This window comes from Gracilibacillus boraciitolerans JCM 21714 (assembly GCF_000521485.1).
GTDB classification, from domain to species: Bacteria; Bacillota; Bacilli; order Bacillales; family Amphibacillaceae; genus Gracilibacillus; species Gracilibacillus boraciitolerans.
This window is the reverse complement of sequence record NZ_BAVS01000015.1, coordinates 1-57,671: the sequence shown is the minus strand read 5'-3', so window position 1 is coordinate 57,671 and position 57,671 is coordinate 1. Positions and strand designations below refer to the sequence as shown.

At 36.9% G+C, this 57,671-nt stretch carries 65 protein-coding genes and 10 pseudogenes (1 of these 75 running past the window's edge); 60 read left to right on the top strand and 15 right to left on the bottom strand.

The annotated features are described in order from the left end of the window. From rpoB to JCM21714_RS10400, 52 genes and pseudogenes are all read left to right on the top strand, one after another. Positions 1-2,908: pseudogene (gene rpoB / locus JCM21714_RS10640) on the top strand (DNA-directed RNA polymerase subunit beta); it begins 650 nt to the left of the window's first position. A 133-nt stretch (positions 2,909-3,041) separates the two neighbouring features. Then, positions 3,042-6,663, top strand: a pseudogene (rpoC, locus tag JCM21714_RS10635) (DNA-directed RNA polymerase subunit beta'). 249 nt (positions 6,664-6,912) lie between these two features. Continuing rightward, complete coding sequence (locus tag JCM21714_RS10630; protein ID WP_369403552.1) at positions 6,913-7,107, top strand: ribosomal L7Ae/L30e/S12e/Gadd45 family protein; 195 nt, start codon at positions 6,913-6,915, stop codon at positions 7,105-7,107. Positions 7,108-7,206: 99 nt separating this feature from the next. After that, complete coding sequence (gene rpsL, locus JCM21714_RS10625) at positions 7,207-7,623, top strand: 30S ribosomal protein S12 (RefSeq protein ID WP_035724158.1); 417 nt, start codon at positions 7,207-7,209, stop codon at positions 7,621-7,623. 39 nt (positions 7,624-7,662) lie between these two features. Then, positions 7,663-8,136, top strand: coding sequence for a 30S ribosomal protein S7 (gene rpsG, locus JCM21714_RS10620; RefSeq protein WP_035724150.1), 474 nt, complete (start codon positions 7,663-7,665; stop codon positions 8,134-8,136). Positions 8,137-8,177: 41 nt separating this feature from the next. Continuing rightward, positions 8,178-10,256 (top strand): annotated as a pseudogene (gene fusA, locus JCM21714_RS10615) (elongation factor G). A 119-nt stretch (positions 10,257-10,375) separates the two neighbouring features. Further along, entirely contained in the window at positions 10,376-11,566 is a 1,191-nt protein-coding gene (gene tuf / locus JCM21714_RS10610) for an elongation factor Tu (protein WP_035724147.1), read from the top strand. Positions 11,567-11,890: 324 nt separating this feature from the next. Then, the gene (gene rpsJ / locus JCM21714_RS10605) at positions 11,891-12,199 is read left to right on the top strand and encodes a 30S ribosomal protein S10 (RefSeq protein ID WP_035724144.1); all 309 of its coding nucleotides are present in this window, start codon (positions 11,891-11,893) and stop codon (positions 12,197-12,199) included. Between the two features lie 31 nt (positions 12,200-12,230). Next, positions 12,231-12,860, top strand: coding sequence for a 50S ribosomal protein L3 (gene rplC / locus JCM21714_RS10600; RefSeq protein WP_035724142.1), 630 nt, complete (start codon positions 12,231-12,233; stop codon positions 12,858-12,860). A gap of 25 nt (positions 12,861-12,885) precedes the next feature. Next, positions 12,886-13,524: a 50S ribosomal protein L4 gene (gene rplD, locus JCM21714_RS10595; protein WP_035724140.1), complete on the top strand. Its 639-nt coding sequence runs from the start codon at positions 12,886-12,888 to the stop codon at positions 13,522-13,524. After that, a complete protein-coding gene (gene rplW / locus JCM21714_RS10590) occupies positions 13,508-13,798 on the top strand; it encodes a 50S ribosomal protein L23 (RefSeq protein ID WP_035724138.1) in 291 nt (96 codons plus the stop codon). Before rplD ends, rplW begins: the two co-directional genes overlap by 17 nt. A 25-nt stretch (positions 13,799-13,823) precedes the next feature. Continuing rightward, the gene (rplB, locus tag JCM21714_RS10585) at positions 13,824-14,657 is read left to right on the top strand and encodes a 50S ribosomal protein L2 (RefSeq protein ID WP_035724136.1); all 834 of its coding nucleotides are present in this window, start codon (positions 13,824-13,826) and stop codon (positions 14,655-14,657) included. Positions 14,658-14,717: 60 nt separating this feature from the next. Then, on the top strand, positions 14,718-14,996 hold the full coding sequence (gene rpsS, locus JCM21714_RS10580; protein WP_035724134.1) for a 30S ribosomal protein S19: 279 nt from the start codon (positions 14,718-14,720) through the stop codon (positions 14,994-14,996). A gap of 19 nt (positions 14,997-15,015) precedes the next feature. Next, a complete protein-coding gene (gene rplV, locus JCM21714_RS10575) occupies positions 15,016-15,357 on the top strand; it encodes a 50S ribosomal protein L22 (RefSeq protein WP_035724131.1) in 342 nt (113 codons plus the stop codon). A gap of 3 nt (positions 15,358-15,360) precedes the next feature. Beyond that, a complete protein-coding gene (gene rpsC / locus JCM21714_RS10570) occupies positions 15,361-16,002 on the top strand; it encodes a 30S ribosomal protein S3 (protein WP_035724130.1) in 642 nt (213 codons plus the stop codon). Between the two features lie 17 nt (positions 16,003-16,019). After that, positions 16,020-16,454, top strand: coding sequence for a 50S ribosomal protein L16 (gene rplP, locus JCM21714_RS10565; RefSeq protein ID WP_035724127.1), 435 nt, complete (start codon positions 16,020-16,022; stop codon positions 16,452-16,454). Further along, positions 16,444-16,647 (top strand): 50S ribosomal protein L29, encoded by a 204-nt coding sequence (gene rpmC / locus JCM21714_RS10560; RefSeq protein ID WP_035724125.1) that lies wholly within the window; start codon positions 16,444-16,446, stop codon positions 16,645-16,647. The genes rplP and rpmC overlap by 11 nt, the downstream gene beginning before the upstream one ends. A 19-nt stretch (positions 16,648-16,666) precedes the next feature. Then, positions 16,667-16,930, top strand: coding sequence for a 30S ribosomal protein S17 (gene rpsQ, locus JCM21714_RS10555; RefSeq protein WP_035724122.1), 264 nt, complete (start codon positions 16,667-16,669; stop codon positions 16,928-16,930). Between the two features lie 41 nt (positions 16,931-16,971). Continuing rightward, complete coding sequence (gene rplN, locus JCM21714_RS10550) at positions 16,972-17,340, top strand: 50S ribosomal protein L14 (protein ID WP_035724120.1); 369 nt, start codon at positions 16,972-16,974, stop codon at positions 17,338-17,340. Positions 17,341-17,378: 38 nt separating this feature from the next. Continuing rightward, entirely contained in the window at positions 17,379-17,690 is a 312-nt protein-coding gene (gene rplX / locus JCM21714_RS10545; RefSeq protein WP_035724118.1) for a 50S ribosomal protein L24, read from the top strand. A gap of 27 nt (positions 17,691-17,717) precedes the next feature. Further along, positions 17,718-18,257 (top strand): 50S ribosomal protein L5, encoded by a 540-nt coding sequence (gene rplE / locus JCM21714_RS10540; protein ID WP_035724116.1) that lies wholly within the window; start codon positions 17,718-17,720, stop codon positions 18,255-18,257. 29 nt (positions 18,258-18,286) lie between these two features. Beyond that, a complete protein-coding gene (rpsN, locus tag JCM21714_RS10535) occupies positions 18,287-18,472 on the top strand; it encodes a 30S ribosomal protein S14 (protein WP_035724114.1) in 186 nt (61 codons plus the stop codon). 29 nt (positions 18,473-18,501) lie between these two features. Next, on the top strand, positions 18,502-18,900 hold the full coding sequence (rpsH, locus tag JCM21714_RS10530) for a 30S ribosomal protein S8 (protein WP_035724111.1): 399 nt from the start codon (positions 18,502-18,504) through the stop codon (positions 18,898-18,900). Positions 18,901-18,930: 30 nt separating this feature from the next. Next, positions 18,931-19,467, top strand: coding sequence for a 50S ribosomal protein L6 (gene rplF / locus JCM21714_RS10525; protein ID WP_035724109.1), 537 nt, complete (start codon positions 18,931-18,933; stop codon positions 19,465-19,467). 33 nt (positions 19,468-19,500) lie between these two features. Beyond that, complete coding sequence (gene rplR / locus JCM21714_RS10520) at positions 19,501-19,863, top strand: 50S ribosomal protein L18 (protein ID WP_035724107.1); 363 nt, start codon at positions 19,501-19,503, stop codon at positions 19,861-19,863. A gap of 21 nt (positions 19,864-19,884) precedes the next feature. Beyond that, positions 19,885-20,389, top strand: a pseudogene (gene rpsE, locus JCM21714_RS10515) (30S ribosomal protein S5). A 13-nt stretch (positions 20,390-20,402) separates the two neighbouring features. Further along, a complete protein-coding gene (rpmD, locus tag JCM21714_RS10510; RefSeq protein WP_035724103.1) occupies positions 20,403-20,585 on the top strand; it encodes a 50S ribosomal protein L30 in 183 nt (60 codons plus the stop codon). Positions 20,586-20,613: 28 nt separating this feature from the next. Further along, on the top strand, positions 20,614-21,051 hold the full coding sequence (rplO, locus tag JCM21714_RS10505; protein WP_035724100.1) for a 50S ribosomal protein L15: 438 nt from the start codon (positions 20,614-20,616) through the stop codon (positions 21,049-21,051). Beyond that, a pseudogene (secY, locus tag JCM21714_RS10500) lies at positions 21,051-22,345 on the top strand (preprotein translocase subunit SecY). The gene rplO and the pseudogene secY overlap by 1 nt, the downstream one beginning before the upstream one ends. A gap of 45 nt (positions 22,346-22,390) precedes the next feature. After that, positions 22,391-23,044 (top strand): adenylate kinase, encoded by a 654-nt coding sequence (locus JCM21714_RS10495; protein WP_035724097.1) that lies wholly within the window; start codon positions 22,391-22,393, stop codon positions 23,042-23,044. 86 nt (positions 23,045-23,130) lie between these two features. Continuing rightward, entirely contained in the window at positions 23,131-23,466 is a 336-nt protein-coding gene (locus JCM21714_RS10490) for a KOW domain-containing RNA-binding protein (RefSeq protein ID WP_035724094.1), read from the top strand. Then, positions 23,444-23,662 carry a translation initiation factor IF-1 gene (infA, locus tag JCM21714_RS10485; protein WP_035724091.1) on the top strand — a complete coding sequence of 73 codons (219 nt, stop codon included), beginning with the start codon at positions 23,444-23,446 and terminating at the stop codon, positions 23,660-23,662. The genes JCM21714_RS10490 and infA overlap by 23 nt, the downstream gene beginning before the upstream one ends. Positions 23,663-23,692: 30 nt before the next feature. Continuing rightward, positions 23,693-23,806, top strand: a complete 114-nt coding sequence (gene rpmJ, locus JCM21714_RS10480; protein ID WP_003156543.1) for a 50S ribosomal protein L36 — start codon at positions 23,693-23,695, stop codon at positions 23,804-23,806. A 17-nt stretch (positions 23,807-23,823) separates the two neighbouring features. Next, positions 23,824-24,189, top strand: coding sequence for a 30S ribosomal protein S13 (rpsM, locus tag JCM21714_RS10475; RefSeq protein ID WP_035724088.1), 366 nt, complete (start codon positions 23,824-23,826; stop codon positions 24,187-24,189). A gap of 23 nt (positions 24,190-24,212) precedes the next feature. Next, the gene (gene rpsK / locus JCM21714_RS10470) at positions 24,213-24,602 is read left to right on the top strand and encodes a 30S ribosomal protein S11 (RefSeq protein WP_035724085.1); all 390 of its coding nucleotides are present in this window, start codon (positions 24,213-24,215) and stop codon (positions 24,600-24,602) included. A 203-nt stretch (positions 24,603-24,805) separates the two neighbouring features. After that, complete coding sequence (locus tag JCM21714_RS10465; RefSeq protein ID WP_035724083.1) at positions 24,806-25,750, top strand: DNA-directed RNA polymerase subunit alpha; 945 nt, start codon at positions 24,806-24,808, stop codon at positions 25,748-25,750. Positions 25,751-25,793: 43 nt separating this feature from the next. Further along, entirely contained in the window at positions 25,794-26,147 is a 354-nt protein-coding gene (gene rplQ, locus JCM21714_RS10460; protein WP_035724082.1) for a 50S ribosomal protein L17, read from the top strand. Positions 26,148-26,460: 313 nt separating this feature from the next. Continuing rightward, positions 26,461-27,243: an energy-coupling factor transporter ATPase gene (locus JCM21714_RS10455; protein WP_369403551.1), complete on the top strand. Its 783-nt coding sequence runs from the start codon at positions 26,461-26,463 to the stop codon at positions 27,241-27,243. Further along, the gene (locus tag JCM21714_RS24085; RefSeq protein WP_369403550.1) at positions 27,219-27,749 is read left to right on the top strand and encodes an ATP-binding cassette domain-containing protein; all 531 of its coding nucleotides are present in this window, start codon (positions 27,219-27,221) and stop codon (positions 27,747-27,749) included. Before JCM21714_RS10455 ends, JCM21714_RS24085 begins: the two co-directional genes overlap by 25 nt. Before the next feature lie 23 nt (positions 27,750-27,772). Next, a complete protein-coding gene (locus tag JCM21714_RS24080) occupies positions 27,773-28,090 on the top strand; it encodes an energy-coupling factor ABC transporter ATP-binding protein (protein WP_369403549.1) in 318 nt (105 codons plus the stop codon). Continuing rightward, positions 28,087-28,888: pseudogene (locus JCM21714_RS10445) on the top strand (energy-coupling factor transporter transmembrane component T family protein). Before JCM21714_RS24080 ends, JCM21714_RS10445 begins: the two are co-directional and overlap by 4 nt. Positions 28,889-28,899: 11 nt before the next feature. Then, positions 28,900-29,656: pseudogene (truA, locus tag JCM21714_RS10440) on the top strand (tRNA pseudouridine(38-40) synthase TruA). 232 nt (positions 29,657-29,888) lie between these two features. Continuing rightward, the gene (gene rplM / locus JCM21714_RS10435) at positions 29,889-30,326 is read left to right on the top strand and encodes a 50S ribosomal protein L13 (protein WP_035724079.1); all 438 of its coding nucleotides are present in this window, start codon (positions 29,889-29,891) and stop codon (positions 30,324-30,326) included. 20 nt (positions 30,327-30,346) lie between these two features. Beyond that, positions 30,347-30,739: a 30S ribosomal protein S9 gene (gene rpsI, locus JCM21714_RS10430; protein WP_035724077.1), complete on the top strand. Its 393-nt coding sequence runs from the start codon at positions 30,347-30,349 to the stop codon at positions 30,737-30,739. A 348-nt stretch (positions 30,740-31,087) separates the two neighbouring features. Next, entirely contained in the window at positions 31,088-31,357 is a 270-nt protein-coding gene (locus JCM21714_RS10425; RefSeq protein WP_035724075.1) for a type II toxin-antitoxin system Phd/YefM family antitoxin, read from the top strand. Then, positions 31,344-31,658: a type II toxin-antitoxin system RelE/ParE family toxin gene (locus JCM21714_RS10420; protein WP_035724072.1), complete on the top strand. Its 315-nt coding sequence runs from the start codon at positions 31,344-31,346 to the stop codon at positions 31,656-31,658. Before JCM21714_RS10425 ends, JCM21714_RS10420 begins: the two co-directional genes overlap by 14 nt. A 378-nt stretch (positions 31,659-32,036) precedes the next feature. Beyond that, positions 32,037-32,480 carry a RadC family protein gene (gene radC, locus JCM21714_RS10415; RefSeq protein WP_084040699.1) on the top strand — a complete coding sequence of 148 codons (444 nt, stop codon included), beginning with the start codon at positions 32,037-32,039 and terminating at the stop codon, positions 32,478-32,480. 123 nt (positions 32,481-32,603) lie between these two features. Next, the gene (locus JCM21714_RS10410; protein ID WP_035724071.1) at positions 32,604-34,616 is read left to right on the top strand and encodes a site-specific DNA-methyltransferase; all 2,013 of its coding nucleotides are present in this window, start codon (positions 32,604-32,606) and stop codon (positions 34,614-34,616) included. 2 nt (positions 34,617-34,618) lie between these two features. Then, positions 34,619-35,098 carry a DEAD/DEAH box helicase family protein gene (locus JCM21714_RS21435; RefSeq protein WP_235182761.1) on the top strand — a complete coding sequence of 160 codons (480 nt, stop codon included), beginning with the start codon at positions 34,619-34,621 and terminating at the stop codon, positions 35,096-35,098. 2 nt (positions 35,099-35,100) lie between these two features. Beyond that, positions 35,101-36,285, top strand: a complete 1,185-nt coding sequence (locus tag JCM21714_RS21430) for a DEAD/DEAH box helicase family protein (protein WP_235182760.1) — start codon at positions 35,101-35,103, stop codon at positions 36,283-36,285. An 86-nt stretch (positions 36,286-36,371) separates the two neighbouring features. Continuing rightward, on the top strand, positions 36,372-37,322 hold the full coding sequence (locus JCM21714_RS21425; protein ID WP_235182759.1) for an HI_1054 family type III restriction endonuclease: 951 nt from the start codon (positions 36,372-36,374) through the stop codon (positions 37,320-37,322). A gap of 37 nt (positions 37,323-37,359) precedes the next feature. Continuing rightward, positions 37,360-39,387 carry a DUF262 domain-containing protein gene (locus tag JCM21714_RS10400; RefSeq protein WP_035724068.1) on the top strand — a complete coding sequence of 676 codons (2,028 nt, stop codon included), beginning with the start codon at positions 37,360-37,362 and terminating at the stop codon, positions 39,385-39,387. 359 nt (positions 39,388-39,746) lie between these two features. Here the strand turns inward: JCM21714_RS10400 and JCM21714_RS23345 are convergent, their stop codons facing one another. From JCM21714_RS23345 to JCM21714_RS23005, 9 genes are all read right to left on the bottom strand, one after another. After that, complete coding sequence (locus tag JCM21714_RS23345; protein WP_035724067.1) at positions 39,747-40,658, bottom strand: methyl-accepting chemotaxis protein; 912 nt, start codon at positions 40,656-40,658, stop codon at positions 39,747-39,749. A 493-nt stretch (positions 40,659-41,151) separates the two neighbouring features. Further along, on the bottom strand, positions 41,152-41,505 hold the full coding sequence (locus JCM21714_RS23015) for a TRAP transporter large permease subunit (protein ID WP_035724066.1): 354 nt from the start codon (positions 41,503-41,505) through the stop codon (positions 41,152-41,154). After that, positions 41,462-43,036, bottom strand: coding sequence for a TRAP transporter permease (locus JCM21714_RS18355; RefSeq protein WP_268748341.1), 1,575 nt, complete (start codon positions 43,034-43,036; stop codon positions 41,462-41,464). Before JCM21714_RS18355 ends, JCM21714_RS23015 begins: the two co-directional genes overlap by 44 nt. Continuing rightward, positions 43,029-43,187, bottom strand: coding sequence for a hypothetical protein (locus tag JCM21714_RS20155; RefSeq protein ID WP_158413501.1), 159 nt, complete (start codon positions 43,185-43,187; stop codon positions 43,029-43,031). The genes JCM21714_RS18355 and JCM21714_RS20155 overlap by 8 nt, the downstream gene beginning before the upstream one ends. Continuing rightward, a complete protein-coding gene (locus JCM21714_RS10380) occupies positions 43,174-43,602 on the bottom strand; it encodes a DUF1850 domain-containing protein (RefSeq protein WP_035724065.1) in 429 nt (142 codons plus the stop codon). The genes JCM21714_RS20155 and JCM21714_RS10380 overlap by 14 nt, the downstream gene beginning before the upstream one ends. After that, positions 43,592-43,834, bottom strand: coding sequence for a TAXI family TRAP transporter solute-binding subunit (locus JCM21714_RS23010; RefSeq protein ID WP_268748340.1), 243 nt, complete (start codon positions 43,832-43,834; stop codon positions 43,592-43,594). The genes JCM21714_RS10380 and JCM21714_RS23010 overlap by 11 nt, the downstream gene beginning before the upstream one ends. Beyond that, the gene (locus tag JCM21714_RS10375) at positions 43,831-44,613 is read right to left on the bottom strand and encodes a TAXI family TRAP transporter solute-binding subunit (protein ID WP_268748339.1); all 783 of its coding nucleotides are present in this window, start codon (positions 44,611-44,613) and stop codon (positions 43,831-43,833) included. Before JCM21714_RS10375 ends, JCM21714_RS23010 begins: the two co-directional genes overlap by 4 nt. 169 nt (positions 44,614-44,782) lie before the next feature. Further along, complete coding sequence (locus JCM21714_RS10370; protein WP_035724062.1) at positions 44,783-46,087, bottom strand: hemolysin family protein; 1,305 nt, start codon at positions 46,085-46,087, stop codon at positions 44,783-44,785. A 71-nt stretch (positions 46,088-46,158) separates the two neighbouring features. Further along, on the bottom strand, positions 46,159-46,560 hold the full coding sequence (locus JCM21714_RS23005; RefSeq protein WP_268748342.1) for a MerR family transcriptional regulator: 402 nt from the start codon (positions 46,558-46,560) through the stop codon (positions 46,159-46,161). A 184-nt stretch (positions 46,561-46,744) separates the two neighbouring features. On the opposite strand from JCM21714_RS23005, the gene JCM21714_RS10360 reads away from it, so the two are divergent. After that, a complete protein-coding gene (locus JCM21714_RS10360; RefSeq protein WP_035724057.1) occupies positions 46,745-47,965 on the top strand; it encodes a hemolysin family protein in 1,221 nt (406 codons plus the stop codon). An 89-nt stretch (positions 47,966-48,054) separates the two neighbouring features. Here the strand turns inward: JCM21714_RS10360 and JCM21714_RS10355 are convergent, their stop codons facing one another. Next, a complete protein-coding gene (locus JCM21714_RS10355) occupies positions 48,055-48,621 on the bottom strand; it encodes an NADPH-dependent FMN reductase (RefSeq protein ID WP_035724052.1) in 567 nt (188 codons plus the stop codon). A 10-nt stretch (positions 48,622-48,631) separates the two neighbouring features. Next, positions 48,632-49,693: an LLM class flavin-dependent oxidoreductase gene (locus JCM21714_RS10350; RefSeq protein WP_035724048.1), complete on the bottom strand. Its 1,062-nt coding sequence runs from the start codon at positions 49,691-49,693 to the stop codon at positions 48,632-48,634. 146 nt (positions 49,694-49,839) lie between these two features. Here JCM21714_RS10350 and JCM21714_RS10345 point away from each other — a divergent pair, with 146 nt between their 5' ends. After that, entirely contained in the window at positions 49,840-50,169 is a 330-nt protein-coding gene (locus JCM21714_RS10345; RefSeq protein ID WP_035724041.1) for a winged helix-turn-helix transcriptional regulator, read from the top strand. A 48-nt stretch (positions 50,170-50,217) separates the two neighbouring features. Here the strand turns inward: JCM21714_RS10345 and JCM21714_RS10340 are convergent, their stop codons facing one another. Beyond that, positions 50,218-50,730 (bottom strand): type 1 glutamine amidotransferase domain-containing protein, encoded by a 513-nt coding sequence (locus JCM21714_RS10340; RefSeq protein WP_035724038.1) that lies wholly within the window; start codon positions 50,728-50,730, stop codon positions 50,218-50,220. A 194-nt stretch (positions 50,731-50,924) separates the two neighbouring features. Here JCM21714_RS10340 and JCM21714_RS10335 point away from each other — a divergent pair, with 194 nt between their 5' ends. The 4 genes and pseudogenes from JCM21714_RS10335 (at position 50,925) to salA (ending at position 54,387) form a co-directional block, all read left to right on the top strand. Further along, positions 50,925-51,485: an RNA polymerase sigma factor gene (locus JCM21714_RS10335; RefSeq protein WP_035724037.1), complete on the top strand. Its 561-nt coding sequence runs from the start codon at positions 50,925-50,927 to the stop codon at positions 51,483-51,485. Next, positions 51,486-52,247 (top strand): anti-sigma factor, encoded by a 762-nt coding sequence (locus JCM21714_RS10330; RefSeq protein WP_035724036.1) that lies wholly within the window; start codon positions 51,486-51,488, stop codon positions 52,245-52,247. It abuts the gene before it with no gap. 248 nt (positions 52,248-52,495) lie between these two features. Next, positions 52,496-53,210, top strand: a pseudogene (cwlD, locus tag JCM21714_RS10325) (N-acetylmuramoyl-L-alanine amidase CwlD). A gap of 121 nt (positions 53,211-53,331) precedes the next feature. Beyond that, a pseudogene (salA, locus tag JCM21714_RS10320) lies at positions 53,332-54,387 on the top strand (iron-sulfur carrier protein/transcriptional regulator SalA). Between the two features lie 48 nt (positions 54,388-54,435). Here salA and gerD read toward each other — a convergent pair. Further along, positions 54,436-55,098, bottom strand: coding sequence for a spore germination lipoprotein GerD (gene gerD / locus JCM21714_RS10315; RefSeq protein ID WP_035724035.1), 663 nt, complete (start codon positions 55,096-55,098; stop codon positions 54,436-54,438). Positions 55,099-55,321: 223 nt separating this feature from the next. Between gerD and JCM21714_RS10310 the strand changes: the two are divergent. Further along, positions 55,322-55,832 (top strand): annotated as a pseudogene (locus tag JCM21714_RS10310) (KinB-signaling pathway activation protein). 426 nt (positions 55,833-56,258) lie between these two features. On the opposite strand, the gene JCM21714_RS24070 reads toward JCM21714_RS10310, so the two are convergent. Next, entirely contained in the window at positions 56,259-56,603 is a 345-nt protein-coding gene (locus JCM21714_RS24070; protein ID WP_369403548.1) for a polysaccharide deacetylase family protein, read from the bottom strand. A 4-nt stretch (positions 56,604-56,607) separates the two neighbouring features. Continuing rightward, positions 56,608-57,036 carry a polysaccharide deacetylase family protein gene (locus JCM21714_RS24065; RefSeq protein WP_369403547.1) on the bottom strand — a complete coding sequence of 143 codons (429 nt, stop codon included), beginning with the start codon at positions 57,034-57,036 and terminating at the stop codon, positions 56,608-56,610. A 158-nt stretch (positions 57,037-57,194) separates the two neighbouring features. Here JCM21714_RS24065 and JCM21714_RS10300 point away from each other — a divergent pair, with 158 nt between their 5' ends. After that, positions 57,195-57,416, top strand: coding sequence for a hypothetical protein (locus JCM21714_RS10300; protein ID WP_035724033.1), 222 nt, complete (start codon positions 57,195-57,197; stop codon positions 57,414-57,416). The last annotated feature ends 255 nt before the right edge of the window (positions 57,417-57,671 follow it).

Sequence of the window (57,671 nt, the reverse complement as noted above, 5' to 3'; positions counted from 1 at the left end):
AAAAATACACTGGAAAAAGACAACACCGAAACAAGTGAAAAGGCGTTACTTGAAATTTATGAACGTCTGCGTCCAGGAGAACCACCAACAGTTGAAAATGCTAAGGGTCTTTTAGTTTCAAGATTCTTTGATCCTAAACGTTATGATTTAGCAAATGTTGGGCGTTATAAAATGAATAAGAAATTACATTTGAAAAATCGTCTGTTTAACCAGATTCTTGCAGAACCATTAGTAGATACTGAAACTGGCGAAGTTATTGCCAATAAAGGTGATCAGTTAGATAGACGTTTGTTAGATAAAATTTTACCTATATTAGACGCAGAGGAAAATCGTTTTGGGGGGGAAAAACTTCTGGATCCTAGTGAAGGTGTATTGAAGGATCCAATCCGAGTACAATCTGTTAAAATAATGGATCCAACAGATCCTGAAGGTGAAAGAACATTAACCGTATTAGGTAACTGTAATGTGGATACCAGTATTAAAAATATTACACCTGCTGATATTCTGTCTGCTATTAGTTATTTCTTTAATATCCTGCATGAAGTAGGGGGATACGGACGATATTGATCATTTGGGTAATCGTCGTTTACGATCCGTTGGTGAATTGCTGCAAAATCAATTCAGAATTGGTTTATCCCGTATGGAACGTGTGGTTCGTGAGAGAATGTCGATTCAAGATACTTCTTCTATCACGCCACAGCAGTTAATCAATATTCGACCGGTGATTGCTTCTATGAAAGAATTCTTTGGTAGCTCTCAATTATCACAGTTTATGGATCAGACTAATCCATTGGCAGAATTGACACACAAAAGACGTCTATCTGCTCTGGGACCAGGTGGTTTAACGCGTGAGCGAGCAGGATTTGAGGTTCGTGATGTACATTATTCTCACTACGGTCGTATGTGTCCAATTGAAACACCTGAAGGTCCTAACATTGGTTTGATAAACTCTTTATCTTCTTTTGCGAAAGTTAATAAGTTTGGTTTTATTGAAACACCTTATCGTCGGGTTGATCCTGAGACAGGTAAAGTATCAACGCATTTTGATTATTTAACTGCGGATGAGGAAGACAATTATGTTGTCGCTCAAGCTAATGCTAAATTAAACGAAGATGGTACGTTTACAGATGAAGAAGTAATTGCAAGGTTCCGTGGAGAAAATATAATTGTTAAGCGAGAAAAACTAGATTATATGGATGTCTCTCCTAAACAAGTAGTTTCGGCGGCGACAGCGTGTATCCCATTTCTTGAAAATGATGACTCTAACCGCGCTCTAATGGGTGCGAACATGCAGCGTCAAGCAGTTCCATTGTTGCAACCAAGATCACCATTAGTTGGTACGGGAATGGAGTATGTATCTGGGAAAGACTCAGGTGCAGCAGTCATTTGTAAATTCGAAGGTATTGTGGAAAGAGTTGAAGCAAAAGAAATACTTGTTCGTCGTATTACGGAAGTAGAAGGAAAAGAAGTAGAAGGTGACTTGGATCGTTATCGACTACAGAAATTTATTCGCTCTAATCAAGGTACTTGCTACAATCAGCGTCCTATTGTTGCCAAAGGGGACCGCGTAGTAAAAGGTGAAATTTTAGCTGATGGTCCTTCAATGGAAAAAGGCGAACTTGCACTCGGACAAAACGTTCTTGTTGGTTTTATGACTTGGGAAGGTTATAACTATGAGGATGCGGTTATCATGAGTGAGCGTCTCGTCAAAGATGATGTGTACACATCTATTCATATAGAAGAATATGAATCAGATGCAAGAGATACGAAGCTTGGACCAGAAGAAATTACCCGTGATATTCCTAATGTTGGCGAAGATGCGTTACGTGATTTAGATGAGCGAGGTATTATCCGCGTTGGAGCAGAAGTAGAAGACGGAGATCTGCTAGTGGGTAAAGTAACGCCAAAAGGTGTGACAGAGTTATCTGCTGAAGAACGCCTGTTACATGCAATTTTTGGTGAAAAGGCTCGTGAAGTTCGTGATACTTCTCTTCGTGTACCACATGGAGCAGGCGGCATCGTATTGGACGTTAAGATCTTTAACAGATCAGATGGCGACGAACTGCCGCCAGGTGTTAATCAGTTGGTTCGTGTCTATATCGTTCAGAAACGAAAAATTCACGAAGGAGATAAAATGGCAGGTCGTCATGGAAATAAAGGTGTTATTTCAAAAATATTACCCGAAGAAGATATGCCGTTTTTACCAGATGGTACACCAATTGATATTATGTTAAATCCATTAGGGGGGGTTCCTTCTCGTATGAATATCGGACAAGTGCTGGAATTACACTTAGGAATGGCGGCAAGACAATTAGGAATTCATGTCGCTTCACCGGTATTTGACGGGGGGGCACGCGAAGAAGATGTATGGGGGGGCACGCTGGAAGAAGCAGGGTTAGCTCGAGATGCTAAAACAGTCCTTTATGATGGCCGTACAGGAGATCCGTTTGATAACCGAATCTCCGTAGGTGTTATGTATATGATTAAATTAGCGCATATGGTGGACGATAAATTACACGCTCGTTCGACTGGGCCTTATTCATTAGTAACGCAACAACCACTTGGTGGTAAAGCACAATTTGGTGGACAGCGTTTTGGTGAGATGGAAGTTTGGGCACTGGAAGCATATGGTGCTGCCTATACATTACAAGAGATTCTTACGGTGAAGTCTGATGATACCGTAGGACGGGTTAAAACCTATGAAGCAATTGTTAAAGGTGGCAATGTACCTCAGCCTGGAATTCCTGAATCATTTAAAGTATTGGTTAAAGAGTTACAGAGTTTAGGCATGGACGTCAAAATGTTATCCGGAGATGAACAAGAAATTGACCTTCGAGATGACGAGGAAGATGACGATACACAATCAGCTGATAACTTTAACTTGGAAATTGAAGAAACTCCAAGCTGATTTGTTACATGTGAAAATTTGATATTCTTATTCTACCCCAGTCTTTCTCTTTAGGCGGACTCGGGGGGGGAGAATTAGCTTGATATAACACTAAGTGAATGAAATCCCATAGATTAAAAGGGAGGTTGACCCTTTGTTAGATGTAAATAAATTTGAATATATGAAAATCGGTTTGGCGTCACCAAATAAGATTCGTTCCTGGTCATATGGTGAAGTAAAAAAACCAGAAACAATTAATTATCGTACTTTAAAACCTGAGAAAGATGGTTTGTTTTGTGAACGCATCTTTGGTCCGCAGAAGGACTGGGAATGTCATTGCGGAAAGTATAAACGTGTTAGATATAAAGGTGTTGTCTGTGACCGTTGTGGCGTAGAAGTTACCAAATCAAAAGTCCGCCGCGAGCGTATGGGTCACATTGAACTTGCTGCACCCGTTTCCCATATATGGTACTTCAAAGGTATCCCTAGCAGAATGGGCTTAGTTTTAGATATGTCTCCTCGTGCATTAGAGGAAGTAATCTATTTCGCGGCATACATTGTAACAGATGCAGGAGACACAGCATTAGAAAAGAAACAATTGTTATCAGAAAAGGAATTCCGAGCCTATCATGATAAATACGGGAATAGTTTCAAAGCCCAAATGGGTGCGGAAGCCATTAAAAAAATATTGCAGGACATCGATCTTGAGAAAGAAGTAGATTTGTTAAGGGAAGAATTAAAATCTGCCCAAGGACAACGTCGTACAAGAGCAATCAAACGCCTTGAAGTATTAGAAGCATTCCGAAATTCAGGAAATGATCCCAGTTGGATGGTCATGGACGTTTTACCGATCATACCGCCTGAACTCAGACCAATGGTTCAGCTTGATGGAGGGCGATTTGCTACTTCTGATTTAAATGACTTATATCGACGAGTAATCAATCGTAATAATCGTCTAAAAAGATTGCTGGATCTCGGGGCACCAAGTATTATTGTTCAAAACGAAAAGAGAATGTTGCAAGAAGCTGTTGATGCGCTAATAGATAATGGCCGTCGTGGTCGTCCTGTAACTGGACCGGGCAATCGTCCTTTAAAATCATTATCACATATGTTAAAAGGGAAACAAGGTCGTTTCCGTCAGAACCTATTGGGTAAACGTGTTGACTATTCTGGTCGTTCAGTAATTGTTGTAGGTCCCTTCTTAAAAATGTATCAATGTGGTCTTCCAAAAGAAATGGCTGTTGAATTATTTAAGCCATTTATTATGAAGGAACTGGTCGAACGTGGTTTAGCACACAACATTAAATCAGCAAAGCGTAAAATTGAAAGATTACATGAAGAAGTATGGGATGTACTAGAAGATGTTATTGAAGAACATCCAGTTCTGTTAAACCGTGCACCAACACTTCACCGCTTAGGTATTCAAGCTTTTGAGCCTGTATTAGTAGAAGGCCGCGCTATTCGTTTGCATCCACTTGTTTGTACAGCATATAATGCTGACTTTGATGGAGACCAAATGGCGGTACACGTTCCTTTATCTGCAGAAGCACAGGCAGAAGCACGAATTTTAATGTTAGCAGCACAAAACATTTTAAACCCTAAAGATGGTAAACCAGTTGTTACACCTTCTCAGGATATGGTGCTAGGTAACTATTACTTAACAATGGAACGGGAAAACGCAATCGGTGAAGGTATGGTATTTAAGGATCTGAATGAAGCATTGATAGCCTATCATAACGGGTATGTGCATTTGCATTCAAGGGTAGCTATCCATCCTAAAAAATTAAAGAAAGAGTCATTCACAGCAGAGCAGAATGAAAAACTAATGATAACTACTGTTGGGAAGCTTATTTTCAACGATATGTTGCCAGAATCTTTCCCATATATGAATGAACCAACGCAGGAAAACTTAGAATTTACTATACCAGATTATTACTTTGTAGAACCTGGGACGAATGTGAAAGATGAAATATCTAAACGCGATATTATCCTTCCATTTAAAAAGGGAATACTTGGTGATATCATTGCTGAAGTATTTAAAAAATTCAAAATCAGTGAAACTTCTAAAATGTTAGATGAAATGAAAGATCTTGGTTTTGTCTTCTCAACTAAAGCAGGTATTACAGTTGGTGTTGCAGATATTGTGGTACTAGCTGAAAAAGAAGAGATTTTAAAAGAAGCACAAGAAAAAAGTCGATAAAGTATTAAAACAATTCCGAAGAGGTTTAATTACTGATGAAGAGCGTTATGATCGTGTTATTTCTGTTTGGTCACAAGCGAAAGATACGATTCAGGATAAATTAATGAAATCATTAAACCCTCGTAACCCAATCTATATGATGAGTGATTCGGGTGCTCGTGGTAATGCATCTAACTTTACGCAATTAGCAGGTATGCGTGGTTTAATGGCCAACCCAGCTGGTCGAATCATTGAGTTACCTATTAAATCAAGTTTCCGTGAAGGCTTAACAGTATTGGAGTACTTTATCTCCACCCACGGTGCGCGTAAAGGTCTTGCCGATACCGCATTGAAAACAGCTGACTCTGGTTATTTAACGAGACGTCTTGTTGATGTAGCGCAAGATGTGATTATTCGTGAAGAAGATTGCGGAACCGATCGAGGCTTAACAGTGTCTTCTGTTAAAGAAGGTACTGAGATGATTGAACCGTTAATTGACCGATTAATCGGAAGAACTGCATTCCAAGATGTTATTCATCCAGAAACTAAGTCTTTAATTGTAGCTAAAAATGGATTTATATCTGAAGATACCGCTAAAGAGATAATTGAAGCAGGTATTGAAGAAGTATTAATTCGTACCGTCTTCACTTGTAATACGAAACATGGGGGGGCATGTAAAAAATGTTATGGCCGCAACTTGGCAACAGGTCAGGAAGTGGAAGTCGGTGAAGCTGTGGGTATTATTGCAGCACAATCGATTGGTGAACCTGGTACACAGTTAACGATGCGTACATTCCACACTGGTGGGGGGGTTGCAGGTAGCGATATTACCCAAGGTTTACCACGTATTCAGGAAATTTTTGAAGCACGTAATCCTAAAGGGCAAGCAGTCATATCAGAAATATTTGGTACGATACAAGACGTAACAGATGTAAAAGACAAGCAGGAAGTAGTCGTACAAGGTACCATTGAAGCTAAGACGTATTCTGTGCCATATGGTTCCAGACTAAAGGTAGCAGTTGGAGATGAAGTAGTAGCTGGTCAACCGCTAACAGAAGGTTCAATTGATCCTAAACAATTATTGAAGGTTCAAGGTGTAGATGGTGTACAAACCTATTTATTAAAAGAAGTTCAAAAGGTTTATCGTATGCAAGGTGTAGAAATCGGTGATAAACACGTGGAAGTTATGGTAAGACAGATGCTTCGAAAAATACGTGTTGCTGATAACGGTGATACTGACGTGTTACCAGGCTCCTTAATGGAAATACACCAATTTAGAAATGCAAACAAACAAGCATTGTTAACGGGTGGGCAACCAGCTGTAGGACGTCCGGTTCTATTAGGTATAACCAAAGCATCACTTGAAACAGACTCATTCTTATCGGCCGCTTCATTCCAGGAAACCACAAGGGTCTTAACAGATGCAGCAATCAAAGGTAAACGTGATGAGTTATTAGGATTAAAAGAAAATGTTATAATTGGTAAGCTGGTTCCTGCTGGTACAGGAATGCAACGTTATCGTCAAATTCAGGAAAAATTAAACGTTGATCCAGCAAAAGTAATCGAAGAAAAAGATTCAGAAGAATTAATTCAATAAAGAGATACTATAGAATTACCTGTCTTATATGGCAGGTAGTTCATCTCTTACTTTTAATTGATAGAAAACAAGGTATTGATGAAACATTTTAAATTATTATCGTTTTTTTGAAATAAAAGTTGACATAAATTTTTAGTGATGATAGTATATTTAAGGTGCTTCCGTTATCCTTGTTACTTTGGAGGATATATAAATGTCTTATGAAAAAGTGGCAGAGGTAAATGCGAGAAGATCATTGGAACAAAACAAGTGTTAAAAGCCATCAAAAATGGCCAAGCAAAAGAAGTGATTATTGCAAACGATGCAGATTTGCATATTACTAGCAAAATATCACTTGCAGCTTCAGAGCACAATATACCTTATTCCTATGTGGATTCCAGAAAAAAACTAGGTAAAGCATGTGGAATAGATGTAAGTGCAGCAACCGTAGCAATCAAACAATAAAGTTTTGGCAATTTATTGCGAAGACTTTGTTTTTTGCTTAATTATGAACCACCTGGATGTGTGGTATTAGATTATGAGAAAAGAGAGGAGGAAATATAGATGCCAACTATTAATCAATTAGTGCGTAAAGGTCGTGTAACAAAGACAAGAAAATCTGACTCACCAGCTTTAAATAAAGGGTATAACAGCCGTAAAAATGTAGCAACAGACCAATCAGCTCCACAAAAACGTGGTGTGTGTACTCGTGTGGGAACACTAACTCCAAAGAAACCAAACTCTGCACTTCGTAAATATGCACGTGTTCGTTTATCTAACCAAATCGAGGTAACAGCATATATCCCTGGAATTGGACACAATTTACAAGAGCACAGTGTTGTATTAATTCGTGGTGGTCGAGTAAAAGACTTACCAGGGGGGGTTCGTTATCATATTGTTCGTGGTGCACTTGATACTTCAGGTGTAGAAGGACGTATGCAAGGCCGTTCAAAATACGGTGCAAAAAGACCAAAAAAATAAAAGATTTTTAATACTATTAAGCAGGAAGGAGGGAAAGATATGCCACGTAAAGGACCAGTACAAAAACGTGATGTCTTACCAGATCCGTTATACAGCTCTAAACTTGTAACACGTTTAATCAATCAGATTATGATTGATGGAAAAAGAGGAAAAGCACAAAAGATTTTATATCGTGCTTTTGAATTAGTACAAGAACGTAGCGGGCAAAATTCTATGGAAGTATTTGAACAAGCAATGAAGAATGTAATGCCTGTACTTGAAGTACGCGCCCGTCGTGTTGGTGGTTCAAACTACCAGGTACCAGTTGAGGTTAGACCTGAACGTCGTCAAGCATTAGGATTACGTTACATCGTCAACTATTCGCGTTTGCGCGGGGGGGAAAAAACAATGGAAGAACGTTTAGCTAATGAAATTATGGACGCTTCTAATAACACTGGTGCATCAGTGAAAAAACGCGAAGATATGCACAAAATGGCGGAAGCAAACAAAGCGTTTGCCCACTATCGCTGGTAATAAACCAACAACTATATTCGTTATAGGAAGGAGAAAGATTCATGCCTAGAGAGTTCTCCTTGGAGAAAACACGTAATATCGGCATTATGGCACACATTGATGCCGGTAAAACAACAGCAACAGAACGTATTTTATTTTATACAGGACGTATCCATAAAATCGGAGAAACACACGAAGGTGCTTCTCAAATGGACTGGATGGAGCAAGAACAAGAACGTGGAATTACGATCACATCAGCAGCAACAACTGCTCAGTGGAAAGGTCACCGCATTAACATCATTGATACACCTGGACACGTAGACTTCACAGTAGAAGTTGAACGATCTCTACGAGTACTTGATGGTGCGGTTGCATTACTAGATGCACAATCTGGTGTTGAGCCTCAAACTGAAACAGTATGGCGCCAAGCTACAACGTATGGGGTACCACGTATTGTGTTTGTAAATAAAATGGATAAAATCGGTGCAGACTTCTTATATTCAGTTGGTACTTTAGGGGGATCGTTTGGGTGCAAATGCGCATCCTGTACAACTTCCTATTGGTGCTGAAGATGACTTCGAAGGAATCATTGACCTTATCACAATGGAAGCACACTTCTATCTTGATGATCTAGGAACACGCGATGAATCTAAACCGATTCCTGATGATTACAAGGAACAAGCTGAAGAATACCGTACAAGATTAGTAGAAGCTGTAGCTGAATTAGATGAAGATCTAATGGAGCGTTATTTAGAGGGTGAAGAAATTTCTAATGATGAGCTAAAAGCAGCTGTACGTAAAGCAACTTTAAGTGTTGAGTTCTATCCAGTATTTTGTGGGTCAGCCTTCAAAAACAAAGGTGTTCAATTATTAATAGATGGTGTAGTTAGTTATTTACCATCACCAATAGATATCCCGGCAATTGAAGGCACGTTCCACAAACAGAAGAAGAAGTAACTCGTAAAGCAGATGATAACGAACCATTCTCTGCATTAGCATTTAAAGTTGCAACTGATCCATTTGTTGGTAAACTAACATTTTTCCGTGTGTACTCCGGTACATTAAAATCAGGATCCTATGTGAAAAACTCTACGAAAGATAAACGTGAACGCGTAGGACGTATCCTGCAAATGCACGCAAACTCTCGTGAGGAAATCGATGCAGTATATGCAGGCGATATTGCAGGTGCTGTTGGTTTAAAAGACACAGGAACAGGTGATACGCTTTGTGATGAGAAGAATTTAGTTATTCTAGAATCAATGGAATTTCCTGAACCTGTTATATCAGTTGCAATTGAACCTAAATCAAAAGCTGATCAGGATAAGATGGGTATTGCATTGGGTAAATTAGCTGAGGAAGATCCAACATTCAGAACTGAGACAGACCAAGAGACAGGTCAAACGATTATATCAGGTATGGGTGAACTACACTTGGACATCATTGTCGATCGTTTAAGACGTGAATTCAAAGTAGAAGCAAATGTAGGTGCTCCACAAGTATCATACCGTGAAACATTCCGTGGCTCTGCAGAAGTAGAAGGTAAATTTGTTCGTCAATCTGGTGGTCGTGGACAATATGGTCATGTTTGGGTTAAATTTGAACCAAACGAAGAAGGAGCAGGTTATGAATTCGTGAATAAAGTCGTTGGTGGCTCCGTACCACGTGAATACATTGCGCCTGTTGAAGCAGGTATTAAAGAAGCAATGCAAAACGGTGTAGTAGCTGGTTATCCACTAATTGATATAAAAGCTACATTATATGATGGTAGCTATCACGATGTCGACTCCAATGAAACTGCGTTTAAAGTAGCAGCATCAATGGCGCTTAAAGCAGCTAAAAATAAATGTAACCCAGTACTACTTGAACCAATGATGAAAGTTGAAGTAGTTATTCCAGAAGAATACATGGGAGATATTATGGGTGATGTCACTTCACGTCGCGGACGTGTAGAAGGAATGGAAGCTCGCGGTAATGCACAGGTCGTAAAAGCCTTTGTACCATTAGCTGAGATGTTTGGTTATGCCACATCACTTCGTTCTAATACACAGGGTCGCGGAACATATACCATGCACTTCGATCACTATGAAGAAGTACCAAAAAGCATTTCTGAAGAAATTGTTAAGAAAAATGCTGGTCAATAATTGATTTTTTTCACAATCTAAAGTATAACGTGTATTATAGGCTTAAGATAAGTATTACTTAAGCCAAAGTACATGATAATAAAAACTAATTTTTTACTTATCTAAAGGAGGAAATATACATGGCTAAAGCAAAATTTGACCGTTCCAAAGACCATGTTAACATTGGAACAATTGGACACGTTGACCATGGTAAAACAACTTTAACAGCAGCAATCACTAACGTACTTTTCAATAAAAATGGTAGTGGGGAAGCACGTGCATACGATCAAATCGATGGTGCTCCAGAAGAAAAAGAACGTGGAATTACTATTTCCACAGCACACGTTGAATACGAAACTGACACTCGTCACTATGCACACGTTGACTGTCCGGGACACGCTGACTATGTGAAAAATATGATCACTGGTGCCGCACAAATGGACGGAGCTATTCTTGTTGTATCTGCAGCAGATGGCCCAATGCCACAAACTCGCGAACACATCTTGCTTTCTCGTCAAGTAGGTGTACCTGCGATCGTAGTATTCCTAAACAAAACAGATATGGTTGATGATGAAGAACTTCTAGAACTAGTTGAAATGGAAGTTCGTGATTTATTAACTGATTATGACTTCCCTGGTGATGATGTACCAGTAATCAAAGGTTCTGCACTTAAAGCACTTGAAGGTGAAGAAGAATATGTTAATAATATTCTAGAACTTATGGATGCTGTTGATGAGTATATCCCTCGTCCAGACCGTGATACTGAAAAACCTTTCATGATGCCAATTGAGGATGTATTCTCAATCACTGGTCGTGGTACAGTTGCAACAGGACGTGTTGAACGTGGTGTTGTAAAAGTTGGCGATGAAGTAGAAGTTATCGGTCTTGCTGAAGAAGCTGCTAAAACTACTGTAACAGGAGTGGAAATGTTCCGTAAGCTTCTTGATTATGCAGAAGCTGGTGATAACATTGGCGCACTTCTTCGTGGTATTGCACGTGAAGATATTAACCGTGGTCAAGTATTAGCAAAGCCTGGTACAATTAAACCACATACAAAATTTAGTGGCGAAGTATATGTACTTTCAAAAGACGAAGGTGGACGTCATACTCCATTCTTCTCAAACTATCGTCCACAATTTTATTTCCGTACAACTGACGTAACTGGTGTTATCGAGTTACCAGAAGGCGTGGAAATGGTAATGCCTGGCGATAATATCACAATGACAGTAAACTTAATTTCACCGATCGCAGTTGAAGAAGGAACTAAATTCTCAATTCGTGAAGGTGGACGTACAGTTGGAGCTGGCGTTGTAGCAAATATTATTGAATAATCACTGATCATTATAAAGAGCAGATAGCAATCAGCTATCTGCTCTTTTGCTTTACTCTTATCACCCATTCAAAATTGTAACTTGTTCGCAGTTTGTATCAAATGCGGAGGGTTTTTAAGAAGTTAGTTAGAGAAAAAAATTAAAAAATATGCATAAAATGTTGCATTCTCTGGTAATTTTCTATATAATAAAAAATGTTGGTCATAAAACAGGCGATGATGCGGAAGGTTGTTGGCACACCCGGCCCCTTTGCCATGGCGGGTAAGTCAAGAAATTTTCGCGGAGAAAGTCTATTATCTAAATGGGCTAAAAGGAGGGAAAGTAATGGCAAAAGAAAAAATTAGAATTCGTTTAAAGGCGTACGATCACCGTATTTTAGATCAGTCTGCAGATAAAATTGTGGATACTGCAAAAAGATCTGGTGCAGGAGTGTCTGGTCCGATTCCGTTACCAACGGAAAAAACGATTTACACTGTCTTGCGCGCGGTACACAAATATAAAGACTCTCGCGAGCAATTTGAAATGCGTACACATAAACGTCTAATTGACATCGTAAGTCCAACACCAAAAACGGTTGATGCATTAATGCGATTAGATCTACCGTCAGGTGTAGATATTGAAATTAAATTATAATATAAAGTGAACATTCTAGGAGGTGTAACGGATGACGAAAGGAATCTTAGGTCGCAAAGTCGGCATGACACAGCTATTCTCTGAAGACGGAGAATTAATTCCAGTAACAGTAGTAGAAGCTGAACCAAACGTTGTGCTGCAGAAGCGTACAAAAGAAAATGATGGTTACGAAGCAATTCAAATCGGATTTGCTGACGAAAAGAAAAACCGCACAAACAAACCGGAACAAGGACATGCTGAGAAAGCAAATACTACTCCTAAGCGCTTCATTCGTGAAATCCGTGACGTAAATCTTGATGAATATGATTTAGGTCAAGAGATAAACGTAGAGGTTTTCCAAGCTGGAGATGTAATTGATGTAACAGGTATTTCTAAAGGTAAAGGATTCCAAGGTTCAATCAAGCGTCACAATCAATCACGTGGACCAATGACACACGGGTCACGTTACCATAGAAGACCAGGTTCCATGGGTCCTATTGATCCAATGCACGTTTTAAAAGGTAAAAAATTACCTGGACAAATGGGTGGCAAGCAAATTACAATCCAAAACTTAGAAGTTGTAAAGGTAGATCCGGATCGAAACATACTATTAATTAAAGGTAATGTTCCAGGTTCAAAAAAATCATTTGTTAAAATCACGAGTGCAGTTAAGGCTAACTAATTATTAATTGAAGGGAGGATATGTCATGCCTAAAGTAGCACTATTTAATCAAAGTGGATCACAAGTTGGTGATATAGAAATCAACGATGCAGTATTCGGAATCGAACCGAATGAACATGTATTACATGATGCGGTGTTGATGCAACGTGCATCTTTACGTCAAGGGACACATGCTGTCAAAAACCGTTCTGATGTACGTGGTGGTGGACGTAAACCATGGCGCCAAAAAGGTACGGGTCGCGCTCGTCAAGGTTCCATTCGTTCTCCACAATGGGTAGGAGGCGGAACTGTTTTCGGTCCTACACCAAGAAGTTACAGTTATAAATTACCTAAGAAAGTACGTAGATTAGCACTTAAATCTGCGTTATCTTCCAAAGTAAAAGAAGACAGCTTGGTAATATTAGAAGGAATTGCATTTGATGCTCCGAAAACAAAAGAAGTAATTTCAATGCTTTCTTCATTAAACGTTGATGCAAAAGCGTTAATCGTTACCGCTGATAAAGATGAAGTATTAGTTAAATCTGCAAATAATCTTAAAAACGTTAAAGTATTAACAGTAAGCGAAGTAAATGTATTAGACTTGCTTACGCATGACAAGCTGATCTTAACTAAAGATGCAGCAGAAAAAGCAGGGAGGTGCTTGCATAATGACAGATGTACGTGATATTATTAAGCGCCCGGTCATTACAGAACACTCTTCAGACTTAATGGCAGAGAAAAAATATACTTTTGAAGTAAGTAAAGATGCAAATAAATCACAAATTAAACATGCAGTGGAAGAAATCTTCGGCGTGAGCGTGGTTAATGTAAATACGATGAACAAAAAAGGTAAATTCAAGCGTATGGGACGATACGGTGGATTTAGATCAAATCGCAAAAAAGCTATCGTTCAGTTGTCTGAAGACAGCAAAGAGCTTGATTTCTTTGAAACACTATAATTTATAAAAGAGGGAGGGACAACAGATGGCAATTAAAAAATATAAACCGACTTCAAATGGTCGCAGAGGCATGACTGGTTCTGATTTTGCTGAAATCACTACAGATCGCCCAGAAAAAACTCTGCTAGCACCATTAAGTAAACGTGGTGGTCGTAATAACCAAGGAAGATTAACCGTTCGTCATCAAGGCGGTGGACATAAACGTAAATATCGTATTATTGATTTTAAACGCGATAAAGATGGAATACCAGGACGCGTTGCTACGATAGAATACGATCCAAACCGCACAGCTAACATCGCATTAATTCATTATGCAGATGGTGAGAAACGTTATATTATTGCACCTAAAGGCATCCAAGTAGGACAGGAAATTACATCTGGTTCTGATGCAGACATCAAACTAGGTAATGCTTTACCTCTTAGTGATATACCAGTAGGTACAATCATTCATAATATTGAGCTAAAACCTGGTCGAGGTGCTCAGTTAGCAAGATCAGCCGGCTCTCAAGCTCAGATCTTAGGCCGTGAAGATAAATACGTATTAGTACGCTTGTCTTCAGGTGAAGTACGATTGGTATTAGGAACCTGTCGCGCAACGATTGGTCAAGTAGGTAATCTAGAACACGAATTAATTAACATAGGTAAAGCTGGACGTTCTCGTTGGAAAGGCAAACGCCCAACAGTTCGTGGTTCTGTTATGAACCCTAACGATCACCCACACGGTGGTGGTGAAGGACGTGCTCCTATCGGACGTAAATCACCAATGTCACCTTGGGGGGGTAAACCAACACTTGGTTACAAAACGCGTCAACGTAATAAACAATCAGATAAATTTATTGTACGTAAACGTAAAAAATAACGGGGGGGTTGAAAGACGGGATTATAAACCCGTCTGTCAATCGCGAAGGGAGGCTTAACCATGGGTCGTAGCTTAAAAAAAGGACCTTTCGCAGATGATCATTTATTGAAAAAGGTTGACAAATTAAATGAAGAAGATAAAAAGACGGTAATTAAGACGTGGTCTCGTCGTTCTACTATCTTCCCAAGCTTTATCGGTCATACGATTGCAGTTTATGACGGTCGTAAACATGTGCCTGTATTCGTAACAGAGGATATGGTTGGACATAAATTAGGCGAATTCGCTCCAACTCGCACATATAGAGGGCATGCTGGAGACGATAAGAAAACAAAACGTTAATTGAGAGGAGGTACTCCTAATGCAAGCAAAAGCTGTTGCTAATTCAATTCGCATTGCTCCTCGTAAAGTCCGCCTGGTGATAGATCTTATCCGTGGCAAAGAAGTAGGAGAAGCAATTGCGATTTTAAAACATACACAACGTGGTGCATCACCAGTTGTAGAAAAATTGATAAACTCTGCAATCGCAAATGCAGAACATAACTATGAAATGAACCCAGATAATTTAGTAGTATCAGAAGCATTTGTAAACGAAGGCGCTACAATGAAACGTTTCCGCCCGCGTGCACAAGGTCGTGCAACACAAATTAACAAACGAACTAGCCACATTACAGTGGTTGTATCTGAGAAAAAGGAGGGATAATCTGTGGGTCAAAAAGTAAATCCAACTGGTCTTCGTGTCGGAATTATCCGTGATTGGGAATCAAAGTGGTATGCAGGTAAAGACTATGCGGACCTTTTACATGAAGATATTAAAATTCGTGAATATATTGAAGAACGTCTAAAAGATGGTGCTGTTTCTAAAATCGAAATCGAAAGAGCAGCTAATCGTGTTAATATTTCAATCTCTACAGCTAAACCAGGTATGGTAATTGGTAAAGGTGGTTCTGAAGTAGAAGCACTACGTAAATCACTTAATCAGCTAACAGCTAAAAGAGTACACATCAACATCGTAGAAATTAAAAAACCTGACTTAGATGCCAAACTAGTAGCAGAGAACATAGCACGTCAATTAGAGAACCGAGTATCATTTCGTCGTGCACAAAAGCAAACACTACAACGTGCAATGCGTGTTGGAGCAAAAGGTATTCGTACCCAAGTATCTGGTCGTCTTGGCGGTGCAGATATGGCAAGATCTGAAAGTTACAGCGAAGGAACTGTTCCACTTCATACTTTGCGTGCAGATATCGATTACGGAACTGCAGAAGCAGACACAACTTACGGTAAACTAGGTGTTAAAGTATGGATTTATCGTGGAGAAGTCCTTCCAACCAAGAACAATAAATAAGGAAGGGGGCATGCATTATGTTAATGCCAAAACGTGTAAAACATCGTAAGCAACATCGTGGTAATATGAAAGGTAAAGCAAAAGGCGGTACAGAAATTACTTTTGGTGATTATGGTTTGCAAGCAGTAGATGCTTCTTGGATTACCAGCCGTCAAATTGAAGCTGCTCGTATAGCGATGACTCGTTATATGAAGCGTGGTGGTAAAGTTTGGATTAAAATTTTCCCACATAAACCTTATACTGCAAAGCCTCTTGAAGTTCGTATGGGTTCGGGTAAAGGTGCTCCTGAAGGATGGGTAGCAGTAGTTAAACCAGGTAAAATAATGTTTGAAATCGCGGGTGTGTCAGAAGAAGTAGCACGTGAAGCACTTCGTCTTGCATCTCATAAATTACCTATTAAAACGAAATTCGTAAAACGAGAAGAAATTGGTGGTGAAATCAATGAAGGCTAATGAAATAAGAGAACTAACCACTGCCGAAATTGAACAAAAAATCAAATCATTAAAAGAAGAGCTTTTCAATTTGCGTTTCCAACTAGCTACTGGCCAATTGGAAAACACAGCACGTTTACGTGAAGTGCGTAAATCAATTGCACGTATGAAGACTGTTGTTCGCGAACGAGAGCTAAGCGTAAATAACGGATAATAAAGGAGGTTAGCCTCAGATGAGTGAGCGTAATAATCGTAAAGTTTATACTGGACGTGTCGTATCTGACAAAATGGATAAGACAATAACTGTTTTAGTTGAAACATATAAATTTCATAGTTTATATGGCAAGCGCGTTAGATACTCCAAGAAATTCAGAACACATGATGAAAACAATCAAGCTAAAATCGGTGATGTTGTTCGTATCATGGAAACTAAACCACAATCCAAAACAAAACGTTTTCGTTTAGTAGAGATTGTAGAGGAAGCAGTAATTATTTAATTTAAGTTCGCTCGGATAAGTTCCGAAGGGAGGGTGCACATATGATCTCACAAGAATCTCGTTTGAAAGTAGCAGATAACTCTGGTGCTCGTGAGGTACTGACGATTAAAGTCTTAGGTGGTTCTGGTCGCAAGACAGCGAACATTGGTGATGTAATTGTATGTTCTGTGAAACAGGCAACACCAGGAGGCGTTGTTAAAAAAGGTGAAGTAGTTAAGGCAGTAATTGTACGTACTAAAAGTGGAGTAAGACGTAAAGATGGTTCTTATATTCGATTTGATGAGAACGCAGCTGTAATTATTCGTGACGACCAAAGCCCAAGAGGTACTCGTATCTTTGGACCAGTTGCACGTGAATTACGTGATGCGAAATTCATGAAAATCGTATCTCTAGCTCCAGAAGTATTATAAGCACGTTACGCAAAATCGTGTAAGGAGGTGCGGATAGCATGCATATTAAAAAAGGTGATAAAGTACAAGTTATTTCAGGTAAAGATAAAGGAAAGCAGGGAGAAGTATTAGCTGCATTTCCAAAGAAAGATCGTGTTCTTGTTGAAGGTGTTAACATTGTAAAGAAACACGCAAAACCATCTCAGGATAATCCACAAGGTGGTATCTTGAATCAAGAAGCAACGATTCATGTTTCTAATGTATTGCCAGTTGATCCTAAATCTGGCGAACCAACTCGTGTTGGATATGAAGTACGTGACGGTAAGAAAGTTCGTATCGCTAAAAAATCTGGTGAAACTATAGATAAATAGTGCTGGCGATGAAAGGAGGTATACGTGATGAACACTTTAAAAGAAAAATATAATAGTGAAATTGTTACTTCTCTAGTTGATAAATTTAATTATGATTCAATAATGGAAGTACCAAAAGTAGATAAAATTGTTATTAATATGGGTGTTGGTGATGCTGTACAAAACACTAAAGCATTAGATGCTGCAGTAGAGGAACTGTCACTAATCACTGGTCAAAAACCTTTAATAACTAAAGCAAAGAAATCAATCGCAGGCTTTCGCCTACGTGAAGGAATGCCAATCGGTGCGAAAGTTACATTGCGCGGTGAGCGTATGTACGATTTCCTTCAAAAACTAATTGATGTTTCACTACCACGTGTACGTGACTTCCGTGGGATTTCAAAGAAAGCTTTTGATGGTCGTGGAAATTACACACTAGGTGTAAAAGAACAATTAATCTTTCCGGAAATTAATTATGATCAAATAAATAAAGTTAGAGGAATGGACGTTGTTATTGTAACAACTGCTAATTCAGATGAAGAAGCATCTGAATTATTAACTCAACTTGGCATGCCTTTCCAAAAATAAGCGAAAAGCTCGTATAAGGAGGGAAAAGAGTGGCTAAAAAATCAATGATCGCTAAACAACAACGCCCAGCAAAATTTAAAGTGCAAGAATATACACGCTGTGAACGTTGTGGACGTCCACATTCTGTAATACGTAAATTTAGACTTTGCAGAATTTGTTTCCGAGAACTTGCATACAAAGGTCAAATTCCTGGTGTTAAAAAAGCAAGCTGGTAAATCCCCGACTAGGGAAGGAGGTAAAAAGAATGACAATGACAGATCCAATTGCAGATATGCTTACTCGTATTCGTAACGCTAACATGGTACGCCATGAAAAGTTGGAGTTCCCAGCGTCGAATCTTAAAAAGGAAATCGCAGATATATTAAAACGTGAAGGATTTATTCGCGACTATGAATATGTAGAGGATGACAAACAAGGAATCCTTCGTATCTTTTTGAAGTATGGTTCAAACGATGAACGTGTTATAACTGGTTTGAAGAAAATTAGCAAACCTGGATTACGTGTTTATGCAAAAGCCGACGAACTACCTAAGGTATTAAATGGTCTTGGTGTTGCGATCGTTTCTACTTCAAAAGGTGTACTATCTGATAAAGAAGCACGCTCACAAGCAATCGGTGGCGAAGTGCTAGCATATATTTGGTAAGAATCTCAAGAAGACAGGAGGTGCATGTACATGTCTCGTATAGGCTTAAAAATATTAGAAATTCCACAAGGTGTGGAAGTGAAAATTGATGGAAGTAATGTAACAGTAAAAGGTCCTAAAGGTGAATTAAGTCGTTCATTTAACAGTGAGATGAAAATAAACCTTGATGATAACATTCTTACTGTTGCACGTCCTAGTGACAGTAAACAACATAAAGCATTACACGGCACGACTCGAAGCATTATTGGGAACATGGTTGAAGGTGTTCACAATGGCTTTGAAAAGACTCTTGAAATTCAAGGTGTTGGGTACCGTGCTCAAAAACAAGGTAACAAACTAGTTGTCAATGCTGGGTATTCTCACCCTGTAGAAATTGAATCAATTGAAGGAATCGAAATTGAAGTTCCAGCCAATACAAAAGTTATCATAAAAGGTATCGACAAAGAATTAGTTGGTGCTGTAGCAGCCAATATCCGAGCAATTCGTCCACCTGAGCCATATAAAGGTAAAGGGATCCGTTATCAAGGCGAATATGTACGTCGAAAAGAAGGTAAGACTGCTAAGTAAGTTTAGGTAAGGAAGCAGAAAGGAGTGACCTAGATGATCACAAAGCCTAATAAAAATAATGTACGTCAAAAAAGACATTTGCGTATCCGTAAAGATTTGTTTGGAACGGAGCAACGACCACGTCTTAATGTATTTCGTTCAAATAAACACATTTATGCACAACTAATCGATGACGTGAACAACGTGACATTAGCAAGTGCATCTACTGTAGATAAAGAATTAAACTTAGAAGCAACTGGAAATGTCGAAGCCGCAAAACAAGTTGGCGAATTAATTGCTAAACGCGCGGTCGACAAAGGCATCAAAAGTGTTGTTTTTGATCGTGGTGGATATTTATATCATGGTCGAGTTAAATCTCTAGCAGATGCTGCCCGCGAGGCAGGTCTTGAATTTTAATTATTAAAGGAGGGACATATGTTGCGTACTAACATCGACACAAACAAATTGGATTTAGAAGAACGTGTTGTAACAATCAACCGTGTTGCAAAGGTTGTAAAAGGTGGACGCCGTTTTCGTTTTGCTGCGCTGGTTGTAGTGGGAGATAAAAATGGTCATGTAGGATTCGGTACTGGTAAAGCACAAGAAGTACCAGAAGCGATAAAAAAAGCAATTGATGATGCTAAGAAAAACTTAGTTAATGTACCAATTGTAGGTACGACAATTCCTCATGAAATTAATGGTAAATTCGGAGCTGGAAACATCTTAATGAAACCTGCTGTTGAAGGTACTGGAATTATTGCTGGTGGACCTGTACGTGCTGTATTAGAACTTTCTGGTGTAGGTGATATCTTGTCTAAATCGTTAGGATCTAATACACCAATTAATATGGTTCGTGCCACTATTAATGGATTACGAGAATTAAAACGTGCAGAGGAAGTAGCAAAAACTTCGTGGCAAGTCTGTAGAAGAATTGTTAGGATAAGGAGGGAAAACAGATGTCTAACAAGATAGAAATCACCCTCAAGCGCAGTGTCATCGGTAGATCAGAAGTTCAAAAAGCTACTGTTCAAACACTTGGTCTTAGAAAGATTCATCAATCAGTAGTCCGTGAAGATACTCCTGTCGTGCGAGGCATGATTAATAAAGTATCACATTTAATAGACGTGAAAGAAGTATAAAAAATTAGTTTTAGAAGGAGGTGCTCGCATGAAACTTCATGAATTAAAACCATCACAAGCGAAGAAAGACCGTAATCGAGTAGGTCGCGGTATGTCATCAGGAAATGGTAAAACTTCCGGACGAGGTCATAATGGACAAAATTCACGTTCAGGTGGAGGTGTTCGTTTAGGTTTTGAAGGTGGACAAATGCCTTTATTCCAACGCTTACCTAAACGTGGTTTTACTAATATTAACCGTAAGGATTTCGCTGTTGTAAACGTAGAAACATTAAACAACTTTGATGAGGGTACTGAAGTGACACCTGAGTTTTTACTTGAGACAGGTACCATAAGTAAGGTAAAGTCTGGCGTTAAGATTCTTGGAAATGGAAAATTAGAAAAGAAATTAACCGTAAAAGCTCATAAGTTTTCTGCTTCAGCTAAAGAAGCAATTGAAGCAGCGGGCGGTCAAACTGAGGTGATTTAATGTTCCATACAATCTCCAATTTTGTGCGTGTGGCAGATATTAGACAAAAGATAGTATTTACACTTCTTATGTTAATTGTATTTCGAATTGGAACATTCATTCCAGTTCCATTTACAGATCGCAGTGCTATAGATTTTATGAATGAACAGAATGTATTTGGTTTACTAAATACATTTGGTGGTGGAGCATTGCAAAACTTCTCCATCTTTGCAATGGGGATTATGCCTTACATCACTGCATCCATCATTATGCAATTATTGCAAATGGATGTTGTTCAAAAATTCTCTGAGTGGAAAAAGCAAGGAGAAATGGGACGTAAAAAATTAGCACAGGTTACGCGTTATGCAACAATCGGATTGGCGTTTATACAAGCTTGCGCGATGTCTATAGGATTTAATCAAATGTCCGGTGGTCTATTAATTAGTGATCCTGGTGTTGGAAAATTCTTAGTTATTGCCCTTGTGTTAACAAGTGGTACTGCATTTCTTATGTGGTTAGGAGAACAAATTACTGCAAACGGTGTGGGTAATGGTATCTCTATCCTAATATTTGCGGGTATCGTTGCAGCCATTCCGAATGGTGTTAATCAAATTTATGCACAATATTTCGGATCTGGTGCAGGAGATGAGCTCTTCCTGAATATCATTATTGTACTATTGATCGTATTGCTTGTTATAGCAGTAACCGTTGGTGTTATCTTTATTCAGCAAGCATTACGTAAAATTCCTGTACAATATGCGAAGCGTTTAGTAAATCGATCACCAGTAGGTGGACATTCTACACATTTACCGTTAAAAGTAAATGCTGCAGGAGTAATACCAGTCATTTTTGCGATATCATTTATCATTGCACCACGTACAATAGCAGGTTTCTTTGAAAACAATGAAATCGCGATGACAATCTCCCGGATTTTTGATTATACAAACGTAACTGGTATGATTATCTACGTTGTACTAATCATCGCATTTACGTATTTCTATACATTTGTTCAAGTAAATCCGGAACAAATGGCAGATAATTTAAAGAAACAGGGTGGCTATATTCCTGGTATTCGCCCGGGAAAAACTACGGAGACATATTTAACTCGTGTTATGTATCGACTAACTTTTGTTGGATCTATTTTCTTGGCGACGGTGGCTGTATTACCTTTAATTTTAGGTGATTTAGCTGGCTTGCTCAATCAGTACAAATTGGTGGAACTGGTTTACTAATAGTTGTTGGTGTTGCATTACAAACGATGAAACAATTAGAAGGACAGCTAGTAAAACGAAATTATAAAGGCTTTATTAAATAGAGCCTTTATTACATCGGACTAGAAAGAGAGCGAGGGGGAAAATCGTTGAATCTAATCCTTATGGGACTTCCTGGTGCTGGTAAAGGTACACAGGCTGAAAAAATTGTAGAAAAATATGACATTCCTCATATTTCAACTGGAGATATGTTTCGATTGGCTATAAAAGAGGGAACAGAGCTTGGACAGAAGGCAAAGGGCTTTATGGATGAGGGTGCTCTTGTTCCGGATGAAGTAACGATTGGCATTGTAGAAGAGCGATTAAATAAAGACGACTGTAAAAAAGGCTTCCTGCTAGATGGCTTTCCACGTACGTTAGCACAGGCTGAAGCACTTGATGCATTATTGTCTGGCATGAATCGTTCACTTGATTATGTTATACATGTTGAAGTGGAAAAAGACCAATTAGTGGAACGTCTTACAGGACGCCGCATTTGTCCTAAATGTGGAACTGCTTATCACGTATTATTCAATCCTCCAAAAGTAGAGGGAATATGTGATAAAGATGGGGGGGAAGCACTCATTCAACGTGAGGACGATCATCCTAGTACAGTAGAAAATCGCTTAGAAGTTAATATTGAGCAAACACAACCAATGTTGGACTTCTACACTGACAAGGGTGAGCTAGTTACGATTGATGGTTCACAAGGAATAAATGAAGTATTTAACGATATTGACGAAAAATTAAAGACGATTTCTTAAATGATTATCGTTAAAGTTGGTATAATGATACTAACAACAACTTTAAGATAAAGTATAACGTAAAACCTAAGTGAAGGTGATGATGGTTGAGCGATACGGAGAGTTATCCGGAATTAGGTCAGGTTGTTCAAATCCTACAGGGACGCGAAGCAGGTCAGTTTGCAATTGTAATTAGAAAAGTAGACAGTCGTTTTGTGTTGTTGGCGGATGGAGAAAAACGTAAATATGATCGACCAAAGAAAAAGAATATCCATCATATTACGTTCACACGTTTTGTGTCTCCTGAAGTTCAAAGAAGCCTTCTCGAAACAGGCCGCGTAACCAATGGAAAGTTGCGTTATGCTATTAATAAATTTGTCGAAGAATGTGTGACAGATTTGAAGAAGGGAGATCAACTCGATGACGAAAGACGATGCAATTGAAGTAGAAGGTACAGTAACAGATACTTTACCTAATGCACAGTTTAAAGTAGAACTAGAGAATGGTCATACCGTACTTGCACATGTTTCAGGTAAAATCAGAATGCACTTTATTCGTATTCTGCCTGGAGATAAAGTAACGGTTGAGCTTTCTCCATATGATTTAACAAGAGGTCGTATTACGTACCGTTATAAATAAAATGCTCCGATACTAGAGGAGGTATGGAAGATGAAGGTAAGACCATCTGTAAAACCAATTTGTGAAAAATGTAAGGTTATTCGTCGTAAAGGGAAAGTAATGGTAATTTGCGAAAACCCTAAGCATAAACAAAAACAAGGATAAGGAGGTGGAATCAGTCTATGGCACGTATTTCTGGAGTAGATATTCCGCGTGATAAACGTGTAGTGATTGCTTTAACCTATATTTATGGTATTGGTAAAACAACTGCTAAGAAGGTATTAGAAGAAGCAGGAGTGGACGAAAACACTCGTGTTCGTGATTTAACAGAAGAAGAATTATCTCAAATTCGTCAAAAATTGGATAGTGTCACTGTTGAAGGTGATCTTCGTCGTGAAGTATCCCTTAATATTAAACGTCTAATTGAAATTGGAACCTATCGTGGTATTCGACATCGTCGTGGTTTACCAGTACGAGGACAAAATACGAAAAACAACTCTCGTACTCGTAAAGGTCCAAGAAAAACAATGGCTAACAAAAAGAAATAATAATAAAGGAGGTTTGCTAACATATGGCTCGTAAATCAAATACACGTAAACGTAGAGTGAAAAAGAATATAGATACGGGTATCGCGCATATCCGTTCTACATTCAATAATACGATTGTTACGATTACAGATGTACAAGGTAATGCACTTAGCTGGAGTAGTGCAGGAGCGCTAGGCTTTAAAGGTTCTCGTAAATCTACTCCTTTTGCAGCACAAATGGCTGCAGAAGCAGCAGGAAAAGCCGCTCAAGATCATGGTGTCAAAACTATTGATGTAACAGTAAAAGGTCCTGGTGCAGGTCGTGAAGCGGCTATCCGTTCATTACAGGCAGTTGGATTAGAAGTAACTGCCATTCGTGATGTAACACCAGTTCCTCACAATGGTTGTCGCCCACCAAAACGTCGTCGAGTATAATTACAGTATATTATTTGTTTATCTGTCTATAATGGTTTATGATAGCATAATAAAGTTTTTTTCGAATTATGGCATATTCCATAGGATTTGACAGACAAAGGATTACAATTGCATAGAGCAGAAACGGGAACTGCCTACCTGGGGAATTTCGGTTAGACTATAGTCTAACCGGGGTTTCGACGTTTTAGAGGAGGGTTTAATAGATGATCGAAATTGAAAAACCAAAAATAGAAACAGTTGAAATCAGTGAGGATGCTACTTATGGTAAATTCGTAGTAGAACCACTAGAACGTGGATATGGAACTACACTTGGTAACTCCTTGCGACGTATTTTATTATCTTCACTCCCTGGCGCTGCTGTCACATCTGTTCAAATTGATGGAGCGTTGCATGAATTCTCTACAGTAGATGGAGTTGTAGAAGATGTTACAACTATCATCATAAACTTAAAAGATTTAGCTCTTAAAATTTATTCCGATGAAGAAAAGACACTAGAAGTTGATGTGCAAGGAGAAGGTAAAGTTACTGCTGCAGATATTATTTTTGATAGTGACGTCGAAATATTGAATCCGGATCTTCATATAGCTACTGTAAGTAGTAATGGTCATCTGAAAATGAAAATATCAGCGCAAAGTGGTCGAGGATATCGTCCAGCTGATGTTAATAACCATGATGATCGCCCAATTGGTGTTATTCCGGTCGATTCTATCTTTACTCCAGTATCTAAAGTAACTTATCAAGTAGAAAATACCCGTGTTGGTGAAGATGCCAACTATGATAAACTTACTTTTGATATTCAAACAGACGGAAGTATACGCCCAGAAGAAGCAGTATCTTTAGGTGCTAAAATCTTCACTGAGCATATTAATATTTTCGTTGGATTAACAGATGAAGCGAAAAATGCAGAAATCATGATCGAAAAGGAAGAAGATCAGAAAGAAAAAGTGTTAGAAATGACGATTGAAGAACTTGATTTGTCTGTCCGTTCATATAACTGCCTAAAAAGAGCAGGTATTAATACGGTTCAGGAATTAGCTCATAAATCAGAAGATGATATGATGAAAGTCCGAAATTTAGGTCGAAAATCACTTGAAGAAGTGAAACACAAGTTAGAAGATTTAGGACTTGGACTACGAAACGAAGATTAATTGTAACACCTTTACGAGATTTTGAACGAAGGAGGTTTATTCCATGGTTAGAAAACTAGGACGTACAACAGATCAACGCAAGGCATTACTACGTGGCTTAGCTACTGATCTTATTATACATGAACGTTTAGAAACAACTGAAGCGAAAGCAAAAGAATTGCGTTCAGTGGTAGAGAAAATGATTACACTTGGTAAACGTGGAGATATTCACGCACGTCGTCAGGCAGCAGCGTTTTTATACAACACTGAAGCAAATGAAGACGAAGTAGCGGTACAAAAGTTATTCAATGACATTGCTGGCCGTTATGAAGAACGCCAAGGTGGATATACACGAGTGCTTAAATTAGGACCACGTCGTGGCGATGGTGCCGAAATGGCAATTATTGAGTTAGTATAATCTAACATCAGCAAAAAGCAAGGGGGGGCAGGAGCAGTTCTCATCATGAGGTGCATCCAGGCCCTTTTTTGTTTTTATACTAATTTAAATAAAGTTTTATGTATACGCAGCTTATGTACTGTATTGTCAAAATATGATAGAGCTTAAGTTAACTGCGGCAATAATTGCAATCAAGAAATCTACTGATGAAAGTTTACATTATGTTATAATATATATAAGAATATTACCCGGGAAATAAAGGATATAAGGGAGTAACCATAATGCCAGCGATTGAGTTTCGAAACGTTTGTTTTCGGTACAATAAAGAGTCCCCATGGGTTTTGCAAATTTTAATATGGTGATAGAGGAAGGTGAAATCATTGCGGTACTAGGCCATAATGGTTCAGGTAAATCAACAATTGCAAAGTTGGCTAACGGACTTCTTTTACCCCCCCAGCATGGTGAAGTATTAATTGATAGCCAGGAGATAAATCTTACGAATGTTTGGGAAATTCGTCGAAATATTGGGATGGTTTTTCAAAATCCGGAAAATCAGTTTGTGGGAATTACTGTGAGAGATGATGTTGCCTTTGGCTTAGAAAATCGTGGTGTTCCCCGTTTGGAAATGTTAGAGCGTATTACTAATAGTTTAAAAAGTGTTGGTTTGGAAGGATATCTAGAGTATGAACCACACAATCTGTCTGGAGGTCAAAAACAACGTGTAGCTATCGCCAGTGTTATGGCAATGAAACCGGAAATATTACTACTTGATGAAGCAACCTCGATGTTAGATCCCAAAGGACGTAAAGAAATTTTATCAATAATTAGTCAATTAAGAAAACAGGTAAATTTCACGATGCTAATGATTACACATGATTTAAGTGAGATTTATCTGGCCGATCGTATTTTGGTAATGAACGAAGGACAGCTGTTTATGGATACCACAAAAAAAAATCTATTTTCGCATCCTGAAGAGCTGGAAGCAATCGGGTTGACCTTGCCGTTTACTGTAGAACTGGCAAAGGAGCTTGAGCAGTATGGCTTTCAATTTTCGCTATATCCATTAAATGATGAGGAGTTTATCCGCGAATTATGGACATCCAATTTAGACATGTAAACTATACCTATCAACCCCATACTCCTTATGCATATCAAGCCCTTCATGATATTAATTTCACTGTTTCTACCGGGGGGGAACTTATTGCTATTGTAGGTCATACTGGCTCTGGTAAGTCAACGTTACTCCAGCATATCAATGGATTATTACTTCCAACAGAAGGTGCCGTGATGGTGGGTGACTATCTCTTATCAAAGGATAATAAACGGCAGGATCTGAAGAAACTAAGGGGAAAAGTAGGTATCGTATTTCAGTATCCAGAGCATCAGCTATTTGAAGAAACAGTGGAACGGGATATCAGTTTTGGACCACATAATTTTCATGTTCCTAACCAGGAAATAACATCACGAGTTCTAACTTCAATCGAAAAAGTAGGAATATCGGAGTCACTTCTCGAGAAGTCACCATTTGAATTAAGTGGAGGACAAATGCGAAGAGTGGCTATTGCTGGCGTACTCGCGATGGAACCAGAAGTATTGATTTTAGATGAGCCACTGCTGGATTAGACCCAAAAGGGCAAAAGGAAATCATGGAGATGTTTTATCACTTGCATCTATCTAAACGAATGACAACCATATTAGTGACCCATCAGATGGATCAGGCATTAAAGTATGCGGACCGTATTATTGTCTTAGCAAACGGTAAGGTGTATATGGATGGAACACCTGAAGATGTTTTTTCTAATGCAGAACAATTAAAAGGAGTAAATCTTGAGGTACCTGAAATACTTACATTAATTAACACATTCAATCAAAAATTTTATGGAACAATTCGTTATCAACGTCAGTCCGCTAAAGAGTTAGCAAAGCAAATTGCAGAGCAGATTAGGGAGAAAAGGCAGAAATGAAGTCTTTAATGATTATAGGGCAATTTGTACCAGGTACATCGCTTTTACACCGTCTTGATCCTCGCACAAAGATGATTGCAATTTTCAGTTTTGTTATTATTGTTTTTTTTGCTAATAATGTGCAGAGTTATGGATGGCTAACACTCTTTGCTGTAATGCTTGTACTATTGTCAAGAATATCAATACCTTATATTATTAGAGGGATTACTCCTGTATGGTTTCTAATTGTTTTCACTTTTATTCTTCATCTTTTTATTACGAGAGACGGACCGGTCTTATGGGAAATTGGCAGTTTTGTCATTTATCAAGGTGGTGTGATTCAAGGATTATCGATTGCATTTCGTTTTTTTCTGTTAGTGTTAGTAACGTCGCTGTTAACCTTAACAACATCTCCAATGGAAATAACAGATGCAATTGAAGAATTATTTGCCCCCCCATTAAAAAAAATCAAAGTACCGGTTCACGAGTTAGCATTAATGATGTCGATTTCCCTGCGCTTTATTCCAACGCTTTTAGAGGAGACGGAGAAGATTTCCAAGGCACAGGCATCACGGGGGTGTTGACTTCCGCACCGGTTCGATGAAAGATAGAATGTATGCCATTGTACCCTTGTTGGTTCCTTTATTTATTAGTGCATTCAAACGTGCGGAGGATTTAGCGATGGCAATGGAAGCAAGAGGATATAGGGGTAGTGAGGGAAGAACAAAACTGAGAGTGTTACGATTCACATCTGTAGATTATCAGGCATTCCTTTTTTATCTGGTAATCATTATCATCTTTTTTAGCTTAAGAAATTAAGGAGCAAAGTAATGAGATTAAAAGCTACAATAAGTTACGATGGGACAAATTTTGCCGGTTATCAAATACAACCAAATGCCCGAACCGTGCAAGGTAAGTTAGAAAATGTATTAACAAAAATGCATAAAGGTCAGCCAGTTAGAGTAATAGCCTCTGGAAGAACAGATCAAGGTGTTCATGCGGTTGGACAAGTGATTCATTTTGATACTAATTTAGAAATACCTGTAGAGAATTGGAAAAAGGCGTTAAATACTATGCTGCCAGAGGATATAGAAGTATTGCATATAACAAGAGTAGCAGATCATTTTCATGCGAGATTCGATGTCAAAAATAAAGAATATCGTTATATTCTGTTACATACTGAAAAAAAGGATATCTTTCAACGGCATTATAGTTATTTTATTAAAGAGCAACTTAACCTTGACGCCATGAAAAAAGCCAGCAGCTGTTTTCTCGGAACACATGACTTTACATCCTTTTGTGGTTCAAACAGTACCGTAAGGGGGAGAAAAGGTGCGCACCATCACAGATATTGCTGTCATACAACAGGATGAGAAAATCATTATCCGAGTTCGCGGAACTGGCTTTTTATATAATATGGTACGGATCATAGTTGGTACTTTGTTAGAGGTGGGGGGGTTGGGAACAAGGAAGCCAGAAGAAATAGCAGAAATTATACATGTTAAAGACCGTTCCAAGGCAGGAAATACAGCACCGGCACAGGGGGGGTTGTACTTATGGAAAGTCTTTTATGAGGAAAAAAGTTGACAAAAACAACGAATCCTTGCGTGCTATCTATTGACAAATCGTGTAGAATGTTATAACATGATCTATGGCATTTTATTTTCTAAACCACGAATAGCCCCGGAAAGTTACTCGTGTTAGAATATAAATTCGGACATAGAAAAACGTAGGCGCCCGTTCAAAAACTTTAGTTTTTGGGCGCTCGGAGTTAGACAAAATATCATTATGGAAAGATTGATTTAGGAGGTAACTGATCATGCGCACAACTTTCATGGCAAATGAAAATAATATTGAACGCAAATGGTTTGTTGTCGACGCGGAAGGTCAAACGTTAGGTCGTTTAGCAAGTGAAATTGCTACCATCCTTCGCGGAAAGCATAAACCAACATATACACCGCATGTTGATACTGGTGATTACGTAGTCATCATAAACGCGGAAAAAATCGAACTAACAGGTAAAAAACTTAGCGATAAGATGTATTATCATCACTCTAACCACCCAGGTGGTTTAAGAGCACGTACAGCTGGTGAAATGCGCGAAAAATATCCTGAGAAAATGTTAGAACTAACCATTAAAGGAATGCTGCCTAAAGGTAAATTAGGACGTCAAATGGGTAAAAAATTACACGTTTATCGTGGATCTGATCATAAACATCAAGCACAACAACCAACAGTTTATGAACTTCGTGGATAATTAAAAGGAGGTAATGAATAGTGGCACAAGTACAATATTACGGTACCGGACGCCGTAAAACTTCAACTGCTCGTGTACGTTTAGTTCCAGGAACTGGACGTATCGTTGTAAATAAACGTGATGCGGAAGATTATTTCCCATCTGAAACACTTCGTACGATCATTAAGCAACCATTAGTAGGTACAGAAACAGAAGGTACTTATGATGTATTAGTAAACGTTAAAGGTGGAGGATATGCTGGCCAAGCTGGAGCAATTCGTCACGGTGTTGCTCGTGCATTATTGGAAGCTAATCCAGAATACCGCGCTACACTTAAGAGTGCTGGATTCTTAACTCGTGATGCGCGTGCTGTAGAACGTAAGAAATACGGTCTTAAAAAAGCTCGTCGTGCACCACAGTTCTCAAAACGTTAATAGGTTTGTTAATATACCAACGTTTGCAAAGGTTTTTTGGTGCAAGTTGGTTCAAGTCAATGATAAATATTACAAGCACTTAATAGATTTAAAGCATCGGCATCTTGCTGGTGCTTTTTTTCTGGCATTAGCTCTAGATAATAGTTCTGTGTGGTCTGGATATTGATATGACCGAGTCGTTTTGATACATTTGCAATATCAATATCTTGAGCAAATAAAAATGATGAAACATTTTATTAAATTGGATAAATTCACGATACATAACATTGTCCCTGTTAACTCACAGGTGCATATAATATGAGAATTATGATATTATAATGGTATAATAAATGATTGGAGGTCTTGCCGTTGATTATAAAGTCATCTACCTCGTTAAGAAATGATTATAATACCATTTCTAAAATGGCACATGAGAAAGAGAAACCGGTTTATATTACTAGGAATGGAGAAGGTGATCTCGTTCTCATGAGTATTGATGCATTTGAAAAAAGGGAAGCAATCATAGATTTAAAAGAAAAACTATTAGTAGCCGAAGAACAGCGATTAAGAGGTGATAAAGCGACACCACTTGATTCTGCTTATCAAAGAATCAAGGAGAGAATTGATGACAAGCTTTAATGTAGAACTACTTCCAGCAGCTGATGAAGATCTTGATGATATTTTTACTTATATTTTATTGGATAATCCTGAAGCTGCGAATGAAGTGTTGGATCGTGTGATGACCTCTTTAAAGTATCTTGAAAAATTTCCATATGCTGGTTTAAGGGTAATGGAAGAAAGACTAAAACACTTCGAATTTAGGATGGTTATTTCTGAACCTTATATTGCCTTTTATCGAGTTATTGAAAACACCGTATATATTTATAGAATATTGCATGGAGCAAGGGATTATATTCAGATATTAAGAAACAAAAGGTAATTGATATAATTGTATAAGTCTAGGAAAAAAATACATCAGCAATATGTATATTGATTATTCATAGAGAAATATGTAAAAAGTGACTTCAACTTATTCTATTGTTGAAAGTCACTTTTACATGGAAGTGAATGCATTTATACTGTGTCGCATTATGTAAAGGTCTTCGTTCTTCAGATGTTATGAGTCAGCCAAGTAGGATAAGGTGCGTAAGAAAGCAATGAGTGCTTTTAACGCACCCTAATTCATTGGGCTTCCCCCCCAAAACATATACGAATCACTCGATAGCTTTGCTACTAACGCCACTTGACATTAATCGATGCGAAGATTCTCTCTATGGTGACCAAAAAGGTCAAAAAAATAATAGAGAGGTTGATCTAGATGGAAACCATTTTAGAAGTAGTTCGCATTGAACAAATTATTCGAGAGGCAGAAGAAGGAGTTAGTTACATTATTCGGAGCCCAGAAGATGGAGCAAAGGTAGCATCTCGCTTTATTGGTCGAGATGATCGTGAAGTATTTTTTGTTATGTGTTTAAATACGAAAAATAATGTTATCGCAGTTCATCGTTGTCATGTTGGTTCGTTGAATTCCTCGATTGTACATCCTCGCGAGGTGTTTAAATCTACAATACTTAATAATGCAGCAAGTCTCATCGTCGCACATCAGCATCCAAGTGGTGACATAACACCATCGATGGAAGATATAAACGTTACAAAGAGATTAGTCGAAGCTGGAAAGCTATTAGGCATCGAAGTACTTGATCACTTAGTAGTAAATAGTGATAACAGTTTTACTAGCCTGAAAGAAAGAGGCTATATTTAAAAAGGGAGAAACAATTCCCTTTTTTCTTCAAGATATATGAACAAATACTTTATATGATAATATATAAATAGAGATTAATTAAAATCTATTAAAGATTAGATTATTAAAAGGACGGATTATGACATGAAAACTAAGATTAATGAAGCGATTAAACAAGTTTTACAGCAATTTGATCAAAAGTATTTTATAGGAGAAGTATTAAACAAGAATAAAGTAATTCAGGATTTAGATACGTATGATAAAGAATTACTTGAGGCATTTATTTCGAATGAAACACTAAAGAGCAACTTTACAATTGATATTGCAGGGAATATCATCATGCAAACAAATAAACTCATCGAACTATTTGAAGCAGACGAATACTGGCAAGACTCGTATACAAAATACTCAAAGAAAATTGGTTTAGCAGCTGGTGGGAAATTTATTGATGAATCTACAGATGTTGTATTAGATTTCCCTTATAAAGATACAGTATTAAAAGCAAGTATGAGCAAAGAAGATACAGATAAAGATGATTTACAACCAGACGAGCCATTTTTAAATGAACTCCTCGCGAAAGAGGAAATTGATGTTCTATTAGATAAGAAGATAATAGTAAATGCAAAAAGGTATAGTCAGGAAGGTATCGAAGATGTAAATCATTTTAATAAAGATGATAATTTAATCATAAAAGGAAATAATTTACTGGCTCTACATACTTTAAAGGAAAAATATGCTGGAAAGGTTAAATTAATTTATATCGATCCACCTTATAACACAGGAAAAGATAGCTTCAAATATAATGACCGTTTTAATCGCTCTACTTGGCTAACTTTTATGAAAAATAGAATAGAGGTAGCTCGTGATTTGCTTTCTAATAATGGTGTGTTAATAGTTCAAGCAGACGACAAAATGCAAGCATATCTAAAAATATTATTAGATGAAGTAATGGGTACTGAACAATTCGAAACTTCTTTCTATGTTCAGGTAAGATACGGAAATAAAACCTTGTCTGAGGATAATGACTTCCAAAAGGTCATGGAAATATGCCATGTATATTCAAAAGTTACAGATGAATTTATTCCAAACAAATTAAAAGAGGAATACTCACTTGAAAAGTTTAAATATCGCATTGTGGAAAAAGGAGAACCCAACAAAACAGAGATTATAAATGGGAAAAAAGTTGATATTTTCCAAGAAGGCAACTATGAAATTGAGGAAATAGAACCTAATATCGATGGTTTAAAGGAAACTTGGGCTACGGGTTCATTGATTAGGCAAGGTGGAACAGCAGCTGAATTTCTAAGTAAGTATTTAATAGAAAGAAAAAAGGAAGATGGACTAAAAACATTATATAAAGTGCATAACATGGGTGATGATGGACTCGGTTACAGGTATATTACTGGACCTAGGAGACAAGATGCATTTAGAGGTAAATTCTTTTCTGGCGTTCCTTCAGCAATTAGAGAAGGTGTGATTTCAGGAGAATATTCTAAAGAAAAACCAATTCCAAACTTCTTATATAATTACTTGCAATATGAAGGAGATTTTGGAAATTGTCGACATGAAGGTGGGGTCGACATAGGTGGCGGTAAAAAGCCAGAGATGCTTTTATCCTCATTTATTGATTATTTTTCTGATGAGAATGATATCGTATTAGATTTTTTTGGAGGAAGTGGGACTACCGCTGCAGTAGCACACAAAATGAAAAGAATATATATATCGATTGAACAACTAGAAGATCATGTTGAAAAAATGGTTACACGTCAGAAAAATGTGATAGAGGGTGATAGTGGTGGAATTTCTAAAGAAGTCAATTGGAAAGGTGGCGGAAGTTTCGTTTACGTTGAATTAATGGAGAAAAACCGTGGATTCTTAAAATCCATTCGTGATGCAAAAACACAAACAGAACTTCATAATATATTTGATTTCATGTTAAAAGAAGCGGAAATTGACTTTCGTGTTGATTTAGAAGCGGTTAAAGATACATTATATGAGCTTTCATTTGAGGAGCAAAAGAAAACACTTATTAAAATCATCGATAAAAACCAACTTTACTACAACTATTCAGAAATTGATGATGAAAACGTTCGTGATTTAATTTCAGATGGTGATTATGCATTTAATAAAAACTTCTATGATGAAGGTTGTGAATAACTGTGGCAAAAAAAAAGAAACAACTACCATTGCCTTTATATGATGAAGTCAGGGAACTAAATGAAAGTTTATTTAACGAAGAAGGTTCATGGGAAACACCTGAATACATTAAACAGAACATGGTACATACGTTTAGGTATTATCAAGATGCAGCTTTACGCTTTTTTCATTATTCACAAGCAGCGAATGAGTTTCGTTTTAGGAATGTGAATCATGTACTATTCAACATGGCAACAGGAAGTGGAAAAACAGACTTAATGGCAGGGCTTATTTTATACCTCTATCAAGAACAAGGTTATCAAAACTTTTTATTCCTAGTAAATACAAATGGTGTATTAAATAAAACGATTGATAACCTGACAAATATGGCATCGGACAAGTATTTATATGAACCACAAATTGAAATAGATGGGGGGAACGAATACAAATTAAGCAAGTTCAATCTTTCCCAAAAAATCAAAGTAAGAATACAATCTATTTAAAATTGGCAACTGTCCAACGTGTTGCTGCTGATATTTATACCCAAAAAGAAAATGCAATGGGTAAAGAAGATTATGCAAGGAATAAAGTCGTTATTTTAGGAGATGAAGCACACCATTACTCCGCATCTACCAAGTCGGAAAAAGAAGCGGAACAATCATGGGAAAAAGCAATTTCAACGATTTTAAATGCAAATAAAGACAATCGCTTACTTGAATTTACCGCTACAATTGACTTGGAGAATAAAAATGTTTATGAAAAATACAAGGATAAAGTGTTGTATCGCTATGCACTCGATCGTTTCATCCAAGATAAATATTCTAAGAATGTAAAGCGAATTCAGTCGAGTAATACAGACTTGGACCACATGATGAATGTAGTCTTATTAAGTGAATACAGAAGAAGATATGCATTGGAAGAGCATGGTACATATATAAAACCTGTTATTATGTTTAAATCACAGCGAATTGATGCTTCTAATGAAGCCCACGAACAATTTAATGAGTTAATCGATACGTTAACCGCTGAATCTTTAAAAGCGTTTCTTAATAGGCAAGCACAAATCACTTCTGAAGATGATAGTGAAACATTGACATTTGCACATGAATATTATCGTGAACGTGAGGATGATTTAAGTGAAATAGTCAGAGATATAAAACGGGAACTTGCTCCTAGCCGAATCATTAATGCCAATGACACGAGTCAATCGGGTATCTTAGAAAAAGGTCACTATGAAGCTTTAAATAGCTTAGAAAGTCCAATGAATTTATATCGAGTCATTTTTGCGGTTGCTAGACTTACAGAGGGATGGGATGTATTAAACCTTTTTGATATTGTTCGTTTAAGTGATGACCCAAAAGTAAAAGGAACGAAAGCAACGACTATGTCAGAAGCACAATTAATTGGACGTGGTGCAAGGTATTACCCATTTTTACTAGATGGTGAACGATCATATACCCGCAGGTTTAATGATGATAGTAAAGAAAGCTTGATTTTAGAGACGATTCATTATCATACAATTAATGAACCTCAATACTTGAAGAACTTAGTAAGTGCTTTAGACGAAATGAATTTACCTACTGGTGAAGATAAAAAAAATCCGTTAATTGATGTTAAGGTGAAGCTACATTTAAACGGACGGACGTATGGAAATATGGCAAAATTTATTACAATGAAACCATTGAAGTAACGGATAAATACTACGATTCATTAGAGAAATATGGTGTTGATACAAAAAATGATGTTGTCATTCCATATATATCTGCATTAAAAGAAGTGAGTTATAAAGATACTAAAGTTCAAGAAGACTATACAAACGCTTATAACGTTGCGGTTACATTCGATAAGCGTTATCTCAATAAAATTATGAATCGTTTGTCGTTCTATCATTTCTCTAACTTGAAAAATTATATTCCGCTACTAAATTCAAGAGAAGAGTTTTTACAAGAGAAATGGTTAAATATTTATAATCGAACAATTTATGTTACAATCCCACGAACAATGGATAGTAGTGTACTAACGGCTACTGAAAAGTTAAACATTCTAGAGCGTTACTTTTCTTATGTCGCAAAACAAATAAAATCGGGTTACAGTAAACAACGTGGAACTGGTAAATTTATCGGTTATCCAATTAAAGAGTATATTGCAAACTACCGTAAACGTGTACCAAATTATGACACGGGTAAAACGTTTATGCAGGATAGTCCGCAGACAGTGGATCGTTATGAAATAAAAGAGGATTACTTTGTTTATGATTCCGCGATTATTAACTTAACCGAAAAGCAATTAATCGATCGAATTGCAGAAAGGGTTGCAGGGTTAAAAGAGGAATATTCTGATGTGTATTTAATACGTATGGATGAAAATATGCACCGTGAGTCAGCAAAAAATAATAAATTAAAATTGCATCAGTTTGGTAGTGGGCATGATGAAGTGAATTTGGCAGGGTTCCAACCCGACTTTATTCTTTATCTACAAAACAGTGATTATTTCATTCAGATATTTATCGAGCCAAAAGGACGAAATATGGAAGAAGAACAGTGGAAAGAAGATTTATTAATTTACATTAATGAACACGAAGCTGAGATTATATTTGAAGATGAAATAGAAGATGTGAAGATTAGAGGGGTAAAATTCTATACGATGAATGATGGTAGAGGAACGATTAAACAAATTGGTGAAATTGCTCTTGGGAAAGAATTTAAAGGGTTGAGTGTTGAGAAATAAGTTAAGAAATTTATTTAGACAATGAGGAGTGATAACAATGGATGCTGGGACGATTAGATTACTAGAATTTCTATATCCACCTAAATCAGTATTTCGGATACCTGTATATCAGAGGAAGTATGAATGGACAGAAGAACAAGTAAACAAATATTTTCATGATATAGAAAATATCGCTTTAAATGCTGAAATCGAAGGACACTTTTTAGGTACTGTAGTCTTTGTGAAAAGTTCATTTCCAAATATGGGAAGTGATTATATTATAATAGATGGACAACAAAGAATAACCACGACATTTCTATTATTACAGGCACTTTATAATTCAATTGACAGTGAGAATACGAAGTCAGATATAAAAGAAACCTATTTTGAAAATCGAAATGTTGATGAAGAATTTAAATATAAGTTAATATCAGTTGAAGATGATCGTAAGGACTTTTTAGAATTATTAATTCATGATAAATATGATAGACCTTCAAAAATTCATATGAATTATAAACGATTAATCTATTTAATTCAACATTCCAAGGCTACTAGTGAGCAGTTATTGAATGCGCTCGAAAAAATTAGAATTGTATATATTGAACTTGAACAAGGAATGAGAGAGGAAAATCCACAAGTCATTTTCGAAAGCCTTAATTCTACTGGGCTATCATTAACCGAATCTGATTTAATTCGCAATTTCTTATTAATGAATGAAAAACCATCTGTACAAGAACATTTATATAAGAATTACTGGTTATTAATCGAAGAGTTTTTAACAAATTCAAAAATACCTGACTTCATTAGAGATTATTTAACCATGAAGACTGATAATATACCAAATAAAAATAAAGTATATCAAAATTTCAAATATTATACGCACAAAAACAACCTCAGCAGTGAGGAAATTTTGCGTGATTTACTGAAATTTTCTGGTTATTATGCTGAAATGCTAAATCCAAAAAGTGACAATAAAATTATTCAAAATCACTTGATGATAATCGTTCAATTAAAATCTACTGTTACATATCCATATCTATTACGTTTATTTGACAAATATTATGTAGAAAAACAAATTAGTACAGAGCAATTCATTAATATTTTAAAGATTATCAATTCCTATTTAATTAGAAGAGCTATTGTTAATTTTCCTACAAATGCTTTGAATAAAGTATTCAGTAGTCTTGGAAAAGAAGCAAATAAAAAGAAAGATACTCAATCAGAGGAAGGTTCCGTTGTGGCATATTTATTAAGTAGAACAGGTAGTGCCTTATTTCCGAGAAACGAGAAATTAAAAGACAGTGTTCTTAATGAAGATATGTATAATCGAAATCATCGACTAGTTAAATTGATACTTAGCCAAATAGAAATACAAACGCATAAGGAAATAGTAGATTTTGAAGAAGTGTCTATAGAACATATTTTACCAGCAACATTAACACCTAGTTGGAGGGTAGAGCTTGGTGATAATGCGATTGACGATCACAAATTATATAAAGATGTCTTAGGTAATCTAACGTTGACAAATTATAATGGTGAAATGTCTAATCGATCTTTCAGTGATAAAATTAGTTATTATAAAAATTCAAATATCAAAATAACTAGGGAGCTTTGTGATTATGATACTTGGAATAAGGACTCAATTCATAATAGAGGATTAAAACTATATAGACAAATTATAGATTTATGTCCAATACCTGAAGAAAAAGATAATGTTGGCACAGTAAAGGAAGTTAAGAGTGATACATATTACTCTGTTTTTGAATTGCTTTCTGTAACTGGTAAAAAACCAAAAGCTTTAATGATTGATGATAAAGAGTTTGTAGTTAATTCATGGAAAGATACATTAATTACTTATCTAAAATGGTTAGCTGATTTTGACATCGAACAGTATTTAGAACTTCCTAAACAAAAGTCATTCCAAAAATTATTATCTTATACAGATGAAGTTCTAAGAAAAAGTGAAAATGTTTTAAGTATTTATGTTGAAACGAATTTAAGTGCGCAATCAATTTATAATTATATTAGTTCATTAACGGAATTCTATGACATGGAAGACGATGTGTTTATTCGAATAGATGTATAATATTAATGAAAACCCATATCAACAATTGGCACTCTTAAATGAAATAAAATTAGTAATTGTATTCAACTAACATCCATCACTTTGGTGCAAATTGGTTCAAGTAATGTCAATTTCAATCCTTTTTCATACATTTTTATCCATATAACAATTCCCAAAACGTTGATATAAATGGATTATGATGGAATCAATATACTTAAAATTTATCTGTATATTTCTCAAAACGTTAATATTTTTAAATATCAAGTTTTTAACTACCTTGTCATATTCCTATGACAGGGTGGTTTTTTGTTTTATTGGAAATTGACTTATAAAAGTAGAGACTAGGAATTGGTCTCCTTAGTCTCTAACTAATATTTTCATTAAATAATAGTATTAAGTTCTAGGGCTTTTTCATTTAATATTTCCGACGAGTTCGCGATAGTTTTGTAATCCTCTGATACCTGACTTATCTGCCCGATGCCTTCATGAAGATCTGTTTGTATCAGTGTAGTCCCGTGGGATATGTTTTTAATTTCACTTGTGATATTATCAACGTTATCGTTTACATTTGATATCGATTGTTGCACCATATTCGAAAGCTTCCTTACTTCTTCAGCTACTACTGCAAATCCCTTTCCATGTTCACCGGCATGTGCAGCTTCGATGGCAGCATTTAAGGCAAGAAGATTTGTTTGGGAAGCAATTTGCTTAATTGTTGCTACTATATTTTGTATGTCTTTAGCTTGAGTCTGTAGATTCAGTAAAGTTTCTGTATTTCGAATCGAAACAGCTTCAATTTGATTCATCTTCTTAGTTAATCGCTGCTGGTTTTCTAATCCTCTATTAGCTTTTTCAGATAGTATTTGAGCGGTTTCTTGTAATTCATCAACGAAGCTCTGAATATTTTGTTGCCGATTGGTTATATTCGTAGCTACCTTTAATACACCAATCACTCGGTTATTTTCGAATATGGGCATGTAGGTGGCTTCTAGCCAAATAACATTCCCATACGCATCTTTACGTTCTATTTTTTCCTGATGACTATTACCATTCCAAAGCTTTTGCCAGAACTGTTTGTATTCAGGACTTCTGGAAAAAGTGTCAAAACAAAATTCTTTATGATGTTTCCCGATCAATTGATCTTTACTAGTGTATTGCATTGCTTTCAAGAATAATGGGTTAACTTCAACGACCCGGCTGCTTATATCGAATTCAATAATTGCGAGATTTTGATAGATTGCTGCGAGTTTACTGTCATTACTTGTTTCTAACTTATTAAGTGTGAGTGCCATGAGCTAGCTCCTTTTATATAATGTATAACTTTTGTATAGATAATAGCATAGTACATAGGTAAAAAGATATAAATATGCTCATGTTTATAGTTATACTTAATTATTGGGAAAAAGGATTGCAAAAATGAACACGATTAAGATAATAGTGATTTATGCTTATAGGTTCTTAGTATTCTTATGATTGGGCGAGAATACTTGTAATATAAAGATTGCAATTAAGGTTATGACAGCTATCATATCAGTAAATAAGTTGTGCTGAATAAATAGTAAGGCAGTAATTAATGCAGGATTCGCTCATACCAGTGATATCTTTTTAACAGCCAATTTTGGATAAAGGAAGCAAAGGCAACCATGCCGATCGTAGCCGTGAAAATCGCCCATACCATTTCATACCATGTAACGTCTGTGATTAATAAAATGGTTGGATTTAATGTGAAAACAAAAGGTAATAGTAATGCTGCCGAATCATATTTGAATCCCTGGATCCCGGTTCTTACGGGTCCGGCTTTCGCAATGCCAGCTGTTGCATAGGCTGGTAAATTGATTGGGGGGGTGTATCATCAGCTAAAACACCATAGTATAGAACAAATAGGTGGGCAACCAGAACGTGAACACCCATGTCCGTTAAAATAGGTGCAACAATTGCGGCTAGTACGACGTAGGTTGCGGTTGTCGGTAATCCTAAACCTAAAAATAAGCAGGCAAACATGGTTAATAGCAAGGCAAAATATAATTGGGTGTTATCTGTTACTAAAAAATTTGGCATCGCGTTTGTTAATGTTTCCGAGAAGCCGATAGCAATACTAGTAAACTTCGTTGATAAGCCTGATGTGGTTATAACCCCCAATAAGAATACCTGCTGTTGCACAGGCGACGATTATCGATAAGGCATTACGTGCAGCAGTTTCAAATCCTGTGAGCAATTGCTTCGAACTAAACGTTACAGACGTATTTTCTATTTTCATTTTCTTTTGTGATATGGCAAAAATGAGAGCTAATACTACACTAAGTAAAATCAAAAATAAAATCTCTGGTTTCCATCGAATGGTTTCAGCACTAAAAAAGTTTATGTTTAACAGCCCATTTACGGCTTCCAACCCTTGATTAATGGACCCTATTAAAAACGGAAATAGGATTGTTAGTACAATCAAACCAGATGCCACGACAGAAGTACGTATGAAATTATCTTTAAAACGCTGGACAAATACGGCCAAAACTACCATTACGATAATAGAGAAAAAGGCGGAATTATTAACTGATACTCGAATACCTACTAGAAAATAAAGTAATACCAGGATCGGAATCAATAAATAACCTTGTTGGGCTAATAACCTTCGACCGGATACTAACTCTTGTTTATCGATTCCAACAATGTTGTGTTTCGTTGCCTCAAAATGTACCATAAACAAGATACCAATATAAGCCAATATTGCTGGAATAAAGGCACTTTTAATTATTTCATAATAGGGAATACCAGTAAATTCAACCATTATAAACGCAGCAGCACCCATGATTGGTGGTAAAAACTGGCCACTGGAAGAGGCGGCAACCTCGATTCCTCCCGCTACATGAGGTTTAAAACCGACCTTTTTCATTAAAGGAATGGTGAACGTACCTGTTGTTACTGCATTTGCAGTGGAACTGCCCGAAATACTTCCCATTAATCCGCTAGCTACAACGCTTGCTTTGGCAGGACCACCCTTATATTTTCCGAACATTCGTAAGGCAAGATCAATAAACATTTTTCCTGCGCCAGTAGACTCCAGAACTGCACCAAATAATATGAAGATAAAAACAAATTGAGCGGATGCATAAATAGGGGGGGTCCCAAAAATTCCATTATTACGATAGGTGATTTCATAAACAAATCGTTCAAAATCTCCTCTTGTGTGCTGAAATTGACTTGGTATAAATTCACCTAAAAAGAAATAGGCAATAAAAACGAGCGCAATGATCACTAACGGTTTTCCGACTACACGTCTTGTAGCTTCTAAAACAAGAATGATCAATGCTAAACCAAAAATTAAATCAATATCTGTAGGACGCCCTGACATAATAGACGAAGAGGTCTGATTCTGAATGATGTATACTCCTACAATTAATGAGACTCCAGCAAGTAACAGGTCATACCAGGGAATCTTAACTTGCCGCATCCCTTTTTTTATTGGAAACATACAAAATACAAGGTTTAAACCGATGAGTACATGGATAATTAAGAAAGTTTTGGAGCCGATACCAGGTAAACCAAAACCGGCTACATATAAGTGAAATGCAGATAAGAAGACGCTGATTGTTAATACAACAATGGCCCAGCCACGCCGCAGTTCACGATCACTTCCTTCTAATTCGTTTAGCATCTTTTTATGATTTTTATCCATCTGCTATTCCTCCCTCCCTGATTTCTTTATTCCACCAAGATATTTTTTGGATATTAATTTCGATAAACCTTTTGACAAACGGCTTTTGAGAAAGATGAAAAGTTTCATCCTGAAAGGTAAATGTATGTGGATACAAATTAGAAGGCTTCATTCTTAGAACCCCCTCCATGTATTGGTCGGTTTAAATTTCGCATCACATAGTAGCCATCTTTCATTGACACCTCTCCTTGATGCTGATAAGGGAGGCCTGCACCAAATGACTTTGTCCAACTTTCCATTGTCACAATTTCTCCAGAGTTAGAAAGTTCAAATATTTCCTGAACTGGAGACTTTTCCACGGAATGAATGTATTGATGTGAAAACCGGTCCCCCCCTATCTTTATACTACTCTCCCATAACACTTCCTTTGAGTTCATATCGGTTATAACCAATTGATAATGTGATTGATGGAATAGCTGCACGCCGATAATAATTAGACCAATAAAAGCTATCAAAATCGCTATTTTGGGAAAAAAGGCACCGCTTTTTAGCAATGCCTTCTTCCTACTATATTTATTATTGTTCATCAAAGAATCGCTGGGCTCCTGGATGTAAGTCAATGGACATGCCTTCTTGTGCGGTGTCTATTGTTAAATCCTTTCCGCGTTCATGAGCATTTTCCATCGCACCGATATTGTCAAAAATAGCCTTTACTATTTCATATACTTGGTCTTCAGGCAGCTCATCACTAACAATTAACATCGATTGGGGGAGCAATCGTAGTTGCGGTAGCATCAAAATTTTCATACGTATTCTCATCTAATTCTACTTTGGTGTAGTAGGGGGTATTCATCAATAATTTGATCGATCTTATCTTCGTTAATACTCACAATTTTGATATCAGCACTTGCTGCTAATTCCTGAATACTACCTGTTGGCGTTCCGGCTGTAACAAATGCCGCATCAATATTTCCGTCCTGTAAGTTTGTCGAAGCATCGCCAAAGTCCATCCATTCTTCGTTAATATCATCATACGTAATATCGTGAGCGGCTAATATTTGATTAGCGTTCGCTTCTGTTCCTGAACCAACATCTCCAACTGCGACACGTTTACCCACTAAATCCTTTACGGTTTCAATACTACTATCCGCTAACGTTACGATTTGGATCGTTTCTGGGTAAATGGTAAAGGCACCACTGAAGCCATCAACCACTTCTTCAAACATTTGCGAGCCTTCATGTGCATAGAAGGCAATATCATTTTGGACGAGGGCGAATTCAGCTTGGCCATCACTTAATTCATTCGCATTGACGACAGATGCGCCACTGGAAATACCTGTAGCTGTAACACCGTCAACATGCTCACTGATGATTTCAGCCATTGCTACACCTAATGGAAAATAGACTCCTGCTTCACTACCGGTAAGTACTGTAATATTTTCTACCCATCCATCTGTGTTGCTTTCTTCTGTTGTATCCCCCTCTGTCGTTTTCTCCTGCTTCTCCTTCTCATCTGTTCCTTCCTCTGAGGTGTTACCACAAGCTACTAAAAAGATACCTAGTATACATAACATAATAAACAAACTAATTTTTTTCATTTTCATTCCCCCCCTTAGTATTTTTTATGTGTCGAATCTAAGTTGTATGCCAATCCTTTTTGAGATTACATCCATAATTATCTTGTTTACAGGAAAATTTGGAAGTGGTTTGTTAGAAAATTTCGCAAAAAAAATAACCCTCTCCCTATAGTGGAAGAAGGATATTTCTTTATTGGGCCTCTCGTAAATGTTTTACTCGAGAAAGAGGACTATCTTTTGTTTCCGATTCTTGTATTTCAATTTTCACTTTTTTAACTCGTCTGTCTGTTACTTCGTCAACTATGACTAATAGATTTTCGTATTCAAAGCTATCTCCATCTTGTGGAATGGTTTTAATATTTTCAATTATCCAACCGCCTAATGTGTGATACGAGCTTTGTGGCGGGTTAATATTTAATACTTCAGCGAAATCATCTAACTGGTATTGGGCATCGAAAGTATACAATTTGTCGTTAATTTGAGACATTGCATTTACTTTTTCATCTTGTTCATCCCAGATTTCACCGACAATCTCTTCTAATACGTCCTCTAAGGTAATCAATCCTGCGGTTCCGCCGAATTCATCTAGCACAATCGCCATATGGACCTTTTCTTTTTGTAATTGTGGCAAAAGTGTTGATATTTTCATTGATTCGACAACAAACAGCGGTTCTCTTATTAACTCTCTGATGTTTACTTTTCCGTATTTGACTATATGTGTTAGGAATTCTTTCTCTGACAATATACCAATAATATTATCAACCGATTCCTCATAAACAGGTATTCTAGAAAAACGTTCTTCAAAGAATATATCTTTGATTTCTTCAATCGATTGGTTGATTTCAATAGCTACCACATCTATCCTGGGTGTTAATACCTCTTCTGCTACGGTATCATCAAATTCCATCGACCGATAAATAAGCTCACGCTCTTCCTTATCGATAACGCCTTCCTCTTCACTGATATCCAGCATAACCTTAATTTCTTCCTCTGTAACCGAGGGCATCTGATTCCTTTTGATAAAAAGTTTCGAGACAGCAGTTTTTAATTGGAGAAATAGAAAGTTTACCGGTGTCAGTGTTTGAATTAATATATATAAAATATTCGCTATTAGTAAAGAATAGCTTTCAGCATGTTCTTTTGCTAATGATTTAGGGAGAATTTCACCAAAAATAAGAATAAGAATAGTCATAACAACTGTACTGCCGACTAAGGCAAGACTCCCTCCAAAAACATCTACAGCTAAGGTAGCCGCAATACTTGCAGCAGCAATATTAACAATATTATTCCCCCCCACTAAAATGGTGGATAAAGTCTTGTCAAACTGCTCTGCAATTTGGAGAGCTCTTTTACTTCCTGGTCTCCCTTCATCAGCGAAATGTTTTAACCTAATCTTGTTGACACTAGAATAAGCTGTTTCTGCTGATGAGAAAAAAGCTGACAACATTATTAAAATTATTAATAAAGTAATCGTATTCAGCGGTATATCGTCCAAAAAAACTCACACTCCTATAATTTTATAAATTTAAAAACTCATTTATATCGTTTACTTGCTTATTATATTTACTAGCTTGAAAATATAGCCAATGCTTGAATAAGTGCAACAGTTTGAGGCTTAATATTCTTTAGAAACCTGGATTGATCCTGTTTCTCCATCTTTTCAAACATTGCTTGTATTTCCTTAATTTCTTCTTTTAAATATTTCATTGTATTAGTTATCTGCTCTGCCTGAGCTAAAGCTGTTTTTTTATCGATGTCGTCTGATTTTAGTAGACACTTCTTTTCCTTAATTTGTTCTAACGTCATGTTCATCCTTTTACATTTCTCAATAAAATGCAGTTCTTTGATAGATTCTTCATTATATAATCGATAATTGGTTGCTGAGCGTTCACATGTCAGTAGACCTATCTGCGTATAATAATCTATAGTGCGTCTTGAAACATTACTTTCATTGGCTAATTGTCCTATCCTTACTAACTTCCCAATGACATCACCTCTCTTTTATTATAACCGCTTTTGTTAAAACTGTACAGTACTACGTTATGCTTGGTAGTATATATTTATAACATTTGTTATTGGAAAACGTTCATAGTACAATCAACAAAAAGATTTGTTTTTACGTTTTCTACTATCCCAAGGAGGAATTTCTTTAATGTTCGTCGCCATTATAGCTCTTTTAGTGGTCTCGCTATTTTTCTCAGGAAGTGAGACTGCATTAACTGCAACTAACAAAATGAAACTACAAACAAAGGCTAGAAATAATGATATAAAGTCAGAAAAATTATTAAATCTTATTTCTAAGCCTAGTGAATTCATTACAGCTATATTGATTGGAAATAATATCGCAAATATATTACTTCCAACCCTTGTAACTACAATTGCTATTCAATATGACTATAATATTGGGGTGGCTTCTGCGATTCTTACTGTAACGATTATAGTATTTGCTGAAGTACTTCCAAAATCTGTTGCTGCAACCTTTCCTGACCGGACTGCATACCTCGTTTATCCGATTATTAAATTTGTTGTGGTTATCTTAAAGCCAATTACTATTTTACTTAATGGTCTAACTGGATTCATCACAAAACTTCTTTCAAGAGGACAAGAACAAGACGTTTCTATATCAAAAGATGAATTACGGGCAATGGTTGATATTGCCGACTCTGAAGGGATGTTTCATTTAGAGGAATCGCACCGAATTAAGGGCGTTCTGGATTTTTATAATTTAAATGTAAAAGATGTGTTAAAAACACCACGTGTAGAAGTGGTGGCATTAGCAAGCACTGCAAGTTTTGAAGAAATAAGAAATGTCGCTATTCAAAATCCTTTTACAAGGTATCCCATTTATGTGGAAGATATTGATAATATTGTGGGGGTCTTTCACTCTAAGTATTTATTGAGCTGGTCGACTGACCAAGGTAAATCACTTGAATCTTATAGTGATACCGATCCATTACTTGTCTATGAATTTCAGTCTATAGAATGGGTTTTTCGTGAAATGACTAGGAGAAAAAAACATATGGCAATTGTGCTTGATGAGTATGGAGGAACGGAAGGAATTTTGACACATGAAGATATTATCGAAGCGATGATAGGTTTAGAAATTGAGGATGAAACAGATTTAGAAAATGAAGTACTAGTTGATATGGTAACAGATACGGAAATAATATGTGACGGCAAAATCTCATTGCGTCGTTTGAATTCCATTTTTCATACAGAAATTCCAGAAGAGGAAGACGTTCTTGCGGGCTACCTGTTAAAAGAGTTGAATTATTTTCCTGAAGAAGGAGAAACAATCCAAATAAGTAATTTAAGCATTAAAATTCTTGAAACAGACGGCAGAATGATTAAGCAAGTACAAATTATTAAATAGTGATCAATAGTGCGCCTGTTCTGATAAACAAAGCGCACTATAAATTTATAAGAGAGATAATAATTTAGTAAAACGACATACTGTTTATTTTAAAAATCATATTTAGCTTCTGCTTTTTCACGAATTTCCTGATAAGTTTGGGTTAAGGTTACCGTATCCTCGACAAGACGTTCGATTCGAAACAAGGCATCATCGTTCGTTATCTCTTTCTGGTAAAAATCGACATCCTCGATAAAAACGTAACGCTGGACAACTTGTGCCTTCATGTAACCCAATATTGGCTTTAACTGCTGTTCCGGGATCAGATAATGCTTTTGAGAGCCTGCAGTCACTATCATACTTACTACTTTATGTTCTAAAGCATTCACTGGTAATAAATCGAATATATTTTTAAGTGTGCCTGGAATGGATGCTTGGAAAATCGGACTTCCAATAATAATAGCATCCGCAGCCATGATCGTTTCAGTTACCTTCCTGGTATCGCCTTTATAATCTAAATAATTGCGACCATCACTGAATTGAATGTCATATTCTGCGAGATCTAATAACGTAACGTCTGATTCTGGATATTTTTCTTCAAGTGTTTTGACAGCATAACTAATAGCTGTTTTGGTTTTGGATCCAACAATCGATCCTGCAATTGCAACTACCTTCATTATTAGCCTCCTATTTCGCTGTATATTTTCGAATCGCTGGCAAAACTTCTTTGCCGATTAGCTCTATATTTTTACGTAATTTATCAAAGGGAATCCCGCCAAAATCCATTTGGGCAATATAACGTTGATGGTCATACATTTCATGTTGATAGAGAATTTTTTCAATGATTTCCTGTGGGCTGCCGACATTCATTACATCGCGTTTATCGGCGCCTTGAGCAAAATGCTGTTTAGGATAGCCTCTGCCATTCGTTTTTTGCATGCCTTCATTAACGGAAGGATACATTTCACGCTGGGCTTGTTGGGTTGTTTCGGCAAGATAGAAAAAGCCCGCTGTAGCTACCGGGAATTCTGCCGGGTCATATCCTGCCTGTTTTAAGGCATCACGGTAACTGTCAATTGTCCGCTTAAATATAGATACTGGTCCACCTAACGTCGCCAAGAAAATGGGTACACCAGCATAACCGGCCTTGACCGCGCTAGCTGGGTGACCGCCGACCGCTCTCCATATCGGCATGGATCCATTTAATGGACGTGGCAATACATGGGCGTCTCTTAATGGTGCTCGATATTTCCCCCCCTCCCAATTTACATATTCCTGTTCGTTAATTTTTAATAACAGGTCAAACTTTTCTTCATATAATTCTTCATAATCTTGGAGATCATAGCCAAGTAAACCAAAATTTCCAACTCTCGAAGCACGACCGGCAATGATCTCTGCCCGGCCTTTGGAAATTAAATCAATCGTCGCAAAATCCTCATATACACGGACAGGATCCAATGTACTGATAATGGTTGAGGAGCTTGCAATTTTAATATTTTTAGTTGCCTGTGCAATAGCTGATAACACTACGGAATGTGCTTGTGTCGTAAAGTAGTCCTGATGACTTTCTCCGACACTAAAGAAATCAATTCCGACATCATCTGCCAGCTTGGCAAATTCTATAATTTCTTCTATCCGCTGTGCTGCAGAGATTCTCTCATCTGTAGCAGGGTTGGGTAAATGATCCCCCCCTAATGTATAGATGCCAAATTCTAAACCTTTATTTGGGTTAATCCGATATTTTTCCATCAAATAACAGCCTTTCTTTCAACGAAATTTGTTTATTCTATGTTATTATGAACGATAGAAGTGAAAAATGTAAGTACGCACTTATAAGTAATATAGTATCTAAAAGGATACTGTAGAGCGTATGTCATTAGAAAGGGGAATACACATTGAAATATGAACTAAGTGCATGTCGAGTAGAAGATGCGTTAGGTATTTTAGTAGGTAAATGGAAACCGATTATATTATTACATCTACTTAATCATGGTACTCAACGTTTTAATCAACTTAGAAGAAGTATGCCCGGTATTACCCAGAAAATGCTCACCAAGCAATTACGCGAATTGGAAACAGAAGATATTGTAGAACGTGTGGTGTATGCAGAAATACCACCAAAGGTAGAATATTCGATAACGGAATATGGAAGAAGTCTCCAGCCTATTTTGGAGGCGATGCATGAGTGGGGAGTGAAGCACACTGTCCATAAACAAACTAAATGAAAAGAGAAGCAAGCTGAATAAAGCTATGCTTCTCTTTTGTAATGATAGTTATGAAAGTAATTTAAGTGATTCTTCTGTAAATGCTGGTATATCATCCGGTTGTCTGCTTGTAACGAGTTGGTTTTGACAAACGACAACTTCTTTATCATGAACGTTGGCACCGGCATACTCTAAATCAACCTGAATTGACTTAAAGCCAGTTGCATCTCGACCTTCTAATGCCTTTGCTGTAATGAGTAGCTGTGGACCATGGCAAATGGCGAAGACAGGTTTTTTCGCATCCATAAAGTCTTTTGCGAATTGAACAAAACGTTCATCTGCTCTAAGTTGATCGGGTGAGAAGCCGCCTGGAATAAATAGAGCATCAAAGTCATCAGCGGAAACGTCATCGATACTTTCATCAATGGTGACTGTTGCTTCACCATGTTTTCCTTCGATTGTTTTACCTTTTTCCTTCTCGATTGTTATAACCTGGTGTCCTGCTTCATTAAAACCTTTCGCAGGATCTGTATATTCTACATCTTCAAACATATCTGTAATTACAGTTGCTATTTTAGCCATTTTAAATTCCCTCCTTAAACTAGAGTTAGTATTACCTACATTCTTATTAATTCCACATAGAAGTTATTGGTAAACATTATTTGTAGTTTTGTCATCCAAAATCATATTTCTTTCGTATGCTCTATGAGTATATATTTGTCCTTCTGACCTTTCTTACTTATAATTGAGGAAAATCACTGTAAAAGGAGAAAGCTATGAATGAACAAGACGTAAAATTATATCAAAGCATTCAGAATAATGAGCAGACCGCGTTAGAAGCTTTATATGATAAATATGAAAAGCTCTTATTTTCATTTGTATATAAGATGTCGCATAACCGGGAGCTTAGCGAAGAAGTAGTGCAGGAAGTATTTCTAAAGATATGGACGAAAAAGGGCATGTACGATGCGTCCAAGGGAAAGTTCTCATCATGGCTGCTTACGGTTACTCGTTATACAGCGATTGATTTTATGAGGAAAAAAAGTGAGATCCATGATTATTCGTTGGAAGAAAGGGATTCGCTCCAACAAAGTGAACCATCCGCTGACGAAGAACTAGAATGGAAAGAAGATAGTAAAATGATAAAAAAGGCAATGAATCATTTAAATCAAGAACAACAAAAGGTGATTACACTATTTTATTTTAAAGCATTTTCACAGCGTGAAATAGCAGAACAATTAGATATTCCACTTGGAACAGTAAAAGGAAGAATTCGATTGGCACTCCAGCATTTAAAGAAACATATTCATGCATCAGAACAAAAGGGGGGGATATAAATGAGCAGGCAATGTGAACATTTAATAGATTATTTTAACGATCAATTATCAGATGTAGAGAAGCGTCAGTTTGAGGAACATTTACGTTCTTGCCATTCCTGCCAGGAAGAGCTGAAAGAATTAGAGTCAGCAACAGCAGACTTACCATTTATATCTGAACCTGTTGTCCCTAATGAAGGCATGAAGGATAGAGTATTAAGTAATATATTCGGTTCTGAAGCAGACAATGCAGACAATAAGAAACAAGATCATGCAAAAGAGCCAGCAGTAATGAAACCAAGAAAAAAACGAAAAAATTCTGTATTTGTCCAAAATGGTTTAGCTGCAGCACTAGTACTTTCGCTGATAGGAAATATTTATTTGATGAATCAGTCTCCAGATACGGCAACTGAACAGGAGTTAAATATAGATAAAATTATTAATACAGTAACACTTGAAGATACCGAAGTGATGGACGCTGCGGGTCGTGCATCGATTGTTCAAAATGGTGATGAAAAAGTTTTGGTTGTTCAAACGGATAACTTAAAGGAAATTGAAGAGGAACAAGCATATCAGGTATGGTTATTAGAAGGAGAAAAGCCATATCGAGCAGGTACATTTGTTCCAAATGCAAATGGTGAAGGAGCCGTTGCGTTTTCCTTATCAGAATTGGAACAATCCAATGTGAACTGGGATACGATAGCGATCACGCTTGAACCACAACCAGATAATGAGACCCCTCAAGGGGGGGATATCATCTTAGCTGCAGGTATAGAGGGCTAATACTAAGGCATACGATCAAGGTGAGTGTATTGATCTTCCAGAGAAAATGTAAAAGAACGCTTGGATATTCGTATCTAAGTGTTCTTTTTTTAGATCATAAAATATAACTCCTTTATTTTTGGGATATTTCTCATCCATTCTTAATCATTTGCAATTCGAATAGCGGTATAAATTATGATGAAGCTGACATATCTTAGCCGCTTGTCCCATATAGTGATTACAGAAGGAGTATGGGGGGGGAAAAGCGGATGCCAAAGATTTTAAAGGTTGCCATTTGGTTAATTGGATTATTTTTATTAATTATTTTGATGCAGTATCCGATGCAAAGGTCGATGGATTCCTGGCAAACATGGTCCTTGCCTTTAGCTGGTAAAACGATTGTAATTGACCCTGGGCACGGTGGCGTAGATGGAGGGCAGAAGCATCTGATGATACACAGGAGAAGGGAATCACATTAACTGTCTCGAATATGGTGAGAGATTATTTGCAGCAAGCGGGTGCTATTGTCTATTTGACAAGAGAAGGTGATTATGACCTGGCACAGGATGATACGAAGGGCTTATCACGCAGAAAGTCTGAAGATATTCAAAACCGTGTGGCCTTTATTAAGGAGAAGAGGCTGATCTGTTTCTTAGTATTCATTTAAATGCATTACCTGATCGACAGTGGAAGGGTGCACAAACCTTTTTTCACCCAGGCAAATTACAGAATGAAGAGCTGGCTAAAGCAATTCAGTCTGAAATACGCCGAAATCTGGAGAATACTAATCGAGAGGCATTGGCTATTCAACAAGTCTATTTATTGAAGTATGCCGAAGCGACAGGTGCCTTGGTGGAAATTGGGTTCCTCTCCAATGAGAAGGAGAAAGAACTATTAAAGTCAACAAGCTATCAGAAAAAAATGGCCGCAAGTATATATGAAGGAATTTTGAAATATGCAACAATACAAGTCGATAATCCGTAAATCCTAAGTGGCTGAGACATCACGTTTGCATTACTTACGGTAATCATCATTAACTGATTGAAGGCGTACTTTATGTTATACTAGCTGATAGGACGAATAGTTAAAATTGAGGTGACCTATTTTGCTAACAGAACAAAGTGTTATTGAACTTTTGCATAAAATGAAGGATCCCTTCTTACACAGATCGTTTGATGAAACGGGTGGGATAGAAGAGATCTCCATTAAGGAAGAAAAGAATCATGTCAGTGTCAAATTAGCAATTGCTAAAACAAATACTGCAGAACAGATGCAATTACAGCAAGAATTAGTAGGTGCATTGAAACAACTTGGGGGCAGCAACAGTGGGGGTTACGCTTTAGTCAACTCCCAGAAGAGGTAATTGCAAAATTCCAGCCAACAAAAGAAGAAGATACCTCGTTATTAAGCAAAGACTCTAAAACAAAATTTTTAGCCATTGCAAGTGGTAAAGGTGGCGTAGGTAAATCTACGGTTACTGTTAATACAGCAGTAGCATTAGCGCGTTTAGGAAAAAAGGTAGGAATCATCGATGCTGATATATACGGCTTTAGTGTGCCAGATATGATGGGAGTAGAAGAAAGGCCAAAATTAAAAGGTAATAAAATTATACCTGTAGAACGTTTTGGTGTGAAAATCATATCTATGGGCTTCTTTGTGGAAGATAACTCTCCCGTTATTTGGCGTGGACCGAGACTTGGCAAAATGTTAACGAGTTTCTTTAAGGAAGTGGATTGGGGGGGAGAATTAGACTATCTATTATTAGACCTGCCACCAGGTACTTGGGGATGTTGCATTGGATCTTCATAATATGATCCCTTCTTCAAAAGAAATAATTGTAACAACTCCACACCCTACAGCAGCATTTGTTGCCGCAAGAGCAGGACAAATGGCAATTAACACCAATCATGAAATATTAGGTGTTATTGAAAACATGTCCTACTTTGAAAGTAAAGTCACCGGCGAGAAAGAATATGTATTCGGCAAAGGTGGCGGGGGGGATAAGCTAGCGGATGTGCTGGACACAAAAGTAATTGGTCATCTGTCGCTTCAACAGCCGTTTGAAGAAGATGAGCTTTTTGCGCCATCCGTCTATCAGAAAGATCACCCGAATGGTCAGGAATATTTAGAAATAGCCAGACAAATTATCAAACAATTTTAAATAGAAGAAGGGGGGGCATAGCTTATGCTCCCCCCCCTTCTTTAATCGTTAGTTGCTTTGTTTTTCATCTTTCTTACTGTCACTTTCTTCTTGTTGCTGCTGTTCCTGGCCGCCACCGCCACCTTCGGAACCACCTGAGGATCCATTTTCGCCTTCACTTTTTGGTTTCATTTCTTTTGCTGCATTCAATATCAAATCAGATAATTTAGCTTTAAACATTGGTGAATCAAAAGTTTCTTCCATGACTTTCTCTAAATGTGCACGGAACTGCTGACTTGTCAGAAGAGTTAAAGTTTGCTTTTCCATTTCCGGATTATTTAAAACTTCCATCAGTTTCTTCTGGTATTCAGAATCACTCATTAAGTTCTTGATAACCTCTTCTTGTTGATCTTGAAGAGCAAGGGCAAAAGATTCCACAAATTTAGGATCTTGGAACATTTTTGTCCAATATTCTTTACCCTTATCAGATGACAGAGTTTCGGTAACAGCTTCTTTAATGATTTTTGAATCAATTACATATGTCTGTTGCATATCATCACTTGCGAGAACTTCGGTGATAGCTTTTTTTCCTTCATCCGTCTTTAGGATATCTGCTACCATTTTTTTGGTTCCTTCATAGTCGCCATTTTCTTTGATTTCGTTGGAAGATCCTCCACAGCTGGTTAATAATAAGAGGGGGGGAACTAATAAAATATATAGAAATCGGTTCATTTTTACCGCTGCCTTTCATTTTGAAAAAATAGTCTGTATTTATAATATGGTGTCATTTATAATTAATATGTATGACTAGGGCAAAAAACTGAAGTTCGTGTTAAAATACATAAAGCGAGATTTTTGTAGGAGGATTAATTTTGAAAAGTCGTAATGTTGTAAGATTGTTTTTTTCAACTTTGTTAATCGGGGGGGGACTATCTACCTGATCGCAAGTTTTTTTGTGAAATCTGAAGTCTATTCAGAGTTTTTAAATCCATTTGAATGGTTTGAAATATTAGGATTATTGCTATTCTTTCTAGCATTGGGCTTTGTATTTAGTCTAATCAGTCAGATGGGCTATTTTGCATATTTGACTGTAAATCAGTTTGCCTTAAGTATTTTTCGAGGATATTGGTCAATTATCCAGATTGGATTAATCGCTTTTGCGTTATTCGATCTAGTCTATTTCCGTTATAAAGGAGCGGAAGAGGGGGACAATTACAATATTTTTACTAATTGCTATTGCCTTATTTATCTATAGTTTAATAATTGCAAGTATTAAGGCAAAAGAAACAAATAAAAAAACTTTTATTCCTGCGTTATTTTTTATGGTTGTTATTACATCGATTGAGTGGGTCCCGGGCTTACGCACAAGCGGTGGAGACTATGCTTGGTTAATGATTATACCCCCCCTTGTTTTATGTAATACGTATCAATTATTAATACTACATCGTTTAACTGAAAAGAAATAAAGCTGGGACATAAGAAAGAAACTACGACATAACTTTGATTTACTAAGTAGTCATTCTGAAATTTATATTAGGTGTAACAATCGCTTCGGCTTGTCCACTTCGCTTTCCGAGGGGGGGCGTGCTCTTCAACTAACTTTGTAAAGAAGAACACTTTACAAAGTGGATTTTTAGATCACGCTGATCCCTCAGGAGTCGAAATGGACGCCTGCGCTGTAAAACATTCTACAATGGATGCAAGTGGTAGAATTTCGGCCTTCCTATCTTGATTTATAGGTATCATCCTTTTAGAAAGTTCAAAATAGTCACAAGAGTTATGTCGCAGTATCTTTCTGATATGCAATTATAAAAGCCGAACGATAACAAATTGTCTCAGAATTCTTGTTATCGTTCGGCTTTTACTTATGTCAAATTACATTTGTATCAATCTCATTTATTTTTCGATTTTAGTTCTTCATTTTTGGTTTCTGATAACGTAATTAATTCTGAAATTGTAAGGAAATCTTTCTTTTTCTGTTTTATGGAAGGTATTACTTGTTGCAATGCTTTTTCCGTCTGTTTCACAGCATCAGATGCATGCAGTAAAATAATATCTCCGTTACTAAGATTATCTAATATATGTTTGCTTATTTTATCTGTCCCTGGATTTTTCCAGTCATTCGGATTTATACTCCACTGAATTACTTTTAAACCGTGATTTTCCGCTAATTGAATCACTTCTTCGTTTAAGTGGCCGTTAGGTGCTCTTAATAAATATACATCTGAATAGCCCAATTTATTAAAAATGTCCCCGAGCCTTATTTAAATCTTTTCTTACTTGTTCTATCTCTTGATCTACATAGGATTTATATTGATATCCCAGCATTCCTATCTCATGATTTTCCTCTGCAATTTTTTCTAAAATATCTGGATGACGTTCTGCCCATTCCCCCCCACTCACAAAAAAAGTGGCTCTGATCTCCTCTGATTTTAATCGATTTAATATAGGCAACACTTTTTCATTTCCATGACTTATATTGAAAGTAAGTGCCACAGAAGCATACTCGGTATTACCTGAATTCAATGCTCGGGGATTTTCCTGATTAGAAAATACAGTAGGTGTATAGTTGGATTCCAGATATAAAAACAGGGCAACAAATAAAGATATTGGAATAATAATAAATGCCTTTTTTTGCTTTTTAATATCGACAATATATAAACGTCTCATACTGAATCCCTCCATTAGTTGGGCTTGTCTCTATTCTATGTTAGGAGTTTCGTAAATATGTTGTCTAAATATGTTTAAAAATAATTAATTTAAGGAATGTAAAGAATAATGAGTGAGGAGATTATCTTCTTTACTAGTGAAAATTAGGAGTGGACTAAATGTTAGGATTATTAATTAATGAAAAGGAACAATATGAATTGCAATACGTTATAAAGAGAGAGCTTGAGGAATTATTACTGGATTTGGAAGATCACCGTATTGATAAAATGGTAAAAAAAGCAATGGAAGAGCGATATAAAGCTTTATTTCAGTTATACACCCGTGTTGCGAATGAAGAGGAAATTAAAAAGTACATTCCGAAAAAAGTTCAAATTGAATAGGCGTAAAAATACTATATCTTTCCATTATAAAGGGTATAGTATTTTTTAAGGAATTTTTCCGGGAGGATTTTTAAAATTCTCTTTAAAAAATCTTCAAAAAACTCTTGTCTAGTAATTTAGAGTATGGTATATTAGTTTCTGTTGTCGCAAAACATATGCAAGTGTTAAAACAGATTTAAAAAGTCTATAAAAAAGATATTGACTTATTTTTTAATGCGTGCTAGACTATATCTTGTCGCTAAAAAGCGACATATA

Coding starts and splice junctions, on each gene's coding strand:
- rpsL (WP_035724158.1), top strand. CDS start 7,207: ATGCCAACTATTAATCAATTAGTGCGTAAAGGTCGTGTAACAAAGACA.
- rpsG (WP_035724150.1), top strand. CDS start 7,663: ATGCCACGTAAAGGACCAGTACAAAAACGTGATGTCTTACCAGATCCG.
- tuf (WP_035724147.1), top strand. CDS start 10,376: ATGGCTAAAGCAAAATTTGACCGTTCCAAAGACCATGTTAACATTGGA.
- rpsJ (WP_035724144.1), top strand. CDS start 11,891: ATGGCAAAAGAAAAAATTAGAATTCGTTTAAAGGCGTACGATCACCGT.
- rplC (WP_035724142.1), top strand. CDS start 12,231: ATGACGAAAGGAATCTTAGGTCGCAAAGTCGGCATGACACAGCTATTC.
- rplD (WP_035724140.1), top strand. CDS start 12,886: ATGCCTAAAGTAGCACTATTTAATCAAAGTGGATCACAAGTTGGTGAT.
- rplW (WP_035724138.1), top strand. CDS start 13,508: ATGACAGATGTACGTGATATTATTAAGCGCCCGGTCATTACAGAACAC.
- rplB (WP_035724136.1), top strand. CDS start 13,824: ATGGCAATTAAAAAATATAAACCGACTTCAAATGGTCGCAGAGGCATG.
- rpsS (WP_035724134.1), top strand. CDS start 14,718: ATGGGTCGTAGCTTAAAAAAAGGACCTTTCGCAGATGATCATTTATTG.
- rplV (WP_035724131.1), top strand. CDS start 15,016: ATGCAAGCAAAAGCTGTTGCTAATTCAATTCGCATTGCTCCTCGTAAA.
- rplP (WP_035724127.1), top strand. CDS start 16,020: ATGTTAATGCCAAAACGTGTAAAACATCGTAAGCAACATCGTGGTAAT.
- rpmC (WP_035724125.1), top strand. CDS start 16,444: ATGAAGGCTAATGAAATAAGAGAACTAACCACTGCCGAAATTGAACAA.
- rpsQ (WP_035724122.1), top strand. CDS start 16,667: ATGAGTGAGCGTAATAATCGTAAAGTTTATACTGGACGTGTCGTATCT.
- rplN (WP_035724120.1), top strand. CDS start 16,972: ATGATCTCACAAGAATCTCGTTTGAAAGTAGCAGATAACTCTGGTGCT.
- rplX (WP_035724118.1), top strand. CDS start 17,379: ATGCATATTAAAAAAGGTGATAAAGTACAAGTTATTTCAGGTAAAGAT.
- rplE (WP_035724116.1), top strand. CDS start 17,718: ATGAACACTTTAAAAGAAAAATATAATAGTGAAATTGTTACTTCTCTA.
- rpsH (WP_035724111.1), top strand. CDS start 18,502: ATGACAATGACAGATCCAATTGCAGATATGCTTACTCGTATTCGTAAC.
- rplF (WP_035724109.1), top strand. CDS start 18,931: ATGTCTCGTATAGGCTTAAAAATATTAGAAATTCCACAAGGTGTGGAA.
- rplR (WP_035724107.1), top strand. CDS start 19,501: ATGATCACAAAGCCTAATAAAAATAATGTACGTCAAAAAAGACATTTG.
- rpmD (WP_035724103.1), top strand. CDS start 20,403: ATGTCTAACAAGATAGAAATCACCCTCAAGCGCAGTGTCATCGGTAGA.
- rplO (WP_035724100.1), top strand. CDS start 20,614: ATGAAACTTCATGAATTAAAACCATCACAAGCGAAGAAAGACCGTAAT.
- infA (WP_035724091.1), top strand. CDS start 23,444: ATGACGAAAGACGATGCAATTGAAGTAGAAGGTACAGTAACAGATACT.
- rpmJ (WP_003156543.1), top strand. CDS start 23,693: ATGAAGGTAAGACCATCTGTAAAACCAATTTGTGAAAAATGTAAGGTT.
- rpsM (WP_035724088.1), top strand. CDS start 23,824: ATGGCACGTATTTCTGGAGTAGATATTCCGCGTGATAAACGTGTAGTG.
- rpsK (WP_035724085.1), top strand. CDS start 24,213: ATGGCTCGTAAATCAAATACACGTAAACGTAGAGTGAAAAAGAATATA.
- JCM21714_RS10465 (WP_035724083.1), top strand. CDS start 24,806: ATGATCGAAATTGAAAAACCAAAAATAGAAACAGTTGAAATCAGTGAG.
- rplQ (WP_035724082.1), top strand. CDS start 25,794: ATGGTTAGAAAACTAGGACGTACAACAGATCAACGCAAGGCATTACTA.
- JCM21714_RS10455 (WP_369403551.1), top strand. CDS start 26,461: ATGGGTTTTGCAAATTTTAATATGGTGATAGAGGAAGGTGAAATCATT.
- JCM21714_RS24085 (WP_369403550.1), top strand. CDS start 27,219: ATGGACATCCAATTTAGACATGTAAACTATACCTATCAACCCCATACT.
- JCM21714_RS24080 (WP_369403549.1), top strand. CDS start 27,773: ATGGAGATGTTTTATCACTTGCATCTATCTAAACGAATGACAACCATA.
- rplM (WP_035724079.1), top strand. CDS start 29,889: ATGCGCACAACTTTCATGGCAAATGAAAATAATATTGAACGCAAATGG.
- JCM21714_RS10420 (WP_035724072.1), top strand. CDS start 31,344: ATGACAAGCTTTAATGTAGAACTACTTCCAGCAGCTGATGAAGATCTT.
- radC (WP_084040699.1), top strand. CDS start 32,037: ATGGAAACCATTTTAGAAGTAGTTCGCATTGAACAAATTATTCGAGAG.
- JCM21714_RS10410 (WP_035724071.1), top strand. CDS start 32,604: ATGAAAACTAAGATTAATGAAGCGATTAAACAAGTTTTACAGCAATTT.
- JCM21714_RS10400 (WP_035724068.1), top strand. CDS start 37,360: ATGGATGCTGGGACGATTAGATTACTAGAATTTCTATATCCACCTAAA.
- JCM21714_RS23345 (WP_035724067.1), bottom strand. CDS start 40,658: ATGGCACTCACACTTAATAAGTTAGAAACAAGTAATGACAGTAAACTC.
- JCM21714_RS18355 (WP_268748341.1), bottom strand. CDS start 43,036: ATGGATAAAAATCATAAAAAGATGCTAAACGAATTAGAAGGAAGTGAT.
- JCM21714_RS20155 (WP_158413501.1), bottom strand. CDS start 43,187: ATGAAGCCTTCTAATTTGTATCCACATACATTTACCTTTCAGGATGAA.
- JCM21714_RS10380 (WP_035724065.1), bottom strand. CDS start 43,602: ATGAACAATAATAAATATAGTAGGAAGAAGGCATTGCTAAAAAGCGGT.
- JCM21714_RS23010 (WP_268748340.1), bottom strand. CDS start 43,834: ATGAGAATACGTATGAAAATTTTGATGCTACCGCAACTACGATTGCTC.
- JCM21714_RS10375 (WP_268748339.1), bottom strand. CDS start 44,613: ATGAAAAAAATTAGTTTGTTTATTATGTTATGTATACTAGGTATCTTT.
- JCM21714_RS10360 (WP_035724057.1), top strand. CDS start 46,745: ATGTTCGTCGCCATTATAGCTCTTTTAGTGGTCTCGCTATTTTTCTCA.
- JCM21714_RS10355 (WP_035724052.1), bottom strand. CDS start 48,621: ATGAAGGTAGTTGCAATTGCAGGATCGATTGTTGGATCCAAAACCAAA.
- JCM21714_RS10350 (WP_035724048.1), bottom strand. CDS start 49,693: ATGGAAAAATATCGGATTAACCCAAATAAAGGTTTAGAATTTGGCATC.
- JCM21714_RS10340 (WP_035724038.1), bottom strand. CDS start 50,730: ATGGCTAAAATAGCAACTGTAATTACAGATATGTTTGAAGATGTAGAA.
- JCM21714_RS10335 (WP_035724037.1), top strand. CDS start 50,925: ATGAATGAACAAGACGTAAAATTATATCAAAGCATTCAGAATAATGAG.
- JCM21714_RS10330 (WP_035724036.1), top strand. CDS start 51,486: ATGAGCAGGCAATGTGAACATTTAATAGATTATTTTAACGATCAATTA.
- gerD (WP_035724035.1), bottom strand. CDS start 55,098: ATGAACCGATTTCTATATATTTTATTAGTTCCCCCCCTCTTATTATTA.
- JCM21714_RS24065 (WP_369403547.1), bottom strand. CDS start 57,036: ATGAGACGTTTATATATTGTCGATATTAAAAAGCAAAAAAAGGCATTT.
- JCM21714_RS10300 (WP_035724033.1), top strand. CDS start 57,195: ATGTTAGGATTATTAATTAATGAAAAGGAACAATATGAATTGCAATAC.